Source organism: Paenibacillus contaminans (assembly GCF_003285015.1).
Lineage (GTDB): Bacteria > Bacillota > Bacilli > Paenibacillales > NBRC-103111 > Paenibacillus_V > Paenibacillus_V contaminans.
In genome coordinates this window covers 57,672-115,342 of record NZ_QMFB01000028.1, presented here as the reverse complement: position 1 = coordinate 115,342, position 57,671 = coordinate 57,672, and the positions used below count along the sequence as shown (strand labels likewise).

At 46.7% G+C, this 57,671-nt stretch carries 35 protein-coding genes and 2 pseudogenes (2 of these 37 cut by a window edge); 32 read left to right on the top strand and 5 right to left on the bottom strand.

Annotated features, from left to right (window positions below):
• The 8 genes from DQG23_RS32705 to groL form a co-directional block, all read left to right on the top strand.
• Positions 1-51, top strand: partial view of a 5-formyltetrahydrofolate cyclo-ligase gene (locus tag DQG23_RS32705; protein ID WP_113035240.1) — the end only. The gene continues 531 nt to the left of window position 1, outside the view; only the last 51 of its 582 coding nucleotides appear in the window; its start codon lies beyond the left edge, outside the window; the stop codon is at positions 49-51.
• A 204-nt stretch (positions 52-255) separates the two neighbouring features.
• Positions 256-741 carry a cyclic pyranopterin monophosphate synthase MoaC gene (moaC, locus tag DQG23_RS32700; protein ID WP_272949084.1) on the top strand — a complete coding sequence of 162 codons (486 nt, stop codon included), beginning with the start codon at positions 256-258 and terminating at the stop codon, positions 739-741.
• Positions 742-774: 33 nt separating this feature from the next.
• Positions 775-1,269, top strand: coding sequence for a molybdopterin adenylyltransferase (mog, locus tag DQG23_RS32695; protein WP_113035239.1), 495 nt, complete (start codon positions 775-777; stop codon positions 1,267-1,269).
• A complete protein-coding gene (locus tag DQG23_RS32690) occupies positions 1,266-2,294 on the top strand; it encodes a molybdopterin-binding protein (RefSeq protein ID WP_113035238.1) in 1,029 nt (342 codons plus the stop codon). Before mog ends, DQG23_RS32690 begins: the two co-directional genes overlap by 4 nt.
• Before the next feature lie 37 nt (positions 2,295-2,331).
• Positions 2,332-2,592, top strand: coding sequence for a twin-arginine translocase TatA/TatE family subunit (gene tatA / locus DQG23_RS32685; RefSeq protein ID WP_113035237.1), 261 nt, complete (start codon positions 2,332-2,334; stop codon positions 2,590-2,592).
• Between the two features lie 445 nt (positions 2,593-3,037).
• Positions 3,038-3,793 (top strand): twin-arginine translocase subunit TatC, encoded by a 756-nt coding sequence (gene tatC / locus DQG23_RS32675; RefSeq protein ID WP_113035235.1) that lies wholly within the window; start codon positions 3,038-3,040, stop codon positions 3,791-3,793.
• Positions 3,794-4,144: 351 nt separating this feature from the next.
• Positions 4,145-4,426 carry a co-chaperone GroES gene (gene groES, locus DQG23_RS32670; RefSeq protein WP_113035234.1) on the top strand — a complete coding sequence of 94 codons (282 nt, stop codon included), beginning with the start codon at positions 4,145-4,147 and terminating at the stop codon, positions 4,424-4,426.
• A 125-nt stretch (positions 4,427-4,551) separates the two neighbouring features.
• Positions 4,552-6,180 carry a chaperonin GroEL gene (gene groL, locus DQG23_RS32665; protein ID WP_113035233.1) on the top strand — a complete coding sequence of 543 codons (1,629 nt, stop codon included), beginning with the start codon at positions 4,552-4,554 and terminating at the stop codon, positions 6,178-6,180.
• A gap of 366 nt (positions 6,181-6,546) precedes the next feature.
• Here the strand turns inward: groL and DQG23_RS43880 are convergent.
• The 3 genes and pseudogenes from DQG23_RS43880 to DQG23_RS32650 all read right to left on the bottom strand — a co-directional run.
• Positions 6,547-6,798, bottom strand: a pseudogene (locus tag DQG23_RS43880) (flagellin); the annotation flags it as partial.
• A 2,762-nt stretch (positions 6,799-9,560) separates the two neighbouring features.
• Positions 9,561-9,978 (bottom strand): annotated as a pseudogene (locus DQG23_RS43875) (flagellin N-terminal helical domain-containing protein); the annotation flags it as partial.
• Between the two features lie 155 nt (positions 9,979-10,133).
• Complete coding sequence (locus tag DQG23_RS32650) at positions 10,134-10,334, bottom strand: carbon storage regulator (RefSeq protein ID WP_113035232.1); 201 nt, start codon at positions 10,332-10,334, stop codon at positions 10,134-10,136.
• 497 nt (positions 10,335-10,831) lie between these two features.
• Here DQG23_RS32650 and DQG23_RS43870 point away from each other — a divergent pair, with 497 nt between their 5' ends.
• Positions 10,832-10,933, top strand: coding sequence for a LuxR C-terminal-related transcriptional regulator (locus DQG23_RS43870; RefSeq protein WP_113035231.1), 102 nt, complete (start codon positions 10,832-10,834; stop codon positions 10,931-10,933).
• A gap of 169 nt (positions 10,934-11,102) precedes the next feature.
• On the opposite strand, the gene DQG23_RS32640 is transcribed toward DQG23_RS43870, so the two are convergent.
• Positions 11,103-11,258 (bottom strand): carbon storage regulator, encoded by a 156-nt coding sequence (locus tag DQG23_RS32640; RefSeq protein WP_113035230.1) that lies wholly within the window; start codon positions 11,256-11,258, stop codon positions 11,103-11,105.
• A 1,160-nt stretch (positions 11,259-12,418) separates the two neighbouring features.
• Between DQG23_RS32640 and DQG23_RS32635 the strand changes: the two genes are divergently transcribed.
• From DQG23_RS32635 to DQG23_RS32570, 14 genes are all read left to right on the top strand, one after another.
• Positions 12,419-18,346, top strand: coding sequence for an S-layer homology domain-containing protein (locus DQG23_RS32635; RefSeq protein ID WP_113035229.1), 5,928 nt, complete (start codon positions 12,419-12,421; stop codon positions 18,344-18,346).
• Positions 18,347-18,682: 336 nt separating this feature from the next.
• Positions 18,683-20,830, top strand: a complete 2,148-nt coding sequence (locus tag DQG23_RS32630) for an ATP-binding protein (RefSeq protein WP_113035228.1) — start codon at positions 18,683-18,685, stop codon at positions 20,828-20,830.
• 7 nt (positions 20,831-20,837) lie between these two features.
• Complete coding sequence (locus DQG23_RS32625) at positions 20,838-21,542, top strand: response regulator transcription factor (protein WP_113035227.1); 705 nt, start codon at positions 20,838-20,840, stop codon at positions 21,540-21,542.
• A 605-nt stretch (positions 21,543-22,147) separates the two neighbouring features.
• On the top strand, positions 22,148-28,717 hold the full coding sequence (locus DQG23_RS32620; RefSeq protein ID WP_113035226.1) for a SpaA isopeptide-forming pilin-related protein: 6,570 nt from the start codon (positions 22,148-22,150) through the stop codon (positions 28,715-28,717).
• A 160-nt stretch (positions 28,718-28,877) separates the two neighbouring features.
• Positions 28,878-29,699: a class B sortase gene (srtB, locus tag DQG23_RS32615; protein ID WP_113035225.1), complete on the top strand. Its 822-nt coding sequence runs from the start codon at positions 28,878-28,880 to the stop codon at positions 29,697-29,699.
• Positions 29,700-29,782: 83 nt separating this feature from the next.
• Entirely contained in the window at positions 29,783-31,360 is a 1,578-nt protein-coding gene (locus DQG23_RS32610; RefSeq protein ID WP_113035224.1) for a DUF5050 domain-containing protein, read from the top strand.
• Positions 31,361-31,607: 247 nt separating this feature from the next.
• Complete coding sequence (locus tag DQG23_RS32605) at positions 31,608-34,322, top strand: right-handed parallel beta-helix repeat-containing protein (RefSeq protein WP_113035223.1); 2,715 nt, start codon at positions 31,608-31,610, stop codon at positions 34,320-34,322.
• A 288-nt stretch (positions 34,323-34,610) separates the two neighbouring features.
• Positions 34,611-36,782, top strand: a complete 2,172-nt coding sequence (locus tag DQG23_RS32600) for an NAD-dependent epimerase/dehydratase family protein (RefSeq protein ID WP_113035222.1) — start codon at positions 34,611-34,613, stop codon at positions 36,780-36,782.
• A 1-nt stretch (position 36,783) separates the two neighbouring features.
• A complete protein-coding gene (locus DQG23_RS32595; RefSeq protein ID WP_113035221.1) occupies positions 36,784-37,677 on the top strand; it encodes a hypothetical protein in 894 nt (297 codons plus the stop codon).
• Between the two features lies 1 nt (position 37,678).
• Positions 37,679-39,517: a DUF2194 domain-containing protein gene (locus DQG23_RS32590; RefSeq protein ID WP_113035220.1), complete on the top strand. Its 1,839-nt coding sequence runs from the start codon at positions 37,679-37,681 to the stop codon at positions 39,515-39,517.
• Positions 39,518-39,521: 4 nt separating this feature from the next.
• On the top strand, positions 39,522-40,937 hold the full coding sequence (pelF, locus tag DQG23_RS32585) for a GT4 family glycosyltransferase PelF (RefSeq protein WP_113035219.1): 1,416 nt from the start codon (positions 39,522-39,524) through the stop codon (positions 40,935-40,937).
• On the top strand, positions 40,938-44,057 hold the full coding sequence (gene pelG / locus DQG23_RS32580) for an exopolysaccharide Pel transporter PelG (RefSeq protein ID WP_113035218.1): 3,120 nt from the start codon (positions 40,938-40,940) through the stop codon (positions 44,055-44,057).
• Between the two features lies 1 nt (position 44,058).
• Positions 44,059-44,766, top strand: a complete 708-nt coding sequence (locus tag DQG23_RS32575) for a polyphosphate polymerase domain-containing protein (protein ID WP_113035217.1) — start codon at positions 44,059-44,061, stop codon at positions 44,764-44,766.
• 17 nt (positions 44,767-44,783) lie between these two features.
• Entirely contained in the window at positions 44,784-45,464 is a 681-nt protein-coding gene (locus tag DQG23_RS32570; protein WP_113035216.1) for a DUF4956 domain-containing protein, read from the top strand.
• A 70-nt stretch (positions 45,465-45,534) separates the two neighbouring features.
• On the opposite strand, the gene DQG23_RS32565 is transcribed toward DQG23_RS32570, so the two are convergent.
• Positions 45,535-46,473 (bottom strand): NAD-dependent epimerase/dehydratase family protein, encoded by a 939-nt coding sequence (locus DQG23_RS32565; protein ID WP_113035215.1) that lies wholly within the window; start codon positions 46,471-46,473, stop codon positions 45,535-45,537.
• Between the two features lie 347 nt (positions 46,474-46,820).
• Between DQG23_RS32565 and galU the strand changes: the two genes are divergently transcribed.
• From galU to DQG23_RS32520, 9 genes are all read left to right on the top strand, one after another.
• Positions 46,821-47,705, top strand: a complete 885-nt coding sequence (gene galU / locus DQG23_RS32560; RefSeq protein WP_113035214.1) for a UTP--glucose-1-phosphate uridylyltransferase GalU — start codon at positions 46,821-46,823, stop codon at positions 47,703-47,705.
• Between the two features lie 651 nt (positions 47,706-48,356).
• On the top strand, positions 48,357-49,118 hold the full coding sequence (locus tag DQG23_RS32555; RefSeq protein WP_113035213.1) for a tyrosine-protein phosphatase: 762 nt from the start codon (positions 48,357-48,359) through the stop codon (positions 49,116-49,118).
• 162 nt (positions 49,119-49,280) lie between these two features.
• Positions 49,281-51,488: an S-layer homology domain-containing protein gene (locus tag DQG23_RS32550; RefSeq protein WP_113035212.1), complete on the top strand. Its 2,208-nt coding sequence runs from the start codon at positions 49,281-49,283 to the stop codon at positions 51,486-51,488.
• A gap of 129 nt (positions 51,489-51,617) precedes the next feature.
• Positions 51,618-52,376 carry a YveK family protein gene (locus DQG23_RS32545; protein ID WP_113035211.1) on the top strand — a complete coding sequence of 253 codons (759 nt, stop codon included), beginning with the start codon at positions 51,618-51,620 and terminating at the stop codon, positions 52,374-52,376.
• Positions 52,357-53,055, top strand: coding sequence for a CpsD/CapB family tyrosine-protein kinase (locus DQG23_RS32540; protein WP_113035210.1), 699 nt, complete (start codon positions 52,357-52,359; stop codon positions 53,053-53,055). Before DQG23_RS32545 ends, DQG23_RS32540 begins: the two co-directional genes overlap by 20 nt.
• Positions 53,056-53,192: 137 nt before the next feature.
• Positions 53,193-55,016 carry a polysaccharide biosynthesis protein gene (locus DQG23_RS32535; RefSeq protein ID WP_113035209.1) on the top strand — a complete coding sequence of 608 codons (1,824 nt, stop codon included), beginning with the start codon at positions 53,193-53,195 and terminating at the stop codon, positions 55,014-55,016.
• A 97-nt stretch (positions 55,017-55,113) separates the two neighbouring features.
• On the top strand, positions 55,114-56,328 hold the full coding sequence (locus DQG23_RS32530; RefSeq protein ID WP_113035208.1) for a DegT/DnrJ/EryC1/StrS family aminotransferase: 1,215 nt from the start codon (positions 55,114-55,116) through the stop codon (positions 56,326-56,328).
• Between the two features lie 14 nt (positions 56,329-56,342).
• Positions 56,343-56,972 (top strand): sugar transferase, encoded by a 630-nt coding sequence (locus DQG23_RS32525; protein WP_113035207.1) that lies wholly within the window; start codon positions 56,343-56,345, stop codon positions 56,970-56,972.
• Positions 56,973-56,983: 11 nt separating this feature from the next.
• A protein-coding gene (locus tag DQG23_RS32520) for a GNAT family N-acetyltransferase (protein ID WP_113035206.1) crosses the window boundary here: on the top strand, positions 56,984-57,671 show its 5' portion. It continues 62 nt past the right edge of the window; the window shows 688 of its 750 coding nt (coding positions 1-688); it begins with the start codon at positions 56,984-56,986; its stop codon lies beyond the right edge, outside the window.

The following is a 57,671-nucleotide window of genomic DNA, read 5'->3' as shown; positions in this document are numbered from 1 at the left end:
GAGCATGATATTCGGGTAGACCGAATCGTGACCGAATCGAGATGGATCTAAAAATTGGCATTCCATGCATAACCGAAGCTGCAAGCCCGGAATTAGCCATGCCCTCGGCCGGCTCGGATGCCGCCCATGGACGGCTTTCCGCTAAATAAATCGGGAGTTTCGTCCGACGCTCACTTTTTGTACTACCCATAAGCTAGAAAATGTCACATAATAGAGCATAGCTAATGAAATAAGCCGTTGGAAAGAGGGATTCTCTTGTCGAACAGTCCGAACAGTCCGTTTACGCATATGAACGAGCAGGGCAGGGCGCGCATGGTCGACGTTTCGGACAAACCCCAGTCGAAGCGGACTGCCGAAGCGGCAACGGCTGTCCGGATGCGGCCGGAGACGCTCGCCGCGATTAAGGAAGGTAAGATTGCCAAGGGAGACGTATTGGCAGTCGCGCAGGTGGCGGGCATCATGGCGGCGAAGAAAACGTCCGACTGGATACCGATGTGCCATCCGCTTCCGCTGACCGGCGTCGATATCCGCTTTTCTGATAATGGCGACGATCTGCTCGAAATTCATGCGATTGTAAGAACGACGGGACAAACCGGTGTTGAAATGGAAGCGTTGACTGCGGTTTCCGCCGCTGCGCTGACCGTTTACGATATGTGCAAGGCGCTGCAAAAGGATATGGAAATCGGTCCGACGATGCTGCTGACCAAAACAGGCGGCAAATCCGGCGATTACACCAGGTAGTTTTCAGAACGATGAGGGGAGAGGGTGAACGGCATGCGCTGGAAGGTTGCCATTTTGACCGCAAGCGACAAAGGTTTTCGCGGGGAAAGAGAAGACACGAGCGCGCAGGTTATTCGCGAGCTGGTTGAAGAGGAAATGAACGGCGAAATTATCGAATACCGCATCGTTCCCGATGAAATGGACGAGATTATGGCCGCGTTGATCGAGATGACCGATTATTACAAGGCCGATCTGATTCTCACGACAGGCGGGACGGGCCTTGCGCCGCGAGACGTTACGCCGGAAGCCACTTTGCAGGTAATCGACCGTCTGGCGCCCGGCTTTGCCGAAGCGATGCGCTACAAGTCGATGCAGAAGGTGCCTCAGGCGATGCTCTCCCGTGCGGTATCGGGCATCCGCAACAGAACGCTCATCCTCAATCTGCCCGGCAGTCCGAAGGGCGTTCATGAAAATCTGATGGCTGTCATGGATCAGCTGCCGCATGCGCTCAGCATTTTGACGGAGCGGGAAAAGGAGCATGACCTATGAACCATGCTTCGATGCTGCAAGAGGTCAAGGTGGAGGATGCGGTCGGCATGGTGCTTGCGCACGATCTGACGCAAATTATTCCCGGCGAATTCAAGGGACGATTATTCCGCAAAGGGCATGTCGTCCGCGAAGAAGATATTCCGGCGCTTCTCAGCATCGGCAAGGAGCATATTTATACGATGCATCTGGAGCCCGGTTATTTGCATGAGGACGAGGCGGCGCTGCGGATGGCCAAAGCTTTCGCAGGCCGCAACGTCGAGCTGAGCGAGCCGCACGAAGGGAAAATCAATCTGAAAGCGGCCGTGGACGGGATTGTCAAAATCGACCGGACATTCGTCGACCGGGTCAATTCGATACCGTTTACCGTCCTCGCTACCTTAAAAACGAATACGCCTGTACAGAAGCAGCAAAAAATTGCCGGAACCCGCGTAATACCGCTAATTATGGAAGAGGAAAGCGTTTTACAAATCGAGTCTTTGGCGGTACAATGGAGACAAACCGAGAAGTCGTCAGACCTCTCGGGAAATCCGGTTTGGGTCAAACCGTTTCGTCCCCTGAAGGTCGGACTTATTACGACCGGCAGCGAGGTGTTCGGCGGCCGCATCCAGGATAAGTTCGGACCCGTCGTGAAGCGGAAGGTCGAGCAATTCGGCTCGGAAATCATCGAGCAGCGGCTCTCGCCTGACGACAGCGACAAGATCGTTCAGGAAATACGGTATTTCCTCGATCGCAAGGCCGACTTGATTCTGCTTACCGGAGGCATGTCCGTGGATCCGGACGATCGTACGCCGGGAGCCATACAGAGGGCTGGAGCACGCACAGTAAGCTATGGAACACCGATGCTTCCGGGTTCCATGCTGATGATGGCGTACATCGGCCAAACGCCTGTAATGGGGCTGCCGGGCTGCGTGATGCACGATCCGTATACGTCGTTTGATGTGCTGCTGCCGCGCATTTGCGCCGGCGAGGAAATTGTCCGCGAAGATATTACAATGCTTGGCTATGGAGGGCTTCACGGCTGTTAAGCCTGCATCATACTAATTTTATAGGGAGTGAACGATCATGCCTAGTATCGGACCTACTGGAATTATTCTGATTGTTTTGGTGGCGCTTCTTCTGTTCGGACCCAGCAAGCTGCCTGAACTCGGACGTGCATTCGGCAGAACGCTTAAGGAATTCAAGAACGGCGCGAAAGAGCTCGTAGGCAACGCCGAGAACGGGGATGACGACCAGCAGCGCAAAGAAATCCGCTCCGAAGAAGTGAAAGTGCACGAAGTCAAAACGGAAGCAAGACCGCTCGAAAGCAAACGTCTGCCGGACTAAGCATCCGCCCCGCCTATGACGGATTGCGCCGGCGAGGCCGGTATAAGCCGCTTCGTCGGCGCAAGAGGATAGGCAAAATATTCGGCTGAATAAGAGGCTGTAGCGCCTTTTGTACGGTGCGGATTATAGGCGGTTACAGCGGAATAAGAGTCTTCATGGACTCTTATTCCGCGCCTTTTCGGCTGGTTTGGCTGAACCAGAGCCTCCCTCTTACTTGGTGCGAATTATGCTTTTTCGAGGCGATTTCAGCGAAGAAAGCCCTTGCGGCACTCTTACTCGGCCCTTTATCGACAAATCGGCTGAAGCAGGAGTTTCGAACGTATCGGTCGTTTATCATTCCGCTGCGGTTTTTGGCGGATAACGTCGAGTAATGCGATCCGATGCCGTTTCCTGCGAATTACGTTAGGGCGAAGCTGTTTATCCTCGTTGATAGGTTGGTGAATACATGCAAGACGATCAAATGTCCCTGGTCGAGCATTTGACCGAGCTCCGCAAGCGCTTGCTTTGGGTGCTCGTCGTTCTCGTGCTTGCGATGATCGGGGGCTTTTTTGCCGCCGATTATCTGCTTGAATATCTCAAGAGCATCAAGCCTGCGTCAGATATGTCCTGGCATGCCTTTTCGCTTTGGGACGGGATTAGAATTTTTATGCAATTCGCGTTTTTGATCGCGCTCGTCGTGACGATTCCGTTCGCGCTTTTCCATTTATGGGCATTCGTGAAGCCGGGTTTACGGCAGGAAGAGCAAAGCGCGACGCTTAAGTATATTCCGTTCACCGTGCTGCTTTTTTTAATCGGACTTTCTTTTGCTTATTTTGTAGTTTTTCCTATGGCGTTTTACTTCACTTCAGGCGTGAACAAAAACCTGCAGCTGACGGAGACGTACGGCATCACGCAATATTTTACTTTTATGTTCAATATTTTGCTGCCGGTTTCGCTGTTGTTCGAGCTTCCGATCGTCGTCATGTTTTTGACCAGACTGCGGATCTTGAATCCGGTACGGCTGCGCAAGCTTCGCCGCTACGCATATGTGGTGCTCGTCGTCATCGCGACGGTCGTCACGCCGCCCGATTTCATCTCGGACATCCTGGTAGCAATCCCGCTAATCGTGCTTTACGAGGTCAGCGTGCTGCTTTCAGCTATGGTGTACCGCAAGCAGCGCGAGAGAGACTTGGCATGGGAAGCGGAATACGGCGCCAAATAGAGCACACCTTCGGGTGTGTTCTTTTGTTTAAGCAGTTTCACACATGAAACGCTTCTATCTCAAAGGTAAACACAAGGGGGCAAAGACGCCGGCAGGCGTTTATCCTTGTGAACGGGCTGCGAGGATTGTCGGTTTTACGGCGATTTTATCGGAAAAAGTCGTATAGATTCGCTTGCGATGGCTAAAATGAATAGGGTGTAAATTTTTCAGAAATTGCCCCCAAAGCACTTGCAAAATAAACCCAAAATGTTTATCATAAGAATTGTTGTTAGCACTGACCGTCTGTGAGTGCTAAACCATCTAACATAACTTTCTACTAACCCAAACATATTTAAAGGAGGCTATTTACCCATGATCAGACCGTTAGGCGATCGCGTAGTACTTGAAGCAGTAGCGAAAGAGGAGACCACCGCAAGCGGTATCGTATTGCCGGATACAGCGAAAGAGAAGCCGCAAGAAGGCAAAATCGTAGCTGTAGGCAACGGTACGCTGAAGGATGGCGAGCGCATTCCGCTCGAAGTACAAGTAGGCGACCGCGTTCTGTTCTCTAAATATGCCGGTACCGAAGTAAAATTCGAAGGCAGAGAGCTGCTCATCATGCGCGAGAGCGATATCCTGGCAGTATTGGGATAAGAANCGAGAGCGATATCCTGGCAGTATTGGGATAAGAAAGCAGCATCCGCCCTATACGCATATACGTATACGCATTATAACCGAGGCTTGTCCATAAATTAACTTATTCGGGAGGTTTTTGTCTCATGGCAAAGGATATCAAGTTTAGCGAAGACGCTCGCCGCGCAATGCTTCGCGGTGTTGACGCACTGGCAAACGCAGTGAAAGTGACACTCGGACCGAAAGGCCGCAATGTCGTTCTGGAGAAAAAATTCGGCAGCCCGCTCATCACGAATGACGGCGTGACCATCGCGAAAGAAATCGAGCTGGAAGACGCATTCGAGAACATGGGCGCTCAGCTTGTTAAAGAAGTAGCTACCAAAACAAACGACGTTGCCGGCGACGGAACGACGACTGCAACCGTTCTGGCTCAAGCGATGATCCGCGAAGGCCTGAAAAACGTTACGGCAGGCGCTAACCCGATGGTTATCCGCAAAGGGATCGACAAAGCGGTTAGAGCGGCAGTAGAAGAGTTGAAAAACATTTCGAAGCCGATCGAAGGCAAGCAATCCATTGCGCAAGTTGCGGCTATTTCCTCCGCTGACGACGAAGTCGGCCAACTGATCGCGGAAGCGATGGAGAAAGTCGGAAACGACGGCGTTATTACCGTTGAAGAGTCCAAAGGCTTCTACACGGAGCTTGAAGTCGTAGAAGGTATGCAATTCGACCGCGGCTACATTTCCCCGTACATGATTACCGATACGGACAAAATGGAAGCTGTTCTCGACAACCCGCACATCCTCATTACCGACAAGAAAATCAGCAACATCCAAGAGATTCTTCCGGTTCTCGAGAAAGTGGTTCAATCCGGCAAGCAATTGCTGATCCTTGCTGAAGACGTTGAAGGCGAAGCGCAAGCTACCCTGATCGTGAACAAGCTCCGCGGCACATTCACTTGCGTAGCGGTTAAAGCTCCTGGCTTCGGCGACCGCCGCAAAGCGATGCTGCAGGATATCGCTGCCCTGACAGGCGGCCAAGTGATCACGGAAGAGCTCGGCCTCGAGCTGAAATCCACTCGCATCGAGCAATTGGGAAGCGCGCGTCAAGTTCGCATCACCAAAGAAAACACGATCATCGTTGACGGTGCCGGCGACAAGAAAGACATCGGCGCTCGTATCTCGCAAATTCGTGCTCAATTGGAAGAAACGACTTCCGATTTCGATAAAGAAAAACTGCAAGAGCGTCTTGCTAAGCTTGCCGGCGGCGTAGCCGTTATCAAAGTAGGCGCAGCTACCGAAACCGAGCTGAAAGAGCGCAAACTGCGCATCGAAGACGCTTTGAACGCGACTCGCGCTGCAGTTGAAGAAGGTATCGTTGCAGGCGGCGGTACAGCCCTCGTTAACGTATTCGGCGCAGTTGCCGGCGTTAATGCGGAAGGCGACGAAAAAACAGGCGTTAACATCGTGCTTCGCGCTCTGGAAGAGCCGGTTCGCACAATCGCGGCTAACGCAGGCCAAGAAGGCTCCGTTATCGTTGAGCGTCTGAAAAAAGAAGCTGTAGGCGTAGGCTACAACGCAGCTTCCGGCGACTGGGTCAACATGATCGAAGCAGGTATCGTAGACCCTGCGAAGGTAACCCGTTCCGCGCTGCAAAACGCAGCTTCCGTAGCGGCTATGTTCCTCACTACCGAAGCGGTTATCGCCGACAAACCGGAAAAAGACAAACCGGCTATGCCTGACATGGGCGGAATGGGCGGAATGGGCGGCATGATGTAATCACTGCATCATAACCCCTGATATACCAAGGAAAACGGGACCTTTCGGGGTCCCGTTTTTGTGTTTCTATCACGAATGTGTCACATTCCTTGCTGAGGTAAAGCGGACAGTTCAAATTTCGATGACCGTTAAATTGCTCAATGGACTTGGCTGCTTATCTAGCGAAACCCATACCACAAGTCTGCCACATTGTCTCCAAAAGTGTTCGCATGAGAGAGAGGATCCCAGAATTCATGCAAAACAACCTCCAATTCCACCTATGATAAAGTGGAGATGGAGGTTGTTTTTGCGTACGAAATTAGTGATAAATGGAGACTGAAAATAATAAATGGGCCTTTGGGAAAACTCCGTCGGAATTTTGGAAAATTAACGAAGCAATTGCAATACACCTTGCGGCTGTTGGTTGGCTTGAGCCAACATAGCTTGTGCTGCTTGAGTAAGAATGTTGTTCTTAGTGAACTCCATCATTTCCTTCGCCATATCCACGTCGCGGATACGGGCTTCGGCGGCAGTCAGGTTTTCGCTGGCCGTGCCGAGGTTGTTGATCGTATGCTCCAGACGGTTCTGGTAAGCGCCCAGGTTGGCGCGCTGGGAAGATACGGAGTTGATCGCGTCGTCGAGCACGCTCAATGCGGCGGACGCTTTATCGCTGGTCGACAGATCGAGCGCATACTCCGTATCGGTGTTGCTCGTTCCGTCGGTTGCCGAGGCAATGGCCGTGTAGGACGCGACTTTGCCGTCGTTGGCTGTTACGGAGCCGGTTGCCGCGCTGCTGATTTTCAGCGTTTGGCTGCGCATATCGCTGATGCCTACGGCAATCGTCTGCTCCGCGTTCGCGCCTACCTGGAAGCGCAGGCCGTTGTCGACGGCGTTGGCACCCGCCGTGCTCGTGGCTCCGCTTGCCGCGTCCAGCTTCAATGCTTTCGCCAGATCGCCGGCCGACATGACGACCGACCCGGTCGCGCCGCTCGTGCCGGTTTTAATTTCGAAGGCGCCATCTTTAATATCGACGGTGGCGTTGGCAAGCGAGCCGCCCGCCGCGCGGATTTGCGATTGCAGGTCGGCAGCAAGTCCACCCGCCGTGTACGTGCCGGCCGTCAGCGAGATCGCTACGGCGTTGCCGTCAACCGTGATCGTTCCCGTATGGTTGGCATTCTTCCCTTGCGTGTACGCTGCGGAGCTCAGACCCAGGGCACTGACCGCGCTTCCCGTCACGTTCGTGATCGTGCTGTCCGCGCCTGCCAGGTTGTTGGTAAGCACCAACTTATTGTCCGCATCGAAGGAGGCTACAACGTTTCCGGTGCCGAACGCCGCATCCAGCTTGCCGTTCAGATCGGTAAGCAGGTTGTTCTTGCTGGTGTTATTGGTGAAGTCGTAGGTAGCGTCGGCTAGCGTGATGCTTTTGCTTACGCCATTGACGGTCAGATTCAGGGCACTGTTGCCGCTGCCCGAAATGCCCGTCGAGAACGAGTCGGCAGGGGCTGCTTTCAGCAGCGACGCTGCTCCCCCTCCATCGACCGTAAGCGTATCGGACGCGTTCTTGGCTGTGAAGACAACCTTGTTGCCAGCGTCGAAGCTGACGTTAATATTGCCTGCGCCAAACGCGGTATCGAGCTTGGACTGAATGTTCTGGATAAAGTCGTTGGCGCTGTCGTTGCCGCCTGCGCTGTAGTCGGCGGTATCCAGCGTTACCGTCTTCTGTGTGCCGTTATACGAGAGCGTCAGCTTGTTCGTCTCGGCGCCTTGCGCGGACAAGCCGGTTAAGCCGAGCGCCGCGGCAGCCGTACCGCCGATATTGTCGATTGTGCTGGCTGTGCCTGTCGTGTTGTCGGTCAAGACGAGCTTATTGCCGCTGAAGGAAGCGACAATGTTGCCTGCGCCGTACGCCGCGTCCAACTGAGTGTTCATATCGGTTACGAAATTGTTTTGCTGAGTCGCATTCGTCAGGTCCGTGTAGTTGCCCGACAGCGTAACCGTTTTGTTCGTGCCGTTCACGCTAAGCGACAGAGTGTTGTTGGCCGCCGGTGTGCTGGTTGTCAACGAATCGGCAGGGTTCGCCTTGATGACGTTGTTCAGCATGCCGCCGCCGTCCAGCGTCAGCGTTTCGCCGAAGTTCTCCGCCTCGAATTGCAGCTTGTCGCTGGCGTCGAAGGAAGCCGTTACTTTGCCTGCGCCGAACGCCGTATCCAATTGGGTTTGCAGATCGGCGAGGAAGTCGTTGGCGGTTGTTCCCGCACCGCTGTTATTGTAGTTTTTGACGCCCATCGTAACGGTTTTCGTTGTGCCCTGGTACGATAACGTAAGCGCGTTATTCTCCGTGCCTTGGACAAGCGTGGCAGTGTTCAGACCCAGGCCTGCGGCGCCATTGCCGGAAATGCCGGTAATCGTGCTGCCGGAGCCGGTCGCGGCGTCGGTCAGCTTCAAGCGGCCTGCATCGAAGGAAGCGACAACGTTATTCGTGCCGAACGCGGTATTCAATTGCGTTTGCAGATCGGCCAGGAAAGCCGTCTGTCCCGGTGCTCCTGTCAGATCGTAAGTGCCGCCTGTCAAGGAAATCGTTTGGGTCGTGCCGTTGACCGTCAAGGCAAGCTGGTTGTTCTGCGCTACGGTTTGCGTGGCGAAAGAGTCCGTCGGGCTAGCCAGCAAATGCGAAGTGACCATGCCGCCGCCGTCTATGCTGAAAGGCGTGGCTGTGCCCGCATAAGAAACTTCGATCTGCGAGGTTGTCGCATTGAAGCTGACGCCGATATTCGTGTCCCCGCCGGCTGCCGCGCGCATAGCGGTTTGCAAATCCGACGCGAATTTGACGATGCCGTTGCCTGCCGTACCGTCATAGTTATTAACTGCTAATGTAGCCGTAAAGGCCGAGCCGTTAATCGAGAACTGAAATTCGTTGTCGCTGGCCGTTACGTTCGGGCCGACAAATTCGCCCAAGCCTGCGCCGGCGGTTGTGTAGGTTTTCGTTCCGACGGTTTCCTGATGCGCTGACGTCGATACTTTGAACGCCGCGTTGCCGGTCAGAACCGTGGAGCCCGTAGCCGTTGCGCTCGTCGTCGCAAGGTTAGGACCTGCGCCGCTTGGTGTGAATACGGCTGTGCCTGTAACGGTAGTGGCGAAGGCGCCGATGTTCTGCGCGGTGAGCGTACCGCCTGTCACGATCGCTTTCGTTTCTCCGACATTCGGGCCGGAGTTGGCTGCAGACGGGTTCGTAAACGCCGCCGTGCCTGTTACAGTCGGGCCGCCGACCGCGGAAATTTGCTGGGACGTGCTGGAGAGCGCCGCGCCTTTGGTTGTTGCGTTAGTGGCCGCGCTCAGAATGTCGATCGTGCCGTTCACTTGCCCGCCGCGAACATTCGCCGTAACGGCCGACTTGACATTGATTTGGCCGTTCAGCAATTTCCGGGTATTGAACTCCGTCGTATTGCCGATCCGGTTGATTTCCGAAGTTAATTGATTGATTTCCTTCTGCATGGCGTCGCGGTCTTGGACGGTGTTCGTGTCATTCGCCGCCTGGTTGGCCAGTTCGCGCATACGCTGCAAAATGGATTGCGCCTCGTTCAACGCGCCCTCCGCCGTTTGAATCAGCGAAATCCCGTCCTGGGCGTTCCGTCCCGCCTGATCCAGCCCGCGGATTTGCGCACGCATTTTTTCGGAAATGGCCAAGCCTGCCGCATCGTCGCCCGCACGATTTATGCGTAGTCCGGAAGACAGCTTCTCCAGATTTTTGGAAGTACTGGTGGAGTTCATCGATAATTGCCGATACGTGTTCTGTGCTGCAATGTTGTGGTTAATTCTCATTTCTCATTACCTCCATGTGGTGTTTTAGGATGCCTATCCGTTTGCATCCTTTGAAGCGTATACCCTGTACTTACAAGTCATTGATGGATGGCGCGCTAATCCAAACAAGGATTTGTAAGTCAAACTGTTATCTTCCTTGATTTCACCACTCGTCCTTAAGTGGCAGAGGCCTCGATCTTTTTTGTCGTTCCTAAGGCTATATTGTTTTCTTCCCATAACTCTCCACGAACAATAGAAATATGCTTCGGTGCTTCAATCGCCAAGCGTAAATGCCCTTCATCGCTCTTAATGACCTTTACCATAATGTTGTCGTCGATCAGCACATATTCTCCGGGTTTTCTCCCTAACACGAGCATTGGCTCATCCCCTTATCCCGCTTATTAAATTGACATAAAAAATGAGCAAACAGGTCGCTGCCCTTCTTCCTCCTGAAGAATGACGGCGACTTATTTGCTCATCCTAAGTCTCGTAATTATTTAATAAATGATTCATTTGTCAAAAAACGCATTTAAACAGTAAAAAGACGAATAAATAGGCATCAGTTTCAAATGTTCCTCCTTGAAACTACATGCATATTTACTCGTCCATGAGTAATCGGATATGAAGTTAACTTATATATCGACAATTTATTTGAAATGTTTAGTCTTTTTGCGAAAAATTTTTTTGAAAGTTGAGAGAATTTCATAATTCGAAAGCTCTTACTGGGCTTGAGTTTTTAACGCGTGAAAAAGGAGCGCCTCCCCAAAGCTCGAAGTGTTAAGTACTCCTACTACACACCAGAGAAAAGAAAGGAAGGACTCCAGATGTTCTAGCGAATGGTCTATTTGATGACGGAGAAGCTAAGACTGCTGAAGTGAAAATATCGCCTTCTTTGGTCGAATCGCTTACGAATCGCGAAATGGATATCCTTCGTCTCATGGCGGAGGGTTTGTCGAATAAGGGGATTTCCTTTTAGGTTGGAAACCGAGGAAGAAATTATTATAATTCATGACTTCTACATCTATGGAAAGCTGCAAGCAAATACAAGGGGTACAAGCAATCTCCAGAGCAAGGGAACTGCAGCTATTGGACTAGTTCAAAGCTGCCGAAATGAAAGCTTGCATTAAAAACCGAGATACTTGTGCTTATTCTTGATTAAGCAATTCTCCGCGAACGATAGAGATATCTTTTGGCGCTTCAATAGCCAAGCGTAAGTGCCCCTCTTCACTTTTAATTACCTTTATGATAATTCTTTCGTTGATCACTATGTATTGTCCGGGTTTTCTTCCGACGACCAGCATCAGACTCACTCCTTTACCGAGAAGGATCTTTATGTGATTTGAACATCTTTTACTAGAATTATCATAATTCGTTCAATTGAAGTTTCTGAATTGCTTCCTGCAACAGTAACGTTCTTATTTGTAACTATTGGTTGTATATTTTTAGGGCCAAGTTGTCCATTTCCTTTTTCAACTGCTAAACGTAACAATATGTTCTTTAACTGTCACTTCTGACTTGTCATTTAACCCGAACGACCGGTTCACCGGAGCCATGAATTCTGCTCTTGTGATCGCTCCATCCGACTTAAATTAGCCATCCCCATAACCCTTAATAAGCCCTATTCTATCATGGTAGATTAGCACATTGATGAAACTCAAAGAAAACTTTAAGTTCTAATTCCGCCCTTTCGTATATCATCTTTAGTGAGCGAATCAACATAGAGTACGCCTGAGATTTCTTCCCCGACCAAAGCTAAATCAATTGGATGTATGGAATGTACCTTAACTGCTATTTTAGAAAAAATCGCTTGGATTTCTACGAGAAAAGGGTTTGTCTCGGGGATTAGGGGGTATGAAACGGAATATTCCTTTCTAACATACCCTTTGGAATGCAAAAAACCAGCCAATCGGACCCATCATCTTCTCGAACGGTCAAAGAAAGGCATCTGAGCAACGTTGAGTCCCCCAATAAGGTTAACTTTGCCCGGTTATGGTTTGGGTTAGTTCTTACTCGGTGGGAAAATGGGATCATGGCGTTGGAGCATTATTTGACGACATTTACCGTCTTCTGGAACTAGCTTAAAGTTTTCTTTAAGTTCGATAAATGGCTAATCGGCTATGATAAAGTTTGTAGTGCGGTCTGCTCCACAAGTTCCTTTATGAATACCTATAGCAGCCGTAATGTACCTATATATAGATTGGGACGGTTTAATCCATCTATATATAGGTACAAAATAGCGGTTAATCCGAGTTATAAGATTGATTAAATCATATTTCTAAATAGCCTTTCTTATTTCATGAAATGCTGCCGTTTTATTTGAAACATTGTTCGTGTATCACTTTGTTGAATCGACCTTAATTAGGGGTCTTACTATAGTACTAGAGTACTAGATTCAAGCTTAAAAATGATGTAGGTCTTAAAATGCTGTTTTAAGTCGTTCATTTTTTAGGGAGGGAATGTATTGTACAAACGGATTATAAGTTTAATGCTTGCTGTATTACTAACGGTATCCTTGGCAGCACCAGGTTTGACATCGGCGTATACGAGTAGTTTTAGTGATTCGAGTGGTTTTAGCAGGTCAAGTAGTTTTAGTAATCCCAATAATTCTAGTAAATCTACAACTGAATCGTTGGTTCTACCTGCATCCAATGCGTTATCAAGTGGCTGGACTGATATTGTAAAAAATATTTCAGTTGTCGATGTAACTAATGTGAAGAATGGGAATGAAGCAAGTCCTTTCAATGATGTGAGGCCAGGCGATTGGTTTTTTGAAGCAGCAAATTATGTGCATCAAAATGGCCTGTTTAATGGTACGGGTGAGAACACCTTCTCACCACAAGGCACGATGACGCGTGCGATGTTCGTTACCGTCCTTGGACGCGCAGCAGGAGTGGATCCTTCAAATTACAACCTAGTGCCTTCTTTTACGGATGTGTCCTCAGATGCTTATTATGCACCATATGTAGAATGGGCAAATGAAAACGGTATTGTAACTGGGGTAGGTAATCGTAAGTTTGCTCCGAACGATACGGTGACAAGAGAGCAAATGGCTACAATGATGGTTAGACATTTTGAGAAATTTAATATTAACTATCAAACGGAAAATACCGTTACTACAGAGCCAAACGATATTGATAAGGTTTCAAGCTGGGCGAAGGATGCCATATTGGCGCTATGGAGAGCTGGATTAATTAATGGAGATCATAACGGAAATTTCAATCCAGCCTCTAATGCAACTCGTGCTGAAGCAGCTTCGTTTGTAATGCGCAGTAATGAGGTGATTAAGGAGAGCCTTTCATCATCACCGTCATCATCACCGTCATCATCACCAACATCATCACCGACACCATCAACAACATCACCACCAACATCACCAACACCAACATCACCATCACCATCACCAACACCGACATCATCACCAGCAAATAAAAGCTACACCATTACATTTGATACCGATGGTGGTACTGCGATTGCCAATAGAATCGTTGTTGAAGGTACTTCACTAGGTGAACTACCAACTGCAGAAAAAGAAAATCATGACTTTCTAGGTTGGTTTACTGATCGTGAGTTTACGACTAGGGTATCCTTGGATGCAATCGTAACTAATAACATGACGCTTTATGCCAGATTCAAAATAACACCAGGTCAAGGACTAGAGGTGCAAAGTATTCCTGTTGTTAGTAAGCTGGATCAACCAAGCACATTTTCAATTAAAGTCGTTGATCGCTCTGGAGAATTAACAGAATCTCTTATTAAGAATGCTATTGAGTTTACTTCACCTTCACATCTCGAATTTGTGGAAAATCCAGGTATTTCCATCGTAAAGAATAATGATGAATATATCATTTCTGCCAATAACGAGAGTAAGCAATTTCCTGAGGGAGGTACATTTAAACTCGTATTGACAGAAGATGCCTTAGTATTCAAAGAAGGCGCTACAGAGTATGATTCATCAACAAGGGAATTTACGTTTACGACGGCTAAGGCAGAAGTCAACAAACTTAAATTTAATCCAGATTTAAAATTTCTAAGTGCATCTGATGTGTCTTTAATGAGTCAAGGCGGTCAGAATGCCAAGTTTATCGCGAACTCATTATATACATATGAGATTAATGAAGGAAGAACGGAAACAAGAGTAAATAATTATGAAAATGGATACTTCATTTATGATGGTGGTGGGATCGAAGTTGGAGATACCGTCGTCATTTATGATGGAGCTCATCCAAATCAGCGTAATGGAAGCGCACCGTTAGAGGATGAAGGAAATATTTCCTATGTTGAAATTTTCGCTATTAAAAATGGCAATGAATATCATTACGGTTCCCCGGATGTAACTAATATTATCTTTATGCCAGATGTTTTACCGGTAAGTGTTACTGCTGACACGGATGGTGATTCGAACAATAATTCGATCACGGTATCGGAAGCAACGATGGATTTCTCGGGTCCAAAGTATGAGGGCTTTAATTTTAGAGAAGATCTTAAAATCGAAACAGGAGATTTTATTGCATTCTATACAGGTGAATTGAGTGAGGCATCTCAGCTTGTCAACTACGCAGAGATCAAAACGGTTCATCTTGCTAATAATTCGTATACGATTACGTATGAGATTGTTAGTGAAGAAGCAATGCGCAGCTCACTCGACTATTATAAAAATCAAGAAGTAGATAATGAAGCGCTGCTTAGTGATGATAGTATGGCCCGAATGGAAGCAGAGATGACTAAAGAAGCGATTGATAGTGGCTTTGCACAACGGGCTTCAGGTTATCTAGCAGCATTGGCCCTGCAAACGGACAGTTTTAAGGATCTGAATGTAGACGCTCAGTTTAGTGCAAGCGATATTCAGTATATCAGTAAAAATGCAGCTGAGGGCACTAGCTTGATGCGGGTGGCTGGTTCAAAGGTAGAAGTATCTGTTGAACAAGTGAAGGTGAATATTTCAAATAAGCTACAACACTTCAAAGGAAAAACGGGTGTTCGCGCTTCTTTACAAATTGAAGCAGAAGTATCCATTGAGGTTAGCGAAGAGCATGAGATTAAAATTAAGCTAACAGGAACTTTTGAACAAGAATTTTCAGTTAGCCTCAACGCAGGTGGGGAGATATTCTGGGAGGAATTTTGGTTTATATCACTACCTGTTGATTATGCAGTAAACGTAGAGCTTGATGTATTTACGTACACTGGGGTTAAATTCGATGCTAATCTCGGTCTGTTCGAAAAAGAGGAAGAGATTGATTGGCTAAGTGATGATGTTATTAACGTCGCTAAACAAATTAAGAAGGTTATGGAAGAGGCTGAAAAGTACACAGATACTGAAATTGATGAGATTTCAAACAGCTTACCAGAACTATATGCAGAATTCCTGGACAACGAAGACATTGATTGGGTAGAAATCGTTAAGAAAGAAATATTTAAAACCAGTATACGAGTCGTTAATGGTATTTTTGAGGTTGTATTCAAGGCAGAGTTCGTAGTTCGTGCAAAGGTTAATATCTCGGTTGGAATTATTTATACGTATGAAAACGGTCAACGTTATGGTTTTAATATGCGTATTATTGCAGCTAGGGTTAGTAATTCTCAAACTACGCTTGTACCTGAAAAGTATAGCTTTACTTTCTATGCAATGGGAGAATTAGGACTAAAAGCCGGGATCCGTCTTACGGTGGAGGTAGGTGCTCTATCCACGGAACTTAATAGTATTGGGGTTCAAGCAGAGCTAGGCGGATATATAAAGCTATGGGGCTTCTTCTATTATCACTATGAAAAGGTAGAAGGCAAGCCTGCAATTTCTAAAACGAGTGGGGCCTATTATGCAGAGATCGGGCTATATTTAGACCTAAAAATTATTGCTCAAGCTTTCAAGGGAACCTTCAGTGTCGTGCCATACTCAACAACCTACGAGAAGCCTTTACTTCAGTTAGGCACACGTAACGCGATATTGGGTTTTTCTTATGAACAGGATGATGTTGAGGAGATCGTAATACATGGTGATTTTGGGAAAACATCTTATCAATTACCACTAGAGTACTTTATGATGGATCAGATGGATTTAACAGATGGTGAGATAACTTCTTCTCCAGTTCATCATTATAACTTCAGTATACGTTTATCGAATGAATACTTTAGATATAATTCGATTGACCGCACAATTACACCTGATGTTGATGATCATACTGGATACGATGCGGAAATTAAGATTACCTACGACGGACCAACTGCGTCATTAAACTCTAAAAGTCTGACTCGTACTTACAAAATAACATATAGTAATCTTGATGATAACTATTCAATGACTTTAAAGGAATATGATAAAAACGTACCGCTTTCTCAATCAAGAGTAATGAGACAAATTGTTGGTCCGTATTTATCGGCTATTCCCAAGATTCCAGATCCTACAAAGCAAGGCTATACATTTTTTGGTTGGTATAATGAGTGGCAGGGAGATTTAAATTCTCAGGTTTTGCTTCCAGATCTAATGGATGCTAAAAACCTTAACTTTTATGCTGTATTTCTACCTGCTAAGGATACACCATACCTAGTAGAGACTTATTATGAAAATGTAAATGATAGGGGCTACACATTAGCTAGTACAGAAAAAATGAGAGGAACAACGAATGCTTCACCTTCAGTAGATCCGAAACACATCCCAGGATTTATTACGCCTCAAAAGACTAAAGAGGTTATTCAGGCAGACGGATCAACTGTAATCAAGTACTATTATAAACGCGCCACTGTTGAGCTATACTTCGAAGTAGACTTTTCTAAGGCAACAGGTGAAGTACCACCTTTATCAGCCTCATATATTGAATATATGAAGTATGGGGAAAGATTGAATGTTCCGAGCTATGTGACGAATATTGAAGGTCTTACTTTCCTTGGCTGGGAATCAATTGATGAGTTTGTCCCAGCTGAAACGAAAACCTATACTGCATATTTCGATGTGAAGAAGGATATGAAGGTACTTGTAGAATTTTATTCGAGAGATAGCTACGAGGAGCAATTCTCGAAAGTCGGTAGAGAAATTTATATGGCAACTGCATTTACAGAGTTCAATGCTCGTGTACATGCGGCAGGTTATTATAACAGTCCTAACGAGTATGCACTAGCGGATGACTGGGGTCTTCCAACGGATTATAAAATTATGGTAAGTCCGAGCAATTCTAAAAATCTTGTAGTGAAACAATACCTAGATCGTAAGTATGAACTGAAATTTGATTTGGGTGGAGGAGCTTTTACTGATAATACTCCACAAATCATATATTTGCCTGCAGAAAATGCTTATGACATACCACCTGACCCAGTACGTGAAGGCTATGAGTTTGCAGGCTGGTCACCTGAAATCCCGTTAGAGTATCGCGTATCGCCAAAAGAAAATACAACCTTCACTGCACAATGGACGAAGGTAGTCGAGACGAAGAAGTATAAGGTTGAGCATTATCAAAGAGGCACTGGCATTGCTGACTCATTTACATTAGTGGATACAGAAGAATTACTAGGAGCAGTAGGGGACACGGTAACTGCAACATATAAAACCTACCCTGGATTTTATGCTCTACAAGGAAATGGTGCTGGTTATACAACACTAAGTAGTGGAGTTGTGAAAGCAGATGGAAGTACGACGTTAAAGCTGTATTATGACAGAAATGCGTACACTGCGAAGTTCATTGGTATGGATCCGGATACAGAGGGACCGGTAGTAATAGCAGAACAAAGCTACCGATATGGTGCCGCGGTTACGATTCTAACTCGGTATGGGGATTATGAGATTATAGGCTGGAAGGCTGTAGATGGAGGCCCAGCAATCTCTTCTTCCCAAGCACTACTTCCAATGCCGGCCCGAAATGTAACTTATGAAGCTACTTTCCTTATCGATAACACGCCAGTAAGTTACACGGTAGAGCATTACATTAAAGGCACAGGCTTGGATGACGATTACACACTGCATAGTTCAACGAATCATACAGGTAAGAAAAATTCTACTGTTTCCGCAACCGCAATCACCATTGAGGGCTTTACTTATGAGCAAGATTCTGTTCTCAATGTAACGTCAGGGATTGTACGATCAAACGATCCGCTTGTACTAAAATTTTATTATGATAGAAACGTTTATCGCGTGAAGTTCGTCGTTACTAATCCTGATACTAACGAAACAGAAATATTATCTGAGGAAATGTATCGATTTGGCGCCGAGTTCACTCTTCCAACTAGCTATGGGGGTTTTCCGGGTCCAAGTTATAAGATTACCGGTTTCATCCCCTTAGATGGAGGCCCAGATATCCCTCCTTACTATGCTTCATTCCCAACACCTGCACAGAATGTAACCTATGAGGTTATTTTGGGTGAAGATGATGGTGGCGGTGGTGGTGAATTCCCAGGCTGGCCATGGTGATGAACAGCTTTAAGCTTTACGGAGCTAATAGCTTTATTCATTAATCAAGGGGTTTCTCAGTTATCATCGATAATTGAGAAACCCCTGTTTGTTTAGCATGGTTTGAGAGAGAAATAGCCGAACGGAAATTAAGATTATCTACAAAGGACCTTGTGTAGGGAAATTCATTCTATGAACCGTCTCTTACGTTCAAAAAAGGACCTCATCGTGATTTTTGTGTTCAACGCCCCGCAGATATTTGTAGGGTACTAGGGTACAATTTCCTTTAATGATGATATGATTTAGATAATCAACTTACTTATTGCGCTCATGTAGATTGGGGTTGTTGGGTTCATAATGAGGGGTATTCTTCGATTCGGTTCTCGTACGATCTTGCTTCATATAGCTGCTGCCGTTATTGTTGGTTTGGTTGCAAGCTATGCCGTCATCTCTGCACCGGACTCCCCTAAGTTCCAAAGTGAAGAAGGCATACTGGATTTAACGCAGGTTCATGTCAGTAAGAATCCGCTAAAGTTAAATGGAGAGTGGGCGTTCTACTGGCAAGAGCTGCTTTCGCCTGAGGACATACAGAATCGCTTAGCAAGGGACGGAAATAATGACCGCTGGATCAGCATCCCGAGCTCCTGGCTAGGCTATCGGTTAGATGGTCAGCAGCTGAACGGTACAGGCTTTGCAACCTTTCGGGTGGTCATAGAGCTTAGCGAGCAGGATAGGAATGAGCGGCTTGCTCTGCGGCTGCCTACCATCTTAAATGCGTATAAATTATGGGTGAATGGCGAACTGTTGGCAGAAGTTGGGGTGGTTGGTCAGGACAAGAGAAGCGTGACACCGCATCTGGCAACGAAGCTGGTGTTCTTCCAGCCCGAGAATGACAGGGTGGAGCTGGTTATGCAAGTAGCCAACTTCCATCATAAGCGAGGCGGCATCACCAAGTATATCGAGTTGGGCGGCAGTGATGTGTTACCGGTCAGGACAAATCTGAAAATCGCCGCTGAAATATTCATAACCGCAAGCCTGCTGGTGATTGGCGTGTATCACCTGCTGTTGTTCGTCCTGCGACGCAAAGACAGGGCTACATTGTATTTTGGTCTGTTCACCCTGTTGTTCGGTATCCGATCCTTGCTGGTCGGCGAGCTCTTGCTCACACAATTGTGGCCGGCTTTTCCATGGGGCTTGCAGTTCAAGATCGAGTACCTGATTCTGTGCAGCAGTGGGTACATCATCACGATGTACTCTGAATGCATCTTTCCCAATTATGTGTCACGATGGTTTCGTCTTGGCACGCGGATCGCAACCGGCGCACTCTGTCTAGTAGTTGTAGTGGCTCCTGCGCTTATATATACCAAATTATTACCGATAATCGGTGTGGTCGTTGTTCTCCATATGATTTATCTGATGGTTGGACTGGCCCGAGCGGCTGTGCGGCGTATGGAGGGAGCGCTGGTCTTCCTGCTGGTGTCGGTGGTTGCTTTGGTTACGGTCATCAATGATTTTTTATATTACAACGAATGGTCACGAATCGGAGATACATCTCCGCTTGGTCTGTTGGTGTTTACGATTGCACAGATGATTCTGCTTTCTTCAAGATTTACGAGGGCGGCATCAAACGAAGAGAGGATTGCACGTGAGCTGCAGGACGCTAACAACAAGCTGACCGAAATGAATATGAATTTGGAACGGACCGTGCAGGAACGCACACAGGCCTTATCCTCAGCTCATGATGATCTCCGCACTTCTTATGACCGGTTGCTTCACTCCGAGCAAGGGAGGAAGAAGCTCCTTGCCTATATTACACATGATCTGCGTATGCCGCTGTCCAGCATGCTTGGTTATGTAGAAGCTGTGCAGGACAGGGTTAAGCCGGAACGTAATGAACAGTACCTGAAGTATATCCGAGATAACACGATAAGGATTAACCGCATGATCGAGGAGTTGTCCTTCTTGTCGCATTTGGAGACGGGACAAGTCTCGTACCGAATGGAGCCGGTTCATGTGATTCACTTCTTGCGTAGTTTTTTTGAACAATATGAGCTGGTTGTGCGTGACGCAGGTTTGGATTTCATGCTGGATATCGGAGATGCGGAAGATCAACGACCTAACTTGTCTGTTGTCGAGATGGATGCGCAAAGATTAGAGCAGGCGTTGTTTAATCTAGTGTCGAACGCGATGAAATTCACCTCTAGGGGTGGGCTGGTGCGTATTGCGCTAGCTGTGGACGAGGTGAATCATACCCGCTATGCGATAATTAGCGTACAGGATTCTGGCACGGGTATTCCTCCAGATCAGCTCGGACAAATCTTCGATCGCAATTACAGGTGTGATCGGCCGGGCGCGGAGAAGGGCATAGAGGGCAGCGGGCTCGGACTGGCGATTTGCAGAGAAATTGTACAAGCGCATGGAGGGATGGTTAGAGCGGAGAGCGACGGCAAGACGGGGTCGATATTCTATGTATCGCTTCCTTGTATTGTAAATGAAGGAAGGTGACGGTGTGATGGACACGCACAAAATTATGATCGTCGATGATGATCCCCATATATGCGAGATTGTTCAGGTGTATTGCGAGAGGGAGGGTTTCATATCCTCCTACAGTCATAGCGGGACAGAAGCCATGAGGCTGCTTGCATCGTTCGAGCCGGATTTGATTGTACTGGATGTATTGCTGGCTAATGAAAACGGCATTGATTGGTGCCGGAACGCACGTAGCTACACGAATGCGCCGATCGTGTTTCTGAGCAGTCGTGAGGAAGACGAGGTGAAAATCAGCGCATTATCCTATGGCGGCGACGATTATGTGACCAAGCCATTCAGTCCGGGAGTACTTATGGCCAAGATCAAGGCTCACCTTCGCAGAGTGTCGACGGGCAGAAGGGAACAACTGCTGGAGTTACCGGGGTTGACGCTGGATTTCTACGCACAGTCCGTCAACATGGGGAGTGAGCCCATCTTTTTATCGAAAAAAGAGTTCAGTCTGCTGTCCTATATGGCACAAAACGTTAATCGTGTCGTCACTGTCGATACGTTGTTTCAGCTCATCTGGGGAATGGAGAGTCTGGAGGATACGAGAACGGTCGCTGTACACATCAGTAATTTACGTAAAAAAATCGAGGCTGACCCTGTCAATCCTGAGAGAATCATTACGATTCGGGGGGCCGGATATATGCTGGTTGCCAGAAGTGCGTTGCAAGCGCGAACATAAGAGACCTACCGATATGAGGCCCAATTCACCGCTCCTATGTTAAATAACTATGCAGGCTAAGAGGTTGGCCACACATTACACACAAAAAGCTTCTCATTAGTGAAAATCTAACGAGAAGCTTTTTTGATGCCTTATTTTAATAAATAAATTGATGCTTGAGCTCAATCATTCGCGATTCTGGCGTCAAGGCTTTCTTCGTGAAGCAGATAAGAAACAACCTTGATCCAGATGTCTGAAACATAGATTAGTAATAAAGACCCTTAGAGATTGACTGGATTATTCCAGTGTTTCTAAGGTTTTTGTTATTCGGACTTTAATACGAAATTCCTACCGGTATCATTAATTCAACCATGGGTATAAAATTTACCAAATGTAAATAGGGTAGAAGACCTTGCTTTTAATGCTTCGTTTGGTTGAGACGGTAGGGGTGGGAATTAGGTTATAATGAAACAATGGTTTTACTTCCAATAGGAAAAGGCTCATGAAAGAATGCAATACGCTATCGCACGAAGGAGGGACATAACGGCGGTTAAAACAGACAGCGAGGGAATAGGGAATGAATAAAGAATGGAAATGAATTACAAATGTTATAAGGAGAAAGCAGAGTGAGAGAGATCATAATACGGAAATATGTAAGGATCATATGGATTTGTTTACTCATCGTCGCTTTACAGGTCAGTTCTATTTCAGCAGTGCCGGCTACATATGCAGCCTCCGGCAACGACGTAACCAATCAAGTGGCTTCCGATTTTATTACGGGCGTTGATATTAAAGAGAAGACAGGATCAACGATTGGTAATACGTTAATAGGCAAAACGAATATCGAGAAAACGACGGATTTTTGGCTGCTATATAATTTTATGGTTCCCAATGTGCATTCGATCCTCGAAGGGGACTACATTCTATTAGATGTACCTCCAGCAATTGCTCTTCCACAAGTCTCAGGAAGCACGGAGTTACATTTTACTACGTTGATGATCGACGAAGATAATACTCCTGTTGCGGAAGCCTATCTGATTGCAGGCAATAAAATCAGGCTTGTTTTTACAGACAGCGTAGAGACGCTTTCCAATGTAGGGGGAGCATTCTTCATAGCCGGCGGTTTTGACCAGAGTAAAATCAAGACGGATGGCAGCGAAACGGAAATTGCTTTCGGCATACCGCAAGAAACGTTGAAGCTAACGTTCAAAGCGGATCCTATTCCTGAGCCGGACCCGGTTACTGTTCAAAAAGACGGCACAATAACAAGCGGAACCAGCATTGAATGGAAAATCACTATAAATAAAGAAAACGTTAGCGTTAAAAATGCGGTATTGGTTGATGTTATCTCGTCAAGCCAAAGCTTGGATCAGACATCCATTAAAGTGAATAATGTTGCTGCTCCTGCAGCCGATGTATCCTTCCAGAACGGTACGCTAAATCTTTCACTAGGTGACATTACGACGAAACAAGAGATTACATTCGTTACGTCCTTAACGGAAGATGCTTTGCTTGCAGCGTTAGAAGAAGGTAAAACATCGATTAGCGTTATAAACGACGCGGCTCTTAAGCATGGCGATGGTAAAACAACAAATGCAGATCAACCGAAAACGGTTCCTATCCCGCTAAATATTTTAAGTAAGTCTGGAAATTATCTCAGCCCGACTACAGCTAATAACACGAAAAACATGAAATGGACGATTGTCGTTAATTCCGATAAATTGAAGTTCGACAATGCTGTAATCAAGGATACGCTGCCTGCCGGACTAACATTTATAGCGGGGTCCCAAACCGTTACAGGCGCATCCGGTGTTACTCCAGTCGTGAGCGGATCAGATATTACTTTTAATCTTGGTAATATTACCGATGAGGTTATGATTACCTATGAGACGGAGATTGCCCCAAGTTATTTCCAAAAAAATGGTTCTTATAACTTCAATAACAACGCTGTGCTTACTTGGACAGGACTTACAGGTACAGGAGTGGCAAAGCAAGGAAATGTAGGTGTCGGAAGCAGTTTATTCGTGAAATCCGGAGCTGGATACAATCGATCTAATGGCGTTATTTCATGGTCTATCAGTATCAATAATGAAAAAATCAATTTAGCCGCCCCGACGATTACGGATACCATTCCAGCTGATCAAAAGTTTATTGAGGGGTCCGCCAAAATTGTAGACGACCAAGGTAACGTTTATTCCGGCGGCGGCGCGTTTAGTTATAATGCTGCAACCAAAACTTTGAGCTACATCTTCAATTCGACGATAAGTTCTAAATACACCATTACATTTGATACGAAGCCGGTAAGTACTGAGCTTATTACAGCTAACCAAAGCGGACAGTTTTCGAATACCGCTACGTTTAAAAGCGGGTCTATTACCGTTAACTCTACAGGAACGCAATCGTACTCAAGCAATGTCTTCAAAAAGGAACAAGCCGGGTACGATCTTGCTGCTCGTATTATTAAATGGAAATTTACTGTAAATGAGAACGGTGCAACAACGCCAAGCAGTAATTCAGCGGCAATTGATCCTAGTTTATATAATGCCATTCCGCTTGCGAATGTAAGTATTCATGATGCCATTCCTGCCGGGCTAAAGTTTTTGCCGAATAAGACAAAAGTTTTTGACCGTAACGGTAATCCTGTTAGCGGCATCATAACGACCCAGGGATCAGGTCCATCAGGCTATGATGAAGTAACTTTCAAGTTCACTTCGAATATTACGGAAAAATATACGATAGAAATTGAAACAGAAATCATAGATGAATCCAAGTTTACTTCACAAGGAAACGCGCTTATTAACGGAAATTTCAACGTAAAAAATGAAGCGACGTTAACTCATAACGAATCAACAAAGACAAATAAATCGGAAGCAACGCAAGAAATTAAAAACCGCATCGTAAGCAAAAAAGGTATCCCAACAGCGTATGGCAATAAGTATATTGATTGGGTTGTGTATCTGAACTCTAATGCGGTTAATCTTAATCAGCTGCTAGCTGTAGATAAGTTTTGGCTGATCGATAATCTGCAAGCAGGTTTGGAGCTGGATACAACAAGCGTTGCTCTACTTGCATACGATCGAGCGATCGAAGTACCTAATTCCATTCCGGCTGATGGAAACGACGGATTAGGAGCCGGCAGAAATATTACTCTGGACGGCACGCACATTAAATACGATGCGACAACGAGAGAATTTAGACTTAACTTCCCGGGAGATTCGATTACGACTGCGTACAAGCTTTCTTTCCGTACGTACGTTACGGAGAGTGTTTCTTCGGGAGCTCAATTCTCTAACGGCATTAGTTTGTACGGTTCCAAATCGGGCACGCCGGTTAGCATCGAAAATGCCTATCAATCAAACGATTCGCGACAAGTCACGTTTCTTGAAGCGGGTAGCGTAGGATATGGCAATCTGGGTAAATTTGTCGTCAATAAAGTTGACTTAGAGAATACGAGCAAGAAATTATCCGGTGCAACTTTTGCTCTCTATGACCGGTTCGGTAACAAGGTTCAAGAAAAAACGACGGTTAACGGCCAGCTCGAATTTAACCGTATCAAATCTGACCTATCTTACTATATCAAAGAGGCAGTGGCTCCGGTAGGATATCTGCTGAGCGGTAACGTAAGCGTAGATGGCAATTCGGCGGCACTTACTACGGCTGTTGACGTTGTACAAGATGCGGTTGAAGTGAAATTGAACTCTGTAACCAATCAGAAGTCAGTGGAAGTAACGTTCAAGAACCAAGAAATCAAAGCAAATGTACAGTTTGTGAAGCAAAATGATTCAAATGGATCGCTGGCAGGCGCAAAATTCGGACTATTTGCTCGCGGCGCGTCTGCAAGCTCTACACCATTAGCTACGGCAACGAGTACGAGCACGGGTATCGTTTCGTTTACGAACGTGCCTTACGGACAGTATGATATTCGTGAAATGGAAGCTCCATTCGGGTATCGTACCCTTACAGGCGTTGTTCATGCTGTTGAGGTCACTGCAACGGACCATGGGAAAACATTGCAGTATGCAGCGGTTTCTAATGAAAAGATTAAAGCAAATCTTAAATTCGTTAAGAAAAACGGAACGGGTACCGGAATTGCCGGTGCAGAGTTTAGCTTGTATAACAGTGCAAATCAGTTTGTTGCAAAAGAAACCAGTGGAGCCGGCGGCATAGTAGAATTTAAAAATGTGCAAGCAGGAGATTATACAATTGTCGAAACCGCTGCGCCTTTTGGTTATGTCCCGCTTTCCGGGGTTGTCAAAACGGCTAAAATTGAAGAAGCGCAGCATGGTACGACGATTGATCTTGGCGATGTAACGAATGTACGGATTCAAGCTTCTATTGCCTTTATGAAAGCAGATGAAAATAATCAGGCACTGCCAGGAGCTACTTTCGGTCTATATGACGGATCGGATACGCTCGTACAGTCTCAAATCAGTCAAGCTGACGGTAAAGTAACCTTCACTAATATCGGTCAAGGGACGTACACGCTAAAAGAGATTTCAGCTCCTTACGGCTATCTCCCGATTGCCGGCGTCATTTACAACGTGACGGTTACAGCTAATGATCATAACAAAACGATCCCGCTGAATCCTGTTGTCAATACACTTATTGAAGCGAATATTAAGTTCGTAAAAGTAGGCGAGACGGGGCAGGCGCTGCCGGGTGCAAAATTTGGTTTGTATTCTCGCGGTGCGGCAGCAGGTTCAACGCCTATCGACACAGCAACGAGCGATAATTCAGGTGTTGTATTATTCGCGAATGTCCCTTATGGCAATTACGATATTCGTGAAATAGAAGCGCCATATGGTTATCGTACGCTTACAGGCGTTGTTCATGAAGTCGGGGTCACTGTAACGGATCACGGAAAGACATTGAATCCTTCTGCAGTCTCTAATGAATTGATCCGGGCAAACATTAAGTTTGTTAAGCTGGACAATTCGGGCGGTAAGCTAGCCGGTGCCGAGTTTACGCTGTACAACAGCGGTAATCAAGCTGTAGCGACATCAGAATCCGATGTAGATGGAATTGTGGAATTCAAAAACATTTTAGCAGGAAGCTATACGGTTCGTGAGACGAAAGCTCCGTTTGGTTATTTGCCGCTTCTTGGGGATGTCGGAACGGCAACGATTACTGAAGCGAAGCATGGTACGACGATAACGCTTGCTGATGTAACGAACGAATGGATTCAATCCGGTATTCAATTCGTTAAAACCAATGAGAACAGCCAACCGTTAGCTGGCGCTAAGTTCGGGCTGTATAACGGTCAAAATGCGCTCGTTCAAGCGCAAGTAAGCCAATCGGACGGTAAAGTAACTTTTACGCATGTAGATGAAGGCAGCTATACCATAAAAGAAATTTCAGCTCCGTATGGCTATCTTCTTAATAACGATGTTATTTACAACGTGACGATTACAGCAAACGATCATAACAAGACGATCGCGCTTAATTCTGTTGCCAATACACTTATAGAAGCGAATATGGAGTTCGTAAAAGTAAGTGAGAAGGGACGGCCGCTGGCCGGTGCGGAATTTGAACTGCTGGATTCGAACGGGGGCGTTGTTCAAACGGTAACAAGCGGCACCGACGGCAAAGTTACGTTTGTCGATGTACGCGAAGGCGAGTATGTTATTCGTGAGAAAACAGCGCCTGTCGGCTATAATCCATTAGCCGGCGATGTTGCGACTGTAGAAATTAATGCACAGAAGCATAATACTACAGTAACGATTCCGGATGTAACGAATCAGATCATTAGAGGCGACGTTGAATTTGTGAAGGTAGCTAAATTTACGGGCCAACCGTTAATGAAAGCGAGCTTCGCATTATATGCGGCAGACGACACAGCATTCAATACGGAGATTGCAACCGCGGTTTCCGATCATAACGGTGTCGTTCGTTTTGAAGATGTAGAGTACGGAGATTATACGATTGTTGAAATTGTTTCTCCTAGCGGTTACTATCGATCAAAAGAAAAACTGTCCGTTTCCGTCAGAGAAGAAGGCAAAACCTATCAGCTTGGAAACTTTGAAAACCAATTGATTCCGGATGACGTTATTGAAGGCGTAATCGAGATTCTAAAGGTTAATGAATTGGACGCTCCGCTTGCGGGCGCGAGATTTGCGCTTTATGACGCCTTTGGCAATTTTGTTGCGGAAGCGGTAAGCAACAATTCCGGCATTGCTCGTTTTGCTCCGGTGTATGCGGGGGAGTACACAGTTAAAGAGGCGGAAGCACCTAAAAACTATGTGAAATCCGATCAAGTATCGAAGGCTGCGATTGACCGCAATCAAAACTATGTGAAATTGACGTTTGTCAACGAACGCAGCAGCGATGCTCCTTGGCCAAGCGTAAGTGTTCGCAAAGTGGACGATACGGGTGCCAAACTTGCCGGCGTAACATTTGCATTGTACAAAGCAACAGATACAACCTTTACAACTCCGATAGCCAAAAGCACAACCAATGCCGATGGCGTTGCAACGTTTACTAATATTCGTCCCGGTAAATATGTTGTAAAAGAAATGGAAGCACTTGAAGGCTACATGCTTTCCAATGTTACGCTGCCGGTAACTGTAACCGAGGATGTGCAAACGTTTAATGCCGGAACAGTGGAAAATCGCGTTATTCGCGGCGCTATTGTTGTAACTAAAGTCAATGAGCTTAACGAACCGCTGCAGGGCGCGGAGTTCGGCTTGTATGACGAAAACGGCAAATTGGTAAAAGCCGCAGTAAGCAATAGCGAAGGAATCGCGAGCTTCAAAGATATTCCATACGGTTCTTACAACTTGAAAGAGCTGGCTGCGCCTGAGTCTTATCAAAAATCCGACGATGCAATAGAAATTAAAATTACAGTCGATGGCAAAGCTCAAGCCTATACGATTGTAAATAAAAAAGCGAATGGCTCATCAGACGATAATGATGGAAACTCAGATGATACAAATGGAGAAGCCGGTACAGATACAGGCACAGTCACAGATACAGGTACCGATCAGTCGGAAAATTCCGGCTTGGTTCTAGGGGTAGGCAGCAACAACCAAGGGAATAATGGCACTGATGAAAAAGGCGACAAAGTAAGCGGGGCGCATCAAAGTAATGAGCTGCCTAAGACGGGAGATTCTGTCTCTACAATGATTTGGCTGTTTATTGGCAGCGGATTGCTTATCCTTGCTTTCCTGTTGGTTGGCAGAAGAACTCAGAAACAGTAGCTTGATTACAGAATGCGTATATTCCAACAGGAATGTACGCATTCCTTTTTTGAAAATCTCAGAAAGTATATCCTCCGCTGATTGTTCGATTTCCCGGTAAACGCGCCTGTCCTTAAAGGATGGCGAAACCGTTTATCCTTGGTTATAATTTGAAGGAAGAATGGCAAATGAACGAAACATATTGAGGGATATGATGGGGAAATCAATAAAGCGAGCCGTGCTATTTTTTCTTATCGCCGTTTTTTTGTACAGCGGTTATCAGTTGGCGCAATACTTTTATGACGGTTATGTAAGCGGCAAGCTGAATGATCGTATGAAGCAGCAATATGTGACTGCTCAGAAAGCACAGCAGGGACAGCCGGAGCGGCAGGAGCAGAATCATGCAGGACAGGGCGAATTAACGGAGGAACACTTGAAGCAGCAACAGTATCGGGAGCGATTTGATCGATTGCTTGAAATCAATTCCGATATTGTTGGCTGGATTCGTATTGAGAATACGGGTATTGATTATCCCGTAGTGCAATCCGGCGACAACGAGTATTACCTTAATCATAATGTTGAAAAACAATCCTCTGCACGCGGCTCGATATTTATGGATTATCGAAATACGGATGTGAACGAAGATAGCCATACTGTGATTTATGGCCATCATATGAAGGATGGCAGTATGTTTGGCGAATTATCCAAATACAAAAACGCTGCCTATTACCATGATCATCAAATGATCACATTTGACGGATTAGAGGGATCGACGAAGTTTCAAATCTTTTCCGTTTATATTTACTCTCCTAAGGATCAGTTCTTTGAATATGAGTTTGCAGACGAGCAGCAGTATAGTGCCTATTTAGAAAAAATTACGACAAAGTCTCGGTATGATACGGGTGTTAAAGTCACGTCGGATGATCAACTGCTTACACTGGTAACCTGCACGTATGAAATTACTGATGCCAGATTCATAATTCATGCGAAACGGGTACAGTAATAATCTGGAATGTATGGATTTGCGGCGGCTAATCATTTAAGATAACTGCATTAACCAATTAGGAGACGGAAAGGGGTGTTCGTATGACAATGAAAAAGTTCCTGTCATTCATGGTTTTCCTGCTTTTGTTGTCCATGGTGGTGCCGAACGTGTCTTTTGCCCAATCCAAGGAGGCAAGGGTGACTCTGCCAACCTTCAAGGTGTCGCTGAACGGAACGCCAATCGACAATACGTTTCGGCAATACCCGTTGATTGTATACAAGGACATTACCTATTTTCCGATGACGTATTATGATAGCCGGTTTTTGGGGATTGAAACGAAATGGAGCGGCGATACGGGACTCGAAATCGATAAAACGGGAATCGGCGCAGCCTACAGAGATTACAACGGTGATGCTCGAAACGGCAAAACGTACACGGCAACGATTCCTTCTTTCGACATTAAGGTGAACGGCGAGGCTATCAATCAGGCTAGCGAAGAATATCCGCTGCTGGTGTTTAGAGACGTGACCTATTTTCCGCTGACTTGGAGATTTGCTGTGGAAGCTTTCGGTTGGGAGTACCTTTTTGATTCGGATAACGGGCTTGTCATTCAATCGACCAATCCTCAGCTGCATAAAGTCAATCTTTCCGCCTATACAGGAGGCGATCTGGTAGCGGTAGGGGGCCACTATTACTATGAAGGAGCGGAAGGCGCGATTTACCGCTCTCCCGCAGACCGGCCCGAACAGGCGAACAAAGTCTATCAGCTGCCTGTTTGGAGCTATGGTGACGGAAACGCATATGCTACTTCCAGCCTATCCGTTAAAGACGGTGAAGCATGGCTTGTTTACCATCAGGGCGGAGCGATTATGGGAAGCGATCATTACGTGAAGCTGAAGCAGGATGGAACGGCCGAGGAAGCCGAGAGAGGGTATTTGACATTCAGAACATTCGGCGACATTACTTTAAAGGTCGGGCAAGGCGTGCCGCCGGGACCGAATAATCTTTCTATGAAAACTGCCGGTCAAGAATATAAGCCGATTGGCGATCCCGCTTATTTGTACGGATGGAATTGGGAGAAGACGGACGCTTCGTCGGGCGGCGGAGCCAGCAAAGATCTGTATCTTGTAAATAATCACGTTTATTTAATGGCGTTTCATATGGACCGTGATACGGATGTCAGCAGAATTCATAAGGTAAATATCGAAACCGGCGAGACGGCAAGAGTCAGTGATCTAAAGGCGAAATCCTTCGTTATTGAAGGGGAGACCATGTATTTTGCAAGCGAAGGGAAGCTTTATCGCTTGCCTTTGACCGGGGGCAAGGAGGAGCTTCTGCCGACGACGGAAGCGGTCAACGAGGATTTTGCTATTCAAGTGCTGAACGGCAAGGTGTATTACGTCGGCGCTGCCGACCAGGCTTTATATGCGGCCGGTATTGATACATCTTTGCATGCAGGCGGCAAGGTGACGGGGCTGAAGCAAGAGGAAGACTATCTGGTCGGCACCTTCGCGAAAGAGAACGGCAATCCTTATGGTATGATTGTTTTTGATAAAGAGAGTAGAGCTGTCTATCGATCGGCTGACGATGCGGCTTATTCATCCGTAGCAAACGGTACGCTCACTTATGCGGAGAGCGGCGGCAGCAATGTGTATACGGTAAACATCGATACGGAGTAAGGCTCTAGTTAGTCTTGCGGCATGAAGAAATACGGCTGGCTTCCCATGTGTTCGTCGAACATGCGGGAGGCTTTTTTGACGTGTTGCGGGATGCACAGGCCGATACCTAGTTGCTATCGAAAATAGTTATAAAGATATAGGGGAATAATACCCGATAAATAGAATATAGGGTGGTTGGTCACTGTGCCGCCGAAACTTATCTGATATAATGATTAAAAATTGGAAGAAGGAGTGATGGGTCAACCTAATGAAAAAGACTGATGCTGCAAGCTTCAAATACGTAAGGTTGGCTTTTGTAATTATGATGATCGCCATGATCGTCGCGGTTCAATTGTTTCCGCCGGCACTAACCGTTTCGGCGGCGGGCGGGCAAACCTACTATGTTTCACCGAATGGCAATGATAGTAATCCCGGGACACTGGCATCACCCTGGAAAACGATCCAAAAAGCTGCAAACACGCTTGTAGCGGGAGATACGGTTCTCGTCAGATCAGGCATATACAAAGAATTCGTTTCGATAAAAACATCAGGATCCAAAACGAACGGTTATATCACGTTCCAGGCATATCCGGGCGAGAAGCCGGTAATTGACGGCTCGGAGCTTACTATGGCAAGCGGGAAAAACGCCCTGATCACTATTACGAACGCCAGTTATGTCGTCGTGGACGGATTCGAGCTTCGCAATTTAAAAACTTCGAGCAGTTCGCAATCTCCTTCCGGCATTAAAGTACTGCAAAGCGGAACCGAAATCCATATAGTAAACAATAATGTCCATCATATCGAGAATACTTCCAGCAGCGGGAATGGACATGGTATACACGTGTTGGGAACCTCATCCGCGCCGCTCACCAATATCCGCGTTAGCGGCAATGAAGTTCATCATCTCGCAACGGGCTCGAGCGAATCGGTAACGTTAAGCGGCAATATCGACGGCTTCGCTGTCGAGAACAATATCATTCACGACAATAATAACATCGGAATCGATATCGCCGGCTTTTACGGCGCCTGTTCAAGCCCATGCACGGATCAAGCGCGCAACGGAGTTGTAGCGGGCAATACGGTTTACAATATCGATACTTCGATCAATCCGTCGTACAGCAGCAATGTGGCGGCAGGTATTTATGCCGACGGTTCTGCCAATGTCGTGATCGAACGTAATCGCGTATTTACGAGCGATTACGGCATCAGCATCGCAAGCGAGAAGCAAGGAAAGAGCGCAAGCGGTATAACGGTCCGGAATAACTACATTTACCATAATGACTTGGCGGGCATCATTATGGGCGGATCGGGATCGTCCAACGGCGGAGCGACCGATATCAAAATCTTCAACAATACGATCGTAGAGAATGATGTCTTGAACAAAGGCTACGGCGCAATCGCGTTTCAGTATCATGTTCAGAACGCCAAAATCGCCAACAACATCATGTACAGCCGTACTAAGAAAATGTTCGTGCAGAAATATAACACAAGCGGCTCCGACGTTACGGTCGACTACAATTTGTACTTCAGACCCGACGGGGAAAACGGAAGTTCCTGGGTGTGGAACGATACTTCTTACCGTACTTGGAATGACTTTAAAGCCGCTACGGGCTTCGACAAAAACTCGATATTTGCAGATCCGAAGTTCGTCAATTTATCGGGGTACGATGTTCACTTGCAGAGCGGGTCCCCGGCAATAAATAAAGGCTTGAGTGCAATGGCGGGCGGTACGTTCGATCTTGACGGAGCTACCAGGATTCAAGGCCAAGCGGTAGATATGGGCGCTTACGAGTTTAAAGCGGGAACGCAGCCGACACCAAGTGCGACGCCAAGCCCTACACCGAGTGCGACGCCAAGCCCGACACCGAGCTCGACGCCAAGCTCGACGCCAAGCTCGACACCGAGTGCGACGCCAAGCCCGACGCCGAGCGCGACGCCAAGTCCGACGCCGAGCGCGACGCCAAGTCCGACGCCAACTCCGGCAACCGGCGGTGGAACGATTAAGATTGACGGCGATTTTTCGGACTGGAGCAAAATTCCGAATTTAGGCGAAGGCCAGTCGAATGTGCGGACGATAAAGGCTCTTGCAGAAGGCGGCAGCCTGAATGTTCTGGTTACGGGAATGCTGCTGGAGGAGAAGGGTCAGTTGTTCATAAACACGGATAACGATACGGGCACCGGCTTCAAGGCTCCGTACTGGAGCAACAGCGGCGCCGAATATTTGCTGGAGAGCGGCTTCCTGTACAAGTATACCGGAACGGGAGGAACGGATTGGTCGTGGACGGAGGTCAAGGTATACAGAGGAACCGATAAGTTTGCGCTTACCAATACGGTTCTCGAGGTATCTCTGACTCTTGCCGATTTAGGGATTCCGCAAGGCGGGGCGATCAGCGTAGGATACGTTTGGAAGGATTCGGCGGACCATAAGCTGCCTGCCGGCAGAGACCTTCTGAAATATGCCGTATCGCCGCCAAATACGCCGCAGCCGGAACCGTCCGCTCCCGTATTTAAGATCGATGGCTCCGGATCCGAATGGAATGGCATCCCTGTGTTGAGCTCCGGCGGCTCCAATCCCAAAACGATGAAGGCCGCTAACGATAAAGATTATTTGTACCTCCTGATTGAAGGAAGCATGCTGAATGCCAAAATGCAAATTTATATAAACACGGATAATAACAACGACAGCGGCTATAAACCTTCGAAGTGGAATTCCGGCGGAGCGGAGTATTTAGTAGAGAACGGCACGCTGTATCAGTATACGGGCAAAGGAAGCAATTGGTCCTGGAAGAAGCTTGCCGCATTAAAATCTATCGCGGGATATGCGCTGAATGAAACGCTGGCGGAAGTCGCGATACCGCTTAAAGACCTGGGTATAACGGATAAGAATACGATCGGCATCGGCGTCATGCTGAACGATTCCGCAGCAACGCAATTGCCGGCAAGCGGTGGAATGATTGTATACCCTTTAACCGCAAAGCAATAACAGTTTCGATTGATTTAAACTCGATCGCTATGCGCTAATGTGAGTCACTTCGGGGACTTCATTGGCAAACAGCGGTCGAGTTTTTTTGCGCATATAAAAAAACAGTATTTTAGTTTTATGGTAAACATTAACTTATACTCATGCGTTCATTTTAAGGGTAGGTCGAAAGACCCATTTATAAAATCGATGTTTCAGAAAATGTTCAGAAGCAAGTGTTATATTTTAATCCAAAATGTTGTAATTTGTTGAAAAAAATATGAGACACTCGAGTTTCGATGAGGTGAAAGTATGAAGGTCCTTATTACAGGGGGTTACGGCTTTATAGGCTCCCATGTGGCCGACCGGTTTCATAAAGAAGGGTATGAAGTTTATATTATTGACAACCTTTCTACTGGAAACCGCGGAAATATTACATTCAAGCATAAAGGATATGAGTTGGCGGTCGAGGACGCCAAATGTGAGGAGGTATTTCGAGCCAATCAATTTGAAGCGGTCGTCCATCTTGCCGCGCAAGCCAGCGTAAATACCTCCATTATGAACCCCCAACTAGATTCGGAATCCAACGTGCTCGGGCTGGTTAATATTCTTAACTTGGCGCAGAAATTTAAGGTAAAGAAGTTTGTTTTCGCTTCGTCGGCTGCGGTATACGGGACGAACGAACATATACCGCTCAAGGAAGAGTTGCCGTGCGATCCGATTTCCCCATACGGACTCAGCAAATGGGTCGGAGAATCGTATTGCCGCAAGTGGCAGGAGCTGTACGGCCTCGAGACGATTTGCTTCCGCTTCTCGAACGTATACGGACCGCGTCAAAGCTCCGCCGGCGAAGGCGGCGTCATTTCTATTTTCATGGATCGGGTCTTTTCGGGTCAGACGCTTTATGTGTACGGCGACGGCAATCAAACGAGAGATTTTATTTACGTCGAGGATGTCGCGGATGCCATATTCCGGTCCTCTTATTCCCGTTTGTCTGGTATTTACAATCTTTCGACGAACACGGAATGCAGCGTCAATGAAGTCATTGAAGCGATCGGCACCATGCAGAGCGTCAGAGATATTACTTACGCAGACAGACGGGATGGCGATATTTCCCGTTCTGTCTTAAATAATGAGAAGGTGAAGCGCGAGCTCGATTGGTCGCCGATGTACGGCATTGGAGAAGGGCTGCAGCGGACCTACGCTTGGTTCGAGCTGAACCGCGCGAAGATGGAGAGTGCCACTTCTGCGGTATCCGCCGCGAAGCTCACTCCTTATCGGCAAATGTTCAAGAAATATATGCCTTATGCGGAGAATCTGCTGGCTTTTGTCCTGACGGCGTGGTTGACGTTTACACAGGATACGGACTATAGCGCTATCGACATCAAGCTCTTTTACATTACAATTATCGGCATTATGTACGGAAACAGACAATCGATTTTGGCGGTCGTTTTGTCGATCGGCCTGTTTATTTATCAGAAGCTGCTGGACGGCCGGGAACTCGTATCCCTGCTTTACGATACGAATGTGTTCTTCCAAATCGCGATTTACTTGTTTATCGGTCTCGTAGTCGGTTATGCGATTGAAAGAAAGAACAGCGCAATTCAAGCAGCGGAGAGAAATAAGGATGAGCTGGAAGAGAAGTACGATTTCTTGAACGGCATGTACAAGGAAGTTCGGGAAGTAAAAGACGAGCTGCAGCTGCGTATTTTGAACAGCGGCGACAGCTTCGGCAAAATTTATTCGGTTACGAAAGAGCTTGAAAGCCTGGAGCCGGAAAATGTGTTCAGCTCGACGGTCAATGTTGTGAAATCGATTATGTCCGTTCAATCGGTCGCGATTTACACGGTAAACCCGTACCGGACTTATATGCGTTTGATTGCTCATTCCAACGACTATGAAGGACAAGCCTCGATCAGGGTTGAGGATGACGCTTGCATGCGCTGGGTTCTGAACGAGGGGAAAGTGTTCGTAAACAAGGATTTGGCGAGCAACGCTCCGCTCATGTGCGCTCCAATCTTCTATAACGGCGAGATTAAGGCGGTTATTGCCATCGACGGGATGGCTTTCAATAAGTTTTCGCTTTATTATCAAAACCTTTTTAAAGTTACGACAGATCTCGTTTCTTCCGCTTTAGCGCGGGCCTTCGCTTATATCGAAGCTACGGAGAGCCAGCGTTATGTGAAGGGGACGCCGATTTTGCGTAAGGAAGCTTTCGCTTCCATCCTTGAGAGTAAGAAAATGGCGAAAACTCACCATAATACGCCGTTTTTGATGCTTTGTGCTGCAGAAGGCGAGGCAGGAATCGAAAGCCGCCCCGATCAAATAGCGGGCATGCTCCGCGAGACGGATTATATCGGCCTGAATGAGCAAGAGAAGGCCGTCATTCTTCTATCCAATACGGGATACGACGATGCCGCCCGCGTACTGGAGCGATTTGCGAGCCGCGGCATTTCTCTAAACATCGTCAATGGGGAGCTTTAAAATGATTAGCCTTTTATACGGGATTTATGTGCTGCTCTCGGCCGTCGTATTGAGCCTCTACTATCGTCAATCTCCTAAGGAATGGCTGTTAAGATTCGTTATTGTCGCCGTGTTTCCCGTTATCGGCTGGCTTCTCCCTTTATTCTGGCCGGGCAGGCTGTATAAAGACGGAGGAGAGAAGCTCGACGATTACATTGCAGCGCAGCAGAAGGAAATGTCGGTGCAGCACATGGGCATCTATTCGAAGCTTGAAGCCGAGAAAGAGCTGAACGTGTTGTCCATCGAAGAGGCGCTCTTGGTGAGTGAGCATAACACGCGGCGCAAAGTGATGATCGATGTCCTGAAGCAGGACGCCATCAATTATTTGGAAATCTTGCAAACAGCGGTCAGCAACGAGGATACCGAGACATCCCACTATGCCGTCAGCGCCATCATGGAAGTTAAGCGCAAACTGACGCTGTCGCTGCAGGAGCTCTCCGTCCAATACGAGAACAACAAAGACAACGAACATCTGCTGAGCGCATATTTGGATGTGTTGAAGGGATATTTGCGGAGCGGGTTTCTGGATGAACGTACGCTGCGAAAATATAAGTTTATTTATGTCGGCGTGCTTGAGCGGTATACGGAGCTCTCTCAAAATGCGGAGCAGGCGTTTGTAGACAAAATAGATATGGAGCTTGAGCTGGAAAGCTACGCGGAAGCGGAGCAAACATGCCGCTTGTTCGAGGAGAGATACCCGCATAGCGAGAACGTATATCTTTGTTACTTAAAAATATATTTTACGATCAAGTCCTCGGAGAAGCTGCATCATACTTTGGAGGAGCTGAAGAAGTCGCCGATCAAACTTTCTAACCATGCATTGACGTTGGTCAGGTTTTGGTCCGAAGGAGCTTAGCATGAATAGGGATGTAAAGTTTACGCGAAATGTTTATATCATACTAATTGCCGTATTGCTGCTGGCGATTATTATCCAGGTTGCACGTTCCCAATATGTCCTAAAGTTCAAGCATAACAGCGATCTTCTCGAGCAGCGGGACGTCCTGCTTACGGCTGCCAAGCAGGAGGATAAAAGCGTCTTATCGGACCAAGCTCCGTATTGCCTCGTCTATTCCTCCGAATCGGAGTACAGCCGGGCGGTGAAGGGGCACACCAAAAAGATGCTCGAGTACATGCAGAAGCAAATCTCGGAATTCGATTTGGCCGAAGAGGGCTATGATCCGAAACCTTGCTCGAATGTGCTCGTCGCACTCGACTCGTGGCCCGAGAAGCTTAACGTTAACGCTCTGGCGGATTACGTGAATAACGGCGGTTACGTTTTTTTTCTGAGCTCTACTGAAATCAACAATCAATACAATCTTTTATACAGGAAGCTGGGAGTGACCTCCTTCGGAAGCACGTTCCTGACCAAAGGCATTAAATTAACCTCCAATGTATTGATTGGCGAAAACAATATGAAGATGGCGGATGATTTTATTATGAATTCATCCAATCCGGTCGAGCTGGACAGCTCGGTGCAACTGCTCGCGGAAACGGTCGAAGGCACGCCGCTCATTTGGAGGCATAGTTACGGCAAAGGCGCGTTCATGGTGTTTAACGGCACGATGCTGCAGGAGAAAATCAACAGGGGCATCATCGCCGGAGCGCTTAGCATGCTGGAGCCGGATATGATTTATCCGATCTTCAATTCGAAGCTGTTCTATATAGACGACTTCCCGGCTCCTATTCCGAAGGGGTTCAGCGATTCGATCTATGAAGAGTATCAGAGAGACATCCCGGCGTTCTTCAAGGATATTTGGTGGCCGGATATGCTGCGTGCCGCCAATAACCTCGGCATCAAATATACGACCGGACTTATTCAAACGTACCATGACGATGTGGAGCCGCCTTTTCAATATCCGGGTGATGAAGACAGGCACGGTTTAATAACGTACGGCCGCGAAGTGATCAAAAGCGGCGGAGAGATCGGCCTGCACGGCTATAACCATCAATCCTTGCAGATGAGCCAGAAAGTCGCCAATAAATTCGGATACAATCCATGGCGCAGTCAAGAAAATATGGTGAATTCGATAAAAGAAGCGATCACCTTCGCCAATCGTTCCTTTCCGAGCTATAAATTGATGTCCTATATTCCTCCGTCAAACGTTCTTAGTCAGGAAGGCCGGGAAGCGTTGAAGGAGGCGTGGCCCGATCTAGCGGTTATTGCCTCGTTGTACGGCGAAGACGGAGAAGGTGCGGCCTATGTTCAAGAGTATGAAATCGCCAAGGACGGGGTGCTCGAAATGCCGCGAGTGACGTCTGGCTATTTTGAAAGAGCGTATGATCATTGGGCGGAAGCGAATACGATTACGTCGCTCGGCGTGTTTTCCCACTTTATTCATCCGGACGATGTGATTGACGAAGAGCGCAGCGGTTTCTTGACTTGGGACGAGCTGTATAAAGATTTTACGAAGAAGCTAGACAGGCTGCAGCGGACGTATCCTTGGCTTAGAGAGATGATTTCAACGGAAGCCGCGCTGGATATGGGAAGGACGCTGACCTCCACCGTCAAATGGCAGAAGGACGACAAGAGCATTACAGGCGAGATTCATAACTTCCAGGGCCATGACCTGTACTATATTTTGAGAACGGAACACAAGATTTCGAGACAGGTCAATTGTACGGTTAAGAAAATCGACACCAACACGTTCCTTGTTACGGCACATGATTCAAAATTCGTAATCGGACTAGGCGGGTAGCGGTATGAGAATATGTTTAATCGCAGAGGGTTCGTATCCTTATGTGACAGGCGGCGTTTCGAGCTGGATCCACTCCATCATTACGCAAATGCCTGAGAAGGAATTTATTATTTACGCCATAGGCGCCCAGACGAAGCAAAAAGGACAATACAAATATAAGCTTCCCCCGAACGTTGTCGAGATTAAGGAAATCTTTCTGGACACCTACTTGTTTGAAGACAGCGATTGGGGGAGCCGATTCCGTCTTTCGGCATCCAGCAAACACGACGTGCGCGCGCTGCTCGGCGGGGAAGAAAAGATCGATTGGGCGAGCACCTTTGACCTGTTGCGCAGCAATCAGTTCCGGAAAGCGTCCGACTTTCTGCTCAGCAAGGATTATTTCGACATTCTCGAGGAGCTGTGCCAGACCAAATACAACCTGGTGCCGTTTACGGAAATGTTCTGGACGGTGCGCTCCATGATCCTTCCGCTATTGTTGACCTTGAGGCACGACATTCCGAAAGCGGATGTTTACCACAGTGTGTCCACGGGGTACGCCGGCGTGATCGGGGCATTGGCGAAGCATGTCCATGGCAGTCCGTTTCTGCTTACGGAGCATGGCATTTACTCGCGGGAGCGGGAAGAGGAAATCATCAAAGCGGATTGGGTCAAAGGCTATTTCAAGGACTTATGGATCGAGTATTTTTATCGGCTGTCAGGCTGCGCCTACGAGGCTGCGGATCAAGTCATTACCTTGTTCAGCCGCAACAAAGAGATTCAGATCGAGCTTGGCTGCGATCCCGGCAAAATAAGCGTAATCCCTAACGGCGTAAACGGCGAAAACTATGAAAACCTGACAAAGGCACCTAATGACGGCAAAATCAGGATAGGTGCGATCGTACGTGTCGTGCCGATCAAGGATATCAAGACGATGCTGCAAAGCTTCGCGCTCATCAAGCGGGAGGTTCCGAACGCGGAGCTGACCATTATGGGGCCTCTGGAAGAAGACGAGGAATATTACGAAGAATGCATGCAGATGATGGAAGCATTGGAGCTGAAGGATGCTGTATTTACCGGCTCGGTGCAGGTCAAGGATTATTTAGGCCAGATGGATATACTCATGCTAACCAGTATAAGCGAAGGGCAGCCGCTCGCTATTTTGGAAGGTATGGCTTGCTCCAAGCCTTTTGTAGCCACCAACGTGGGAAGCTGCAAGGAGCTGCTGCACGGGTTGAACGACGGAATCGGCGATGCCGGCTTTATTGCCCCGGTCATGCACTATGAGCAGATTGCCGACTCGGTCATCCGGCTGTGCAAAGATAAGAAGCTGCGAGAGACGATGGGACGCAACGCTTTGGAAAGAGTCACCAAGTACTATAAGCACAAGGCAGTCATATCGGGTTATGCCGATTTGTATCAATCGCTGGGGAGGAGAGCATAGATGGCAGGTATCGGATTTGAGCTAAGGAAGCTGTTTCAAGGACAAGGCTTAATCAATAATGTCAGGGCATATGCTTACTCCTCCTTAACGACGATAGGCCCAATGATTCTTTGTATGTTCCTGATCATCGCGCTTCAGAGAATGATGACGTCCAACGATGCAAGCTATTTGCAGTGGGAGTTGTATATCGCTACGGTAACGTATTGCTTTATTTTTTCGATTATTGTAACGAGCGGCATATCCATGATCCTGACCCGTTTTTTGGCCGACATGCTTTATCAGAAGAAGTTCGATCAAATATTGCCGTCCTTCAATGGGGCGCTTATCGTCTGCTTGCCGCTAGGCGCTTTCGTGGCATGGCTGTTTTTGCGAGACGTAACGGCAAGTGCAGGCTATAAGCTCGGCGCGTATCTTTTTTTCATGGAGCTTATCATCATATGGATTCAGAGCGTGTATTTATCCGCTTTGAAGGATTATATCCGCATCGTCCGAAGCTTTGCGATAGGCGTGGTGGCGGCGCTGGCATCAGGCTGGCTGCTGTTCGCTATTACCAATTTTCAGCCTACCACGGCGGCGCTTCTGTCCATTGATATCGGATTTTTCGTCATTTGCGCGATGTCCATGCATCATTTCAAGCAAATGTTTCCCGCGGCGAAGGGGCAGTTGTATTTTACGTTCCTCTCGTATTTCAAAAAATATCCGGCACTTTTCTTTACAGGCTGCTTCATGTATTCCGGGGTCTACGTTCATAATTTTGTTTACTGGCTGGGGCCGAACGGGAGAGAAGTCGCCAATCAATACCTGGTTATGCCCATGTACGATTTGCCGGTGTTTTATGCTTTTCTTTCGGTCGTGCCTTCATTGGTCATGTTCGTCGTATCGGTAGAGACGTCGTTCTATGAGAAATTTCGGGTCTATTACCTCAATGTAATCGGGGACGGCACGCTGCAAGACATCAACAAAGCCAAAAAGGCGATGCAAAAGACGCTGATTCGGGAAATCGGCTTTCTTATGGAAGTGCAATTGCTGTTCACGGTCATCTCGATTGCGATCGGCATGAAGATGCTGCCCAAAATCGGATTTACGATGGCGCAGCTGGACCTATTCATCGTTCTCGTTTTAGGTTATTTTCTCTTTATTATGATGTTCGTATTTTTGCATATTCTTATGTATTTTGACGACAGGAAAGGCGTGCTTATCATTAGCGGTTCATTCGTACTTCTAAACGCCGTGTTATCGTATTGGACGATGATGGGTGAAAACGACGGGTTTGGCATGTTCATCGCGGCATTTATCGGATTGGCGGCCGTTATTGCGCGCTTATTGTACGTCCTGCGCAATATCGACTACTATACGTTCTGCTCGCAGCCGCTCATGACCAAACGAAAGCAGGCGGAAGCGCAGACACCGATTGTGAAATCCGCAGCAGTCGTATCTTCGGTGCTTGTCTTGAGCTTGTTTTTATCGGCCTGCACAAGCGGCGGCACTGCTGAAAGCCAGGGCGAACCCGGCGCCGGCGAAGGCGACCAAGCGGTCGTTAGCGAATCCCTTGTTTCGAACGGCTTGCAGGAAGACAAGCGTCTGTACGATAGGGATGAAGACGGTTCTCTGAAGGCTTTATATGTGACGATACTTCCTGAGAAATCGGATCGTCCCGATCCGGTGAACTGGTATGCGCTCAATCGGATTACTGAGCGGTATAGCGAGGAAAATCTCGAGGTTATCGTGCAGGAAGGCAAAACGGACGGCAGCGGCCCGTCTCCTGGAGCTTTCGGTCATGGCGAGACGAGCGCGAACGCCAAAATCAGCTTAAGGGGCAATACCGCGCGTTACGCCGCGCAAAAATCTTATAAAATCAAGCTCTATGACGAAGCGGGGCTTTGGCAAAGCCAGCGTACGCTTAACTTAAACAAGCATATTTCGGATTTATCGAGAATCAGAAACAAGCTGAGCTTCGACCTGATGGAAACGATCCCGAATACGACGAGCTTGAGGACGCAGTTTGTTCAGCTGTATGTCAAAGATTTATCCGAGGGAGCCAAGACCGCGGTATACCAGGACTACGGCTTATATACGCAGATCGAGCAGCCGAATGAAATGTTTTTGAAATCGCACTGGCTTGATCCTCACGGCTACTTGTACAAGGTGACGTTCTTCGAGTTCCAGCGGTATCCGGAGCAGCTTAAGTCCAAAAGCGATCCGACTTACGACAAGAAAGAATTTGAGACCATTCTTGAAATCAAAGGCCGGGACGAGCACGACAAATTGATCGCCATGCTTGACGATTTGAATAATAAGCAGATCCCAATCGATGAAGTTGTCGAGAAGCATTTTGATAGTGAAAACCTTCTGACCTGGACGGCCATGAATATATTGATGGACAATATGGATACGGATGCGAACAATTTCTACTTGTATTCCCCGCTGAACTCTGACAAATGGTATATTCTTCCTTGGGACTATGACGGAGGCTGGGAGCTGCAAAGAGAAAAGAAAAGCATACGCGACCATCAGAGCGGCTTGAGCAATTTCTGGGGAAGTACGCTGCACAACCGGTATTTCCGCACGGAAGAGCATATTAAGCAACTGACGGACAAGATTGATGAGATTATGAAATATATCAATAAAGATACCGTCGCCAAGCAAATCGATAAGTATAAAGAGACGGTCAAGCCTTTCTTGTTCCGCAACCCGGATATTCAGTTTCTGCCGGGCTTGAATACGGACTTCGAAAAAGAGCTTGAGAAGCTGGTGAATACACCGGAGAAGGGCAAGCAGCGGTATCTGGAAGAACTGGAGAAGCCGAGACCGTTCTATCAGTACGAGGAAGAATCCGTTGGCGGCCAAAGCGTATTCACATGGGAGATTTCCTACGATCTTCAGGGCGATAATCTCACCTATGATGTCGCTATTGCCAAAGATCCGCTGTTTACGCAAATCGTCGTTCAGAAGACGGGGCTTCAGCAGAACAGCTTTTCCACCCCTCAGCTCAAAAAAGGTAAATATTACTGGAGGGTTATCGTTCGCGATTCCAAGGGGAACGAGCAAGGCTCGTTCGACTATTATAAGGATAAAGAAGAAAATTATTTTAACGGTATAAAGGAATTTGAGGTGGACTAGCATGCAATTCCAAGGGAAAAAGCTGAGGCATGAACAGAAATATTATTTGCACGTTCATGACTATATGGCTTTGCGGCACAAGGTTTCGAGCATGCTCTCCATGGACCGGCACGCGGTCGGCGCGGAAGGTTACGAGATTCGCAGTTTATATTTCGACGGCCTGCACAGTCATGCGCTGCATGATAAAAACAACGGCGTGTTCGGACGCGAAAAGTATCGCATACGGATCTATAACGGCTCCGATGCCAAAATTACGCTCGAACGCAAAAGCAAATTCGGCGAATACGTGTGCAAGGAATCCGCTCCCCTTACCCGGCTCGAGTACGATGCCATCCTGGAGGGGGGGTATACGTTCCTGAAAGAGAAAGGCATCTTGCTGCTGCGGGAGTTTCATGCCGCATTGGTTCGCGGGTTCAGGCCGATCACCATCGTTAATTATATTCGAGAGGCCTATGTGTACGAGCCCGGCAATGTTCGGATCACATTCGACAAGCAGTTAAGCGGGGGTATTAATACCTGTGATCTGTTTCATCCCGAACTGGTGCTCGAAGAGGCGCTTCCGCCTTCTCAAACCATTCTAGAGGTGAAGTTCGATGCTTTTCTTCCGGATCATATCCGCAAAGTGGTACAGCCCGACAACCATCAGCGGTCATCCATTTCAAAGTACGTCATTTGCCGAGAAGTCGGCATTAAACACTTTAAAGAGTAGAGGGTCAGAGGTGTCATATGGGAGAAACGATTAATTTTCAAGACGTCATCAAGAAAAGCATGCTTCATCTGGAGGCGTTTCGCAGTATTTCTTATGTAGATATGCTGCTTGGGCTAGTGTGCTCGTTCGGGATCGGCCTGTTTATTTTCTGGATCTATCGCAAAACGTTCCGGGGCGTCGTATACAGCTACAACTACAACGTTTCCTTCGTTCTGATGACCGTCATCACCACGCTCATCATCATGACGATCAGCACGAATATCGTCTTGTCGCTCGGTATGGTCGGCGCGCTCAGTATTGTCCGTTTCCGTACGGCAGTCAAGGATCCGTTGGACATCGTCTACATGTTCTGGGCCATCTCCGCGGGTATTGCCAGCGGTGCAAAAATGTACCCGCTCGCTTTGTTCGGTTCCTTGGTTATCGGCCTGATCCTTGCTTGGCTGTCCAGACGCAAGCTGAAGGAGCAGGTTTACCTCTTGATCGTCCGCCACTCCGAGGCTGCGACGGACGAGATCCGCGTCCAGCTCCGCAAGCTCGACAGCAAGCTGAAGTCCAAGACGGTCCGCAAAGACTTCACCGAGCTTACCGTTGAAGTTATGCTCCGCGACGATAACACGTCGTTCGTCCACACAATCTCGAATATCGAAGGCGTTCACGACGTTTCGTTGATTAACTATACTGGGGATTATGCCCAGTAAAAAGATTACAGCCCTCCGCTTGGTAGCGGGAGGGCTGTAAAATTATATAGCGCTATTTAGCTAAGGCATATTATAGACTGCTCACCTGCTGCGTTTTTTGGGCTGCGTAATACGTGCAGGTTTCCAGCAAGCCTTGACGGACGGAAAACTCGGGCTTCCACAAAAGCTCGCGAATCGCCGCTTCATTATTCAAACGGCTGTGCACGATGTCGGCAGGTCGTTCCGGTGCGTAGCGGGGGATCGCGTTGATTCCCAAAATTTCGTTCATGATGCTCAGCAGCTCGTTCACCGAAGTCTGCTCGTTTCGGCTGATGTTGAACAATCCGCGGCTGCCGCGAGTCATAGCGGCTATATTCGCGGCGACGATGTCTTTCACATAAACGAAATCGCGCGTTTGCTCGCCGTCTCCGTAGATAACGGCCGTTTGACCGTTCAGCAGCTTATCTAGGAAAATCGAGATGACGCCGCCTTCCCCCTTAGGATCTTGGCGAATGCCGTAGGCATTGGCGTAGCGGAGAATCGTATAGTCCAGACCGTATAAATTCGCATATGCCTGTATGTAATGTTCGGGCGTATGTTTGGAGATCCCGTAATAAGACAACGGCCTCACGGGATGAGACTCATCGACAGGTAAAGCATCGGGCGGGCCGTATACGGCGGCCGAGGAGGCGTAGATGATTTTCTGAACGCCATATTTTCTGGACAGCTCCAGGATGGCGATCGTCCCAAGAATATTTACATTAGCATCATGGACCGGATCGCGCAAGGAATGCTGCACATCGATTTGAGCGGCGTGGTGGTAGATGATTTGCGGTTTTTTTTCCTGAAAAACCCGTTCCAGCGTCTGATCCGTAATATCAAGCTTATAGAAGTCCGCTTTCCAGTTTATGAACTCCTTCTTGCCGCTGGACATGTTATCCACTATCGCGACTTCATGCCCTAGCTCCACTAATGCGTCCGTTAAATGAGATGCAATAAATCCGGCCCCGCCAGTAACCAATATCCGCATACTCACGTCTCCTAAATGGATAATGACATGTTGCATCAACAATGAAATTATACCTTAAAATTACAATATTACCAAATATGACTTTATTTGACTTTGAGAGGTGTCGTAAATTATCGTAATAACGGCAGTAATCCAAAACCGTGTCGTAATGTAACGACAGTTTGAGGATTCGAGGCGACAAATATTTTGCTCCTTAAGGGAAGCTCCTAGTGCGCGTGTTACGTCGCAAGACAGCAATTAGCCGCAGGCAGATATTTGCTGTCGTTGTTTTTACATGTTAGAATTTGATAAAAGAACCTAATGTTGAGTGCAGAACGGTTATTACGGATAGGGAGAGAAGGCAGATAATGAAAAAGGTTCGAAAAGCCATCATTCCGGCGGCAGGACTAGGTACGCGTTTTTTACCGGCAACCAAAGCGATGCCCAAAGAAATGCTTCCGATTGTAGATAAACCGACTATTCAATATATTGTTGAGGAAGCCGTCGAGTCGGGAATTGAAGACATTATTATCGTCACAGGCAAGGGCAAGAGGGCGATCGAGGATCATTTCGATAGCCATTTCGAGCTTGAACAGAACTTGCTCGAGAAGAATAAGCTGGAACTTCTTAAAGAAGTACAATATTCATCGAAGCTGGTCGATATTCACTACATACGCCAAAAAGAACCTAGAGGATTGGGGCATGCAGTATGGTGCGCGCGGAAATTTATCGGCGACGAGCCTTTTGCCGTTCTGCTCGGCGACGATATCGTACAAGCTGAGAAGCCTTGCTTGCAGCAATTGATGGAACAGTTCGAGCGGGTGCAGCGTTCTGTGATCGGAGTGCAGCCTGTACCGGACGAAGAGACCTACCGTTACGGCATCATTGCTCCATCGGTGAAAACGGACCGCTTGTATCAAGTGGAGAAGTTCGTCGAAAAGCCGCCGCTTGGAACTGCGCCTTCAAATTTGGCGATTATGGGCCGATATATTCTGACTCCTGAAATTTTTGATTATTTGGAAACGCAGACTTCCGGTGCCGGCGGGGAAATCCAACTGACCGATGCTATACAGAGGTTGAATGAAGCTCAGAACGTATTTGCTTATCATTTTGATGGGAAGAGGTATGATGTAGGGGAAAAACTCGGCTATATCATGACCATACTGGATTTTGCACTAAATAATAAAGAATTGCGGGAGCCGCTTCTGGCCAACCTGGAATCACTCGTTAAGTCGGCGCATAGTCAAGTGTAAAGGGTGCGAAAAAGCCGTATTATACCGGCTCCTAAAATGAAAAAGAAGCTTCTAAATCCCTAATTTAAAGTGGATGTGGAGGCTTCTTTTGTATGCCGATTATTTATTTTATTTGGAGCGTAAAAACATGCAATGAATATGATTTTAGGGCATCGCTTTGTACTATGTTGCTGAATTAAATAGTTCGATTTATTTATACATATTTCGCTTGTTGATCAATCTGACAAATTTCTCCGACTGCCATTTTCCTTGACGCTTATAAAGACGGCTCAACAAATGGTAGTAAACATATTTCATTTTGCGCATAAAATAGTTCTCCTTTCACTTCAGGCACAACTACATTTCGCCGATATATGCTGTACATAGGCTAGCTAGTGGAGGCTATAATGTTCGCAGGCAGTTTTGTAAATGATCCATTAGTCCTATAATAGTATACTATGCATTAAAAGGGAAGGGGAGATACCAAAAATAGTGTCAGGCATCACATTAATTTGAAAAAAAAGCAGTATTCCGTCGAAATGCAGAGGGTTTCTTCGTTTCTATTTGCAGTATTCGACTCATAACGCGTGAATCGATTTTCAACTTGTTGAAAATTATCACTGCATTGGTTAAAATTTAATGGATGTTAAGAAAATGTTCAGGAGTTTTGCGATGATAGATATCCATTCCCACATCCTGCCGTGTGTCGACGATGGTTCGCAGTCGTTGGAAGAGTCGCTGGCGATGGCCAGAGCGGCCGTCGATGACGGGATCCGACAAATCATTGCAACGCCGCACCATGCGAACGGCAGATATGACAACCCTGCAGGGGGTGTTGTGAAATCCGTCGCAAGCTTGAATGAAGAGCTTCGGCGCGAGGGGATCGAGCTCGAAGTATTGACGGGGCAAGAAATTCGGGTCTACGGCAATCTCGTAGAAGATTGGCTCGGACAGCTGCTATTACCGCTGCACCGTTCCTCGTATTTATTGATTGAGCTTCCAACCGGTGATGTTCCGAAGCATCTGCCTGATTTGATTCACGAATTGCGAGTGATGCAGCTGATCCCGATTATTGCGCATCCCGAAAGAAACCAGGTTTTGCTGAACAATCCTAAGCGATTGCAAGAGTTGGTCGAGTTAGGGGCGTTGGGACAAGTTACCTCGCATTCGCTAAACGGCGTTTTCGGCAAAAAAATTCAAGAGGTTTCCTTACAGATGTGTAAGAGCAATCTCATTCATTTTGTCGCCTCGGATGCCCATAATTTGACTAGCAGGTCTTTCGGTCTAACTAACGCCTATCATGTAATTGAAGGAAAGATCGGGAAGGACATGGCGGACTATTTCAAACGCAACGCTCAGGCGATTGTCGAAGGTTCGCGAATTGAGGCGAAGCCGCTAGTAAAAGCTACAAAGAAACGGTTCTTCTTTTGGTAAATCCAACAATAATTTTCCATAAAATTGACGAAATCTATCATAACATGTTAATATTTGATAGAAGAGGCTTGGTCGATTTCGACATGAAGCCCATTTTTTACATGTGTTTTTTTATTTAGTGCTTTATACATAAAACTATATGAAACCAGAGGTGTTGGAAGAGTGAAACTCAAAAAGAAAGTACTAACGTCAACATTAGCGGCAGGACTCGTAATCAGTTCGATCTCCGGGTTGCCGCTCAGCAGCAAGGGGGTTTTTGATAAATTAGGAGTTTCCGTTGCTCATGCGGACGGCTTGCCGGCAAGTGCGAATTATTTGAAGGCGCGGATTAAGAAGGTTCATGATGAAATGTCCCCTAGCAATAAAGCGATTGTACAAGCAGCGAGAGACCAGATCAAGGCTAAAATCGGCAGCGCCGATCCCGCTGAGCTTGCACTGATCACGCCGGTTTGGGACAGCATCGTAAGCAAAATGGGAACCAAAGCTTCAGATTATCCGGCAATTACAAAGGAAAATGTTTTGAACCTGTTCCTGCACTTGGCTATGAACTACGATGATCAATTGTCGTTCTGGGAAGACGCACGTAATGATGAATCCATTCGCGCTGTACTCGATGATTTGCTCAAGTTGGGCGGTATCAATAACGGGCTGGCCGGTGTTGATTTAGGGCATGTCGTTAGTTTGGCGATTGGACTTGAAGCGGCAGGAAAAGGTGCTCTGAATGGAGATTATTCCGATTCCGACGCGTCCGGCAAGATTGCAAGAGTGAAAACTGCCATTAAAAATTACTTGAACAACAATGAAGACGATGTTCTTGCCAAGGCGCTCAGAAATGCCGGTGTGACTGCTACTGCGCTTGAAGCAGTTTTGAATAATTTCGAGAACCATGCCGCTTTCGATAAACTTAAATTTGCTGAGATTGCGATTGCTTACACTTATTTGAATGTTCTGAAAGCTGAGAACCCAACGACAGAAGGTCCGGGAACTGGGACTGGAACTGGAACTGGAACTGGGACAGGTAGCACAGGCGGTGGCACAACAATGCCTCCTGTAGATAAGCCTGCAACGGTCGAAGAAGCCGAAAAAGCGATTGCAGACGCGAAAGAAAAGCTGGAAGACGCTACTGAAGCTGAAAAAGCAAAGCTGATTGCTGAAGCTGTTAAAACCGCTCAAGAGGCGATTGACAAGCTTGCTACTGTAGACTTCTCCAAGTCGGTTAAGGTTGAAGGCGATGTAGCGAAGCTGGAGATCGATGCTGCTGCACTGAAGAAACAACTTGAAGATATTGCGGCACAAGTGAAGAAGCTGAACGATCAATTGAAAGAGCTTGATTCGTCGGTACGCCCGTTAGTCGTAGAGCTTAAGCTTGACCTTGGCAAGAATGAAGCTGCAACGACAGAAATTCCGCTCCTGAAAGAATTGCTGGATGCCGCTAAAGATAACGGTGTCGATGCGGTTGTTGTCAAAGTAAACGGCGTTGAGCTGGCGATCTCTCCGGAATTGTTCGCGGCAGACACTACGTTGACGATCGGAAAAGTGGATAAATCGTCCGTAAACGTCGCTACTTACGGAAGCTTCGCTTCCGATGTTTACAGCTTTGAATTTACTTCCGGCGGACAAGCCGTAACGAACTTCAGTACTCCGGTTGAAGTGCGCATCCCTGTAACTGCCAAAAATGTGGATACCGAATTGCTGACAATCGCTAAAATCGTTGACGGCAAGCTGCAATATGTAGGCGGGATGTATAATGCCGGAACTGGTTCGATCAATGGGCTGCGCAGCTCCTTCTCGACATATACCGTAGTGGAAAATAAAGTGAGCTTTAACGATGTCGCTTCCGTCAAAGATTGGGCTGGACGTCAAATCGATGTCGTAGCGGCGAAAGGTATCGTTGAAGGCCGCGCGGATCAAGAGTTCGTTCCGAACGAAAAAGTGACTCGTGCGGAATTCACGAAAATGATCGTTAAAGCCCTCGGAATTGAAGATGTGAATGCCAGCGAGAGCTTTACAGATGTCGACAATCTGGATTGGCACAAAGCAGCTGTAGCTACAGCGGTTAAATACGGAATCGTTAATGGACGTACAGACGATAAGTTTGAGCCAAATGCAACGATTACCCGCGCAGAGATGGCGACCATTGCTTCGCGAGCTCTGACAATTGCCAAAGACTATGCGGCAGTTTCGGATGTGGACGCTGCGTTGAAAGCTTTCATCGACGCTGCAGCGATCAACGAATCTCTGAAATCGGGTGTAGCGCTTGCGGCCAAAGAGGGTATCGTGATTGGCGAAGCGGGAGGACAGTTCAACCCGAACTCCGATTCGACAAGAGCGCAGGCGGCAGTCGTGATTTACCGCTTACTGAATAAGTAACATGCGCAAAAATCCTCCTCTCATTACAGATGGGAGGGGGATTTTACATTTTAATCCTGTATATTCCTGTCGACATTTGTAATAACATGGAGTTATCATTGGCGCTTCATGGCTCTTGGGAGGGTAATAATGGAACTGGATTTAAAAGACTACATCAAGATACTCAGAAAGCGAATCTGGCTAATCGTTTCGATCGTCCTCGTCGCCTGCCTCGCAACAGGCATCGTTAGTTTTATGTTTATGGATCCGAGCTATGAAGCTTCCACCAAAATCATCGTTAATAAGCAAAATGAGAGAGTCGGAGCGGATCAGATCGACCTCAATACGATTAACATGAATATCCGTCTGATCGACACGTACAAAGAAATCATTAAGACGAAACGAATTATGGATAAAGTGGTGCAGGGGCACCCGGAGCTTAATCTTACCCGGGATCAATTGATCCAGAAAGTTAAGGTAAGCTCGGTTAATAATACGCAGGTTATGACCCTCGCAGTTCAAGACGAATCTTACGCGAAAGCGGCGGATATTGTGAATGCCGTATCCAAAGTTTTTAAAGAGGAGATTCCGTCTATTTACATGGGCATAGATAACGTTTCGATTTTGAATGAGGCGAATCGTGACGATAATGCGGCCCCGGTTAAGCCGAACAAAAAGCTAAATGTTGCGATCAGCTTCGTCGTATCGTTGATAGTAGCATTCGGACTTGCCTTCTTGCTGGAATATTTGGACGATACGATCAAGACGGAGGCGGATGTTGCGAAATACCTGGAGCTTCCTACGCTGGCGATGGTTACGAAAATCGGTGAGGAAGATTTGGGGACAGAGCGCATGAATGCGACGAGACAGGTAGAGGTAGGTGAACAGCATGCAACGGCCAAACAATAGCCGTCCGATTATTACGCATACGAACCCCAAGTCTCCGATCTCGGAGACTTTTCGAACGCTTCGAACGAATATCGACTTCTCGTCGGTTGACGAACAAATCCGTGTGATTATGCTGACATCGGCAGGGCCTGGAGAAGGGAAATCGACGACCGCCTCGAACTTGGCTGTGGCTTACGCCCAGTCCGACAAGAAGGTGCTTGTCATCGATGCGGATTTGCGCAAACCGACCATGCATCATACCTTTATGAAGACGAATCGTTGGGGATTATCCAATGTCGTTTCCGGACAGAGCGCTCCCGTTGAAGTAATCGTAGAGACGCATGTGCACAACTTATTTCTCATGCCTTCCGGACCGGTTCCTCCAAATCCGTCAGAAATGTTGGCCTCTAAGCGAATGACAGCGATGCTGGAAGAATTGAAGGAGTCCTTCGATGTCATCATCATCGATACGCCCCCGGCACTGGCTGTTACGGATGCTCAAGTCGTAGCGACGAAAGTGGATGGCGTTCTAATTGTCATCGACTACGGCAAAGTGAAACGCGAAGCGGCGATGAAGGTTAAAGCCAACCTGCAGCACGTAAATGCCCGAATGCTCGGTGTTGTGATCAACAATGTCAATAGGAAGAATGGAGAAGGGTATTACTACTATTATTACGGAAACGATCAATCTGCTAAATAGTTCTGTAGTCTCAAAAAAGCAGCTAGGAATAGAATTCCTAGCTATGCAGCCTTACATAAACGTAGGGCTTTATAGCTAGTTGTTCTATAAAATGAAAATGAAAACAAAATAAATCAGTACAGGCGGGGAACAATGAAATGAGCTATGGGAAAAGAATTTCCATACTAATGGGGATAGATATATTAATCATTTGGCTTAGCGTTTATTCCTCTTACTTATTCAGATTTGACGGAGATATACCGTCGGATTACACGCGACAGCTCGTACTGTACATAGTTGTATCGACGTTGTTGTGCACGATAAGCATGTATTATTTCAAGCTGTACAACCGGGTTTGGCAATATGCCAGCGTAGGTGAAATTGTTTCCATACTTAAAGCGGTAGTTGTCGGATGTATCGCATCCTATTTGGCTACATACATACTTTCGGGGTGGCAGCGCGTTCCTATATCTATTTTCCTAAGAGCATTCGAAACGATTTTGCTGCTTATGGGGGGCTCACGATTCGCATGGAGAGTCGTTCGCGATAATTGGGTCGTGAAGAATAATATGAACAGGAAGGCGCTTATTATCGGCGCCGGGGATTGCGGCAGCATGATTGCCAAGGAGCTGTTTCAAAATTCGGCGTCAAAGACAACCCCTGTAGCTTTCGTAGACGATGATAGGTACAAACATAAAATGCATATTCACGGGATCCCGGTTGTAGGCGATAGGGCGTCAATACCGCATACCGTCAACAGTTTCGAGATCGATGACATTATTATTGCTATTCCATCCGTACCTAAGAAAGAAATATCTAAAATCATCGAGATTTGCAAGAAAACAAAAGCAAAATTAAAGATGATACCTAATATATCGGATTTCGTTCATGGAAAAGTTAGCATCAAAGAAATTCGTGAAGTGGATGTCGAAGATTTGCTAGGCAGAGACCCTATCAAAGTCGACTTGGAAGGCATCGCGAACTATGTCGAGAATAAAACTGTTCTAGTTACCGGAGCCGGCGGTTCGATCGGATCTGAGTTGTGCAGGCAGATTGCGCCGTTCCGGCCTAGAAAGCTTCTGCTTCTCGGCCATGGGGAGAACAGCATTTATACGATTGAGATGGAGCTCCGCGATAGATTTCCCGAGCTGGTTCTCGAGACGGTAATAGCAGACGTTCAGGACAGAGCGAGGTTAAACGATGTATTCCGGAAGTTCTCGCCTCAGGTAGTTTTCCATGCAGCTGCCCATAAGCATGTGCCGCTTATGGAACGCAATCCGAGCGAGGCGATCAAAAACAACGTTTTCGGCACGAAAAATGTTGCCGAATGCTCTGACGAGTACGGGGTAGAACGTTTCGTCCTGATCTCAACGGATAAGGCGGTTAATCCTACAAGCATCATGGGAGCGACTAAACGGATTGCAGAGATGATTATCCAAGCACTAGACACGCGTTCCAGAACCAAGTTTGTAGCCGTTCGATTCGGTAACGTATTGGGAAGTCGAGGCAGCGTCATTCCACACTTCAAGAAGCAGATTGCCCGAGGCGGTCCTGTGACGGTCACCCATCCTGAAATGATCCGTTACTTTATGACGATACCTGAGGCCGTTCAACTGGTTATCCAGGCCGGCGCGTTTGCCGAAGGCGGAGAAATCTTCATTCTGGATATGGGTGAGCCGGTTAAGATTGTTGATCTAGCGAGAGATTTGATTCGTCTCTCCGGATTCGAGCCTGAGGTCGATATAGCGATCGAATTTACGGGGATTCGTCCGGGTGAGAAGTTATATGAAGAGATTTTAACGAGTGAAGAAGGTATGACAAGCACGAAACATGATCGAATTTTTGTAGGGAAGCCTTCGGTGATTAACAATGCAGAGTTAGAGCTGGAAATAAAGCACTTGGAGAAAGTGCTTGGAAGCGAGCAAGGGCCGATTAAACAGATGATTAAGCATATTGTTCCGACTTTTCAGAAGATATCGTAATAAACGGAAAGTGTGTGTAAGTTGCTCATGAGTTACCTAAGTTCATGAGCAGTTTGTATTTTTACAGAACCTATACTTGGAAAAGTGAGGGAATAAAATGCCAATTACTAAAGTGAGAAATATTCCTTTCTCCCCGCCGGATATTACAGATGCAGAAATTGAAGAAGTAGTAAAAGCAATGAAATCCGGCTGGATTACGACTGGACCAAGAACCAAAAAATTTGAAAAGCATATTGCTGAAAATATCGGTGTGAATAAAGCAGTATGCCTGAACTCTGCCACCGCTGCAATGGAGCTCACTTTACGTATCCTAGGAGTAGGCCCAGGTGATGAGGTTATTACCTCAGCTTATACATATACAGCTTCCGCTTCAGTAATTGAACATGTTGGGGCAAAAATTGTTCTAGTGGATACTGCTCCAAATTCTTTTGAAATGGATTATTCAAAGCTTGCAGACGCGATTACAGAGAGGACGAAAGTCATTATCCCTGTTGATTTGGCGGGGAGAATGTGTAATTACGAGGCGATATATGAAGCCGTAGAAAGCAAGAAAGGGCTATTTAAACCAAATAATAAACTTCAAGAGTTATTTAATAGAATCATAGTAATGACGGATGCTGCTCATGCTTTTGGGGCGGAGCGGTATGGCGAAAAATGTGGGCAAGTTGCCGACTTCACTTGCTTTTCTTTCCATGCTGTAAAGAATCTGACAACCGCAGAAGGCGGGGCTGTTGTTTGGCGCAGCGAACCTGGATTAGATGACGAATGGCTGTACAAGCAGTTTATGCTGTTTAGTCTTCATGGTCAGTCGAAGGATGCATTGGCTAAAACACAAATAGGTGCTTGGGAATACGATATTGTCTATCCTGCATATAAGTGCAACATGACCGACATCATGGCAGCTTTAGGATTGGTGCAATTAAATAGATATGAAGGTTTGAAAAAAAGACGTAAAGAGATTATAGAACGCTACGATAAAGCTCTTTTGCCGTTAGGGATTCAAAGCTTACAGCACTATGGATCCGGCTTTGCCTCCTCGGGACATCTTTATTTAGCAAGGATCCCCAGAATTGGAGAAGCGCAGAGAAACGAGATCATTCTCAAGTTAGCGGAGGCTGGTGTTGCGTGTAATGTTCACTATAAACCACTGCCTATGTTTACAGCTTATAAAAATTTAGGATTCGATATTAAGAATTATCCAAATGCATTTGATGTATATAAGAATGAGATTACGCTGCCGCTTCATACTTTGATGAGTGACGAAGATGTGGATTATGTGATCGAGAGTTTGAAGAGAGCGATTAAAGTTTAAAGCGGGTGCGGCATATGTATAAGCATTTTTTTAAAAGAGGAATTGACTTATTACTTGCATTATTAGCTCTGCCATTTTGGATTGTTATTTTAGTTATAGTGGGGTCAATTATTTATTTTCAAGATAAGGGGTCGATTTTTTATAATGCCCCGCGCCTAGGCAAGGATGGAAAGATATTTAAAATGTATAAATTCCGTTCAATGAAAATGAATGCACCGGATCTGCGAAATGAAGACGGCTCGACTTTCAATGCGGAAGATGATCCTAGATTAACCAAAATAGGTAAGTTTATTCGTAAAACAAGTTTAGATGAGACACCGCAACTTCTAAACGTAATTAAAGGTGATATGAGTATTATCGGGCCAAGACCAGATTTGCCTGAACATCGTGAGTTATACAGAGGTAATGAGAGTCGGAAGCTAGAAGTCAGGCCTGGTGTTACTGGCTATAACCAAGCATACTACAGAAATATTGTTCCATGGAAACAACGAATCCAGCACGATATTTACTATATAGATAATTTGTCTTTGTGGTTCGACATCAAAATATTGATTAAGACTGCTCAATCGGTTTTGAAGCGTGAAGATATATATGTCAAAGAAAAAAGTGAGAATAGAAATAAGAGCCAAAGCGTCGAGATGTAGGGGGCAAATTTATGAAAGTAGAGATAAAAGAGAATACAATGTCTTTCTACAACCTAGAGTGGGACACAGCATTTTTTGGCGTTACTTGTGCTAAAGCCATTTTGCATAAGCCACTTACTATGGAGGAATGGATAGAGCTTAAAGCTAAATTTAAAGAATATCAATTTGTTTCGATTGAAAATCGGAATTCGGAACCGAGCAATGCACAATTGATTGGAAAAGAAACATCTGCTTTTTTAGCGGACGTAAATATTCAATTTATAAAGAAGATAGAAGAAGTCTATAATGTACCGCATAAAATTTCAATTCATTGTGAGTTGGAAAAAAATGATCAGATTATGCAAATGGCCGATTTTCAGTTTTCAAAGTTTACAGAAGATCCTGAACTGGAAAAACGCGGGGGCGCGCAGGTTTATCGACAATGGCTTCTAAACTCATTTGATAAGCCGAATAAGTACTATGTGCTATCGAAAGACGAGAGTAATAACATAAATGGTTACCTCTTACACTCATACTCAGATAACGTTTGTGTAATTGAACTCATAGCTGTATCACAGTCTGCCACTAAGAGTGGTATTGGGGCGAAATTATTCAGTGCTTTAGAACACTCGGCATTCCAGCGTGGAGTTAAAGCGATAAAAGTCGGCACTCAGCTACGGAACATGGGGGCAATTAACTTTTATCAAAAGGTTGGGTGTA

Coding starts and splice junctions, on each gene's coding strand:
- DQG23_RS32530 (WP_113035208.1), top strand. CDS start 55,114: ATGCCAATTACTAAAGTGAGAAATATTCCTTTCTCCCCGCCGGATATT.
- DQG23_RS32640 (WP_113035230.1), bottom strand. CDS start 11,258: ATGCTGGTCGTCGGAAGAAAACCCGGACAATACATAGTGATCAACGAA.
- DQG23_RS32625 (WP_113035227.1), top strand. CDS start 20,838: ATGGACACGCACAAAATTATGATCGTCGATGATGATCCCCATATATGC.
- DQG23_RS32555 (WP_113035213.1), top strand. CDS start 48,357: ATGATAGATATCCATTCCCACATCCTGCCGTGTGTCGACGATGGTTCG.
- pelF (WP_113035219.1), top strand. CDS start 39,522: ATGAGAATATGTTTAATCGCAGAGGGTTCGTATCCTTATGTGACAGGC.
- srtB (WP_113035225.1), top strand. CDS start 28,878: ATGGCAAATGAACGAAACATATTGAGGGATATGATGGGGAAATCAATA.
- pelG (WP_113035218.1), top strand. CDS start 40,938: ATGGCAGGTATCGGATTTGAGCTAAGGAAGCTGTTTCAAGGACAAGGC.
- DQG23_RS32525 (WP_113035207.1), top strand. CDS start 56,343: ATGTATAAGCATTTTTTTAAAAGAGGAATTGACTTATTACTTGCATTA.
- DQG23_RS32690 (WP_113035238.1), top strand. CDS start 1,266: ATGAACCATGCTTCGATGCTGCAAGAGGTCAAGGTGGAGGATGCGGTC.
- groL (WP_113035233.1), top strand. CDS start 4,552: ATGGCAAAGGATATCAAGTTTAGCGAAGACGCTCGCCGCGCAATGCTT.
- galU (WP_113035214.1), top strand. CDS start 46,821: ATGAAAAAGGTTCGAAAAGCCATCATTCCGGCGGCAGGACTAGGTACG.
- DQG23_RS32600 (WP_113035222.1), top strand. CDS start 34,611: ATGAAGGTCCTTATTACAGGGGGTTACGGCTTTATAGGCTCCCATGTG.
- DQG23_RS32595 (WP_113035221.1), top strand. CDS start 36,784: ATGATTAGCCTTTTATACGGGATTTATGTGCTGCTCTCGGCCGTCGTA.
- tatA (WP_113035237.1), top strand. CDS start 2,332: ATGCCTAGTATCGGACCTACTGGAATTATTCTGATTGTTTTGGTGGCG.
- DQG23_RS32540 (WP_113035210.1), top strand. CDS start 52,357: ATGCAACGGCCAAACAATAGCCGTCCGATTATTACGCATACGAACCCC.
- DQG23_RS32610 (WP_113035224.1), top strand. CDS start 29,783: ATGACAATGAAAAAGTTCCTGTCATTCATGGTTTTCCTGCTTTTGTTG.
- tatC (WP_113035235.1), top strand. CDS start 3,038: ATGCAAGACGATCAAATGTCCCTGGTCGAGCATTTGACCGAGCTCCGC.
- DQG23_RS32630 (WP_113035228.1), top strand. CDS start 18,683: ATGAGGGGTATTCTTCGATTCGGTTCTCGTACGATCTTGCTTCATATA.
- DQG23_RS32565 (WP_113035215.1), bottom strand. CDS start 46,473: ATGCGGATATTGGTTACTGGCGGGGCCGGATTTATTGCATCTCATTTA.
- DQG23_RS32545 (WP_113035211.1), top strand. CDS start 51,618: ATGGAACTGGATTTAAAAGACTACATCAAGATACTCAGAAAGCGAATC.
- DQG23_RS32590 (WP_113035220.1), top strand. CDS start 37,679: ATGAATAGGGATGTAAAGTTTACGCGAAATGTTTATATCATACTAATT.
- groES (WP_113035234.1), top strand. CDS start 4,145: ATGATCAGACCGTTAGGCGATCGCGTAGTACTTGAAGCAGTAGCGAAA.
- mog (WP_113035239.1), top strand. CDS start 775: ATGCGCTGGAAGGTTGCCATTTTGACCGCAAGCGACAAAGGTTTTCGC.
- DQG23_RS32605 (WP_113035223.1), top strand. CDS start 31,608: ATGAAAAAGACTGATGCTGCAAGCTTCAAATACGTAAGGTTGGCTTTT.
- DQG23_RS32575 (WP_113035217.1), top strand. CDS start 44,059: ATGCAATTCCAAGGGAAAAAGCTGAGGCATGAACAGAAATATTATTTG.
- DQG23_RS32535 (WP_113035209.1), top strand. CDS start 53,193: ATGAGCTATGGGAAAAGAATTTCCATACTAATGGGGATAGATATATTA.
- DQG23_RS32650 (WP_113035232.1), bottom strand. CDS start 10,334: ATGCTCGTGTTAGGGAGAAAACCCGGAGAATATGTGCTGATCGACGAC.
- DQG23_RS32570 (WP_113035216.1), top strand. CDS start 44,784: ATGGGAGAAACGATTAATTTTCAAGACGTCATCAAGAAAAGCATGCTT.